The 57,671-nt window shown below is 71.9% G+C and carries 45 protein-coding genes (1 of these 45 cut by a window edge); 26 read left to right on the top strand and 19 right to left on the bottom strand.

The window, feature by feature from the left end; translation table 11 throughout:
• Positions 1 to 112 precede the first annotated feature (112 nt).
• Positions 113 to 1,255, top strand: coding sequence for an MFS transporter (locus ABZV77_RS21950; RefSeq protein ID WP_356260175.1), 1,143 nt, complete (start codon positions 113 to 115; stop codon positions 1,253 to 1,255).
• Positions 1,256 to 1,459: 204 nt separating this feature from the next.
• Positions 1,460 to 3,796 carry a collagenase gene (locus tag ABZV77_RS21955; RefSeq protein WP_356259295.1) on the top strand — a complete coding sequence of 779 codons (2,337 nt, stop codon included), beginning with the start codon at positions 1,460 to 1,462 and terminating at the stop codon, positions 3,794 to 3,796.
• Here the strand turns inward: ABZV77_RS21955 and ABZV77_RS21960 are convergent.
• Positions 3,768 to 5,312 carry a glycoside hydrolase family 3 N-terminal domain-containing protein gene (locus ABZV77_RS21960; RefSeq protein WP_356259298.1) on the bottom strand — a complete coding sequence of 515 codons (1,545 nt, stop codon included), beginning with the start codon at positions 5,310 to 5,312 and terminating at the stop codon, positions 3,768 to 3,770. The two genes, ABZV77_RS21955 and ABZV77_RS21960, sit on opposite strands and share 29 nt — an antisense overlap.
• A 228-nt stretch (positions 5,313 to 5,540) precedes the next feature.
• Between ABZV77_RS21960 and ABZV77_RS21965 the strand changes: the two genes are divergently transcribed.
• Complete coding sequence (locus ABZV77_RS21965) at positions 5,541 to 6,542, top strand: zinc-binding dehydrogenase (RefSeq protein ID WP_356259300.1); 1,002 nt, start codon at positions 5,541 to 5,543, stop codon at positions 6,540 to 6,542.
• A gap of 19 nt (positions 6,543 to 6,561) precedes the next feature.
• Positions 6,562 to 7,512 carry a Gfo/Idh/MocA family oxidoreductase gene (locus ABZV77_RS21970; protein WP_356259303.1) on the top strand — a complete coding sequence of 317 codons (951 nt, stop codon included), beginning with the start codon at positions 6,562 to 6,564 and terminating at the stop codon, positions 7,510 to 7,512.
• A 21-nt stretch (positions 7,513 to 7,533) separates the two neighbouring features.
• Here the strand turns inward: ABZV77_RS21970 and ABZV77_RS21975 are convergent, their stop codons facing one another.
• The 6 genes from ABZV77_RS21975 to ABZV77_RS22000 form a co-directional block, all read right to left on the bottom strand.
• Positions 7,534 to 8,394, bottom strand: a complete 861-nt coding sequence (locus ABZV77_RS21975) for a phytanoyl-CoA dioxygenase family protein (RefSeq protein ID WP_356259305.1) — start codon at positions 8,392 to 8,394, stop codon at positions 7,534 to 7,536.
• A gap of 50 nt (positions 8,395 to 8,444) precedes the next feature.
• Positions 8,445 to 9,578 (bottom strand): hypothetical protein, encoded by a 1,134-nt coding sequence (locus ABZV77_RS21980; RefSeq protein WP_356259308.1) that lies wholly within the window; start codon positions 9,576 to 9,578, stop codon positions 8,445 to 8,447.
• A gap of 7 nt (positions 9,579 to 9,585) precedes the next feature.
• The gene (locus tag ABZV77_RS21985; protein ID WP_356259310.1) at positions 9,586 to 10,770 is read right to left on the bottom strand and encodes a hypothetical protein; all 1,185 of its coding nucleotides are present in this window, start codon (positions 10,768 to 10,770) and stop codon (positions 9,586 to 9,588) included.
• Positions 10,767 to 12,893, bottom strand: a complete 2,127-nt coding sequence (locus ABZV77_RS21990) for a DegT/DnrJ/EryC1/StrS family aminotransferase (protein ID WP_356259313.1) — start codon at positions 12,891 to 12,893, stop codon at positions 10,767 to 10,769. Before ABZV77_RS21990 ends, ABZV77_RS21985 begins: the two co-directional genes overlap by 4 nt.
• A gap of 7 nt (positions 12,894 to 12,900) precedes the next feature.
• Positions 12,901 to 14,073 (bottom strand): radical SAM protein, encoded by a 1,173-nt coding sequence (locus ABZV77_RS21995; protein ID WP_356259315.1) that lies wholly within the window; start codon positions 14,071 to 14,073, stop codon positions 12,901 to 12,903.
• 350 nt (positions 14,074 to 14,423) lie between these two features.
• Positions 14,424 to 15,149, bottom strand: coding sequence for a Clp protease N-terminal domain-containing protein (locus tag ABZV77_RS22000; RefSeq protein ID WP_356259317.1), 726 nt, complete (start codon positions 15,147 to 15,149; stop codon positions 14,424 to 14,426).
• Between the two features lie 585 nt (positions 15,150 to 15,734).
• Between ABZV77_RS22000 and ABZV77_RS22005 the strand changes: the two genes are divergently transcribed.
• The 3 genes from ABZV77_RS22005 (at position 15,735) to ABZV77_RS22015 (ending at position 19,142) form a co-directional block, all read left to right on the top strand.
• The gene (locus tag ABZV77_RS22005) at positions 15,735 to 16,487 is read left to right on the top strand and encodes an SDR family oxidoreductase (protein WP_356259320.1); all 753 of its coding nucleotides are present in this window, start codon (positions 15,735 to 15,737) and stop codon (positions 16,485 to 16,487) included.
• A gap of 604 nt (positions 16,488 to 17,091) precedes the next feature.
• Positions 17,092 to 18,102 carry a diiron oxygenase gene (locus tag ABZV77_RS22010; protein ID WP_356259323.1) on the top strand — a complete coding sequence of 337 codons (1,011 nt, stop codon included), beginning with the start codon at positions 17,092 to 17,094 and terminating at the stop codon, positions 18,100 to 18,102.
• The gene (locus tag ABZV77_RS22015; RefSeq protein ID WP_356259326.1) at positions 18,099 to 19,142 is read left to right on the top strand and encodes an ornithine carbamoyltransferase; all 1,044 of its coding nucleotides are present in this window, start codon (positions 18,099 to 18,101) and stop codon (positions 19,140 to 19,142) included. The genes ABZV77_RS22010 and ABZV77_RS22015 overlap by 4 nt, the downstream gene beginning before the upstream one ends.
• Here the strand turns inward: ABZV77_RS22015 and ABZV77_RS22020 are convergent.
• Complete coding sequence (locus ABZV77_RS22020; protein ID WP_356259329.1) at positions 19,079 to 21,898, bottom strand: AAA family ATPase; 2,820 nt, start codon at positions 21,896 to 21,898, stop codon at positions 19,079 to 19,081. The two genes, ABZV77_RS22015 and ABZV77_RS22020, sit on opposite strands and share 64 nt — an antisense overlap.
• A 112-nt stretch (positions 21,899 to 22,010) precedes the next feature.
• On the opposite strand from ABZV77_RS22020, the gene ABZV77_RS22025 reads away from it, so the two are divergent.
• Together ABZV77_RS22025 and ABZV77_RS22030 are read left to right on the top strand one after the other, a co-directional pair.
• Positions 22,011 to 23,087 (top strand): dihydrodipicolinate reductase, encoded by a 1,077-nt coding sequence (locus ABZV77_RS22025; protein ID WP_356259331.1) that lies wholly within the window; start codon positions 22,011 to 22,013, stop codon positions 23,085 to 23,087.
• A 15-nt stretch (positions 23,088 to 23,102) separates the two neighbouring features.
• A complete protein-coding gene (locus ABZV77_RS22030) occupies positions 23,103 to 23,582 on the top strand; it encodes a carboxymuconolactone decarboxylase family protein (RefSeq protein ID WP_356260178.1) in 480 nt (159 codons plus the stop codon).
• A 1-nt stretch (position 23,583) separates the two neighbouring features.
• On the opposite strand, the gene ABZV77_RS22035 is transcribed toward ABZV77_RS22030, so the two are convergent.
• Positions 23,584 to 25,224 (bottom strand): GMC oxidoreductase, encoded by a 1,641-nt coding sequence (locus tag ABZV77_RS22035; RefSeq protein ID WP_356259333.1) that lies wholly within the window; start codon positions 25,222 to 25,224, stop codon positions 23,584 to 23,586.
• Positions 25,225 to 25,452: 228 nt separating this feature from the next.
• Here ABZV77_RS22035 and ABZV77_RS22040 point away from each other — a divergent pair, with 228 nt between their 5' ends.
• From ABZV77_RS22040 to ABZV77_RS22060, 5 genes are all read left to right on the top strand, one after another.
• The gene (locus ABZV77_RS22040) at positions 25,453 to 26,838 is read left to right on the top strand and encodes an MFS transporter (protein WP_356259336.1); all 1,386 of its coding nucleotides are present in this window, start codon (positions 25,453 to 25,455) and stop codon (positions 26,836 to 26,838) included.
• Between the two features lie 77 nt (positions 26,839 to 26,915).
• The gene (locus ABZV77_RS22045) at positions 26,916 to 28,820 is read left to right on the top strand and encodes a GAF domain-containing protein (RefSeq protein WP_356259337.1); all 1,905 of its coding nucleotides are present in this window, start codon (positions 26,916 to 26,918) and stop codon (positions 28,818 to 28,820) included.
• 71 nt (positions 28,821 to 28,891) lie between these two features.
• Positions 28,892 to 30,541: a cytochrome bc complex cytochrome b subunit gene (locus ABZV77_RS22050; RefSeq protein WP_356259340.1), complete on the top strand. Its 1,650-nt coding sequence runs from the start codon at positions 28,892 to 28,894 to the stop codon at positions 30,539 to 30,541.
• A gap of 7 nt (positions 30,542 to 30,548) precedes the next feature.
• Positions 30,549 to 31,118, top strand: a complete 570-nt coding sequence (locus tag ABZV77_RS22055; RefSeq protein WP_356259342.1) for an SRPBCC domain-containing protein — start codon at positions 30,549 to 30,551, stop codon at positions 31,116 to 31,118.
• A gap of 47 nt (positions 31,119 to 31,165) precedes the next feature.
• On the top strand, positions 31,166 to 32,020 hold the full coding sequence (locus ABZV77_RS22060) for a metallophosphoesterase (RefSeq protein ID WP_356260181.1): 855 nt from the start codon (positions 31,166 to 31,168) through the stop codon (positions 32,018 to 32,020).
• Positions 32,021 to 32,418: 398 nt separating this feature from the next.
• Here the strand turns inward: ABZV77_RS22060 and ABZV77_RS22065 are convergent, their stop codons facing one another.
• From ABZV77_RS22065 to ABZV77_RS22075, 3 genes are all read right to left on the bottom strand, one after another.
• A complete protein-coding gene (locus tag ABZV77_RS22065; protein ID WP_356259345.1) occupies positions 32,419 to 33,909 on the bottom strand; it encodes a helix-turn-helix domain-containing protein in 1,491 nt (496 codons plus the stop codon).
• Between the two features lie 75 nt (positions 33,910 to 33,984).
• Positions 33,985 to 35,889, bottom strand: a complete 1,905-nt coding sequence (locus tag ABZV77_RS22070; RefSeq protein ID WP_356260184.1) for an NAD-binding protein — start codon at positions 35,887 to 35,889, stop codon at positions 33,985 to 33,987.
• Between the two features lie 72 nt (positions 35,890 to 35,961).
• A complete protein-coding gene (locus ABZV77_RS22075; protein ID WP_356259348.1) occupies positions 35,962 to 36,921 on the bottom strand; it encodes an ADP-ribosylglycohydrolase family protein in 960 nt (319 codons plus the stop codon).
• Between the two features lie 187 nt (positions 36,922 to 37,108).
• Here ABZV77_RS22075 and ABZV77_RS22080 point away from each other — a divergent pair, with 187 nt between their 5' ends.
• The 6 genes from ABZV77_RS22080 to ABZV77_RS22105 all read left to right on the top strand — a co-directional run bounded on the left by ABZV77_RS22080 (position 37,109) and on the right by ABZV77_RS22105 (position 43,859).
• The gene (locus ABZV77_RS22080) at positions 37,109 to 38,368 is read left to right on the top strand and encodes an alpha-L-fucosidase (protein WP_356260187.1); all 1,260 of its coding nucleotides are present in this window, start codon (positions 37,109 to 37,111) and stop codon (positions 38,366 to 38,368) included.
• A gap of 91 nt (positions 38,369 to 38,459) precedes the next feature.
• Entirely contained in the window at positions 38,460 to 40,400 is a 1,941-nt protein-coding gene (locus ABZV77_RS22085; RefSeq protein WP_356259350.1) for a beta-N-acetylglucosaminidase domain-containing protein, read from the top strand.
• Positions 40,401 to 40,516: 116 nt separating this feature from the next.
• Positions 40,517 to 41,356 carry a TetR/AcrR family transcriptional regulator gene (locus tag ABZV77_RS22090; protein ID WP_356259352.1) on the top strand — a complete coding sequence of 280 codons (840 nt, stop codon included), beginning with the start codon at positions 40,517 to 40,519 and terminating at the stop codon, positions 41,354 to 41,356.
• Positions 41,357 to 41,407: 51 nt separating this feature from the next.
• Positions 41,408 to 42,304 carry a 3-keto-5-aminohexanoate cleavage protein gene (locus ABZV77_RS22095; protein ID WP_356259355.1) on the top strand — a complete coding sequence of 299 codons (897 nt, stop codon included), beginning with the start codon at positions 41,408 to 41,410 and terminating at the stop codon, positions 42,302 to 42,304.
• 56 nt (positions 42,305 to 42,360) lie between these two features.
• Positions 42,361 to 43,317 carry a 3-hydroxyacyl-CoA dehydrogenase NAD-binding domain-containing protein gene (locus tag ABZV77_RS22100; protein WP_356259357.1) on the top strand — a complete coding sequence of 319 codons (957 nt, stop codon included), beginning with the start codon at positions 42,361 to 42,363 and terminating at the stop codon, positions 43,315 to 43,317.
• A 50-nt stretch (positions 43,318 to 43,367) separates the two neighbouring features.
• The gene (locus ABZV77_RS22105) at positions 43,368 to 43,859 is read left to right on the top strand and encodes a thioesterase family protein (RefSeq protein WP_356260190.1); all 492 of its coding nucleotides are present in this window, start codon (positions 43,368 to 43,370) and stop codon (positions 43,857 to 43,859) included.
• Positions 43,860 to 43,863: 4 nt separating this feature from the next.
• Here the strand turns inward: ABZV77_RS22105 and ABZV77_RS22110 are convergent, their stop codons facing one another.
• Both ABZV77_RS22110 and ABZV77_RS22115 read right to left on the bottom strand, forming a co-directional pair.
• On the bottom strand, positions 43,864 to 45,156 hold the full coding sequence (locus tag ABZV77_RS22110) for an MFS transporter (RefSeq protein WP_356259360.1): 1,293 nt from the start codon (positions 45,154 to 45,156) through the stop codon (positions 43,864 to 43,866).
• A 245-nt stretch (positions 45,157 to 45,401) separates the two neighbouring features.
• Positions 45,402 to 46,208, bottom strand: coding sequence for a hypothetical protein (locus ABZV77_RS22115; protein ID WP_356260192.1), 807 nt, complete (start codon positions 46,206 to 46,208; stop codon positions 45,402 to 45,404).
• A gap of 147 nt (positions 46,209 to 46,355) precedes the next feature.
• On the opposite strand from ABZV77_RS22115, the gene ABZV77_RS22120 reads away from it, so the two are divergent.
• From ABZV77_RS22120 to ABZV77_RS22140, 5 genes are all read left to right on the top strand, one after another.
• Complete coding sequence (locus tag ABZV77_RS22120) at positions 46,356 to 47,696, top strand: 6-phospho-beta-glucosidase (protein ID WP_356259362.1); 1,341 nt, start codon at positions 46,356 to 46,358, stop codon at positions 47,694 to 47,696.
• Between the two features lie 7 nt (positions 47,697 to 47,703).
• Entirely contained in the window at positions 47,704 to 48,093 is a 390-nt protein-coding gene (locus tag ABZV77_RS22125; protein ID WP_356259365.1) for a (2Fe-2S) ferredoxin domain-containing protein, read from the top strand.
• Between the two features lie 141 nt (positions 48,094 to 48,234).
• Entirely contained in the window at positions 48,235 to 49,080 is an 846-nt protein-coding gene (locus ABZV77_RS22130) for a hypothetical protein (RefSeq protein WP_356259368.1), read from the top strand.
• 252 nt (positions 49,081 to 49,332) lie between these two features.
• Positions 49,333 to 50,109, top strand: coding sequence for a hypothetical protein (locus ABZV77_RS22135; RefSeq protein WP_356259370.1), 777 nt, complete (start codon positions 49,333 to 49,335; stop codon positions 50,107 to 50,109).
• Positions 50,106 to 51,173 (top strand): hypothetical protein, encoded by a 1,068-nt coding sequence (locus tag ABZV77_RS22140; protein WP_356259372.1) that lies wholly within the window; start codon positions 50,106 to 50,108, stop codon positions 51,171 to 51,173. The genes ABZV77_RS22135 and ABZV77_RS22140 overlap by 4 nt, the downstream gene beginning before the upstream one ends.
• Positions 51,174 to 51,203: 30 nt before the next feature.
• On the opposite strand, the gene ABZV77_RS22145 is transcribed toward ABZV77_RS22140, so the two are convergent.
• Both ABZV77_RS22145 and ABZV77_RS22150 read right to left on the bottom strand, forming a co-directional pair.
• Positions 51,204 to 51,950, bottom strand: a complete 747-nt coding sequence (locus ABZV77_RS22145) for a GNAT family N-acetyltransferase (protein WP_356259375.1) — start codon at positions 51,948 to 51,950, stop codon at positions 51,204 to 51,206.
• Positions 51,947 to 52,870, bottom strand: coding sequence for an NADP-dependent oxidoreductase (locus ABZV77_RS22150; protein WP_356259377.1), 924 nt, complete (start codon positions 52,868 to 52,870; stop codon positions 51,947 to 51,949). The genes ABZV77_RS22145 and ABZV77_RS22150 overlap by 4 nt, the downstream gene beginning before the upstream one ends.
• Positions 52,871 to 53,027: 157 nt before the next feature.
• Here ABZV77_RS22150 and ppk2 point away from each other — a divergent pair, with 157 nt between their 5' ends.
• Positions 53,028 to 53,987 (top strand): polyphosphate kinase 2, encoded by a 960-nt coding sequence (ppk2, locus tag ABZV77_RS22155; protein ID WP_356259379.1) that lies wholly within the window; start codon positions 53,028 to 53,030, stop codon positions 53,985 to 53,987.
• 10 nt (positions 53,988 to 53,997) lie between these two features.
• On the opposite strand, the gene ABZV77_RS22160 is transcribed toward ppk2, so the two are convergent.
• The 3 genes from ABZV77_RS22160 to mgtA all read right to left on the bottom strand — a co-directional run.
• Entirely contained in the window at positions 53,998 to 54,459 is a 462-nt protein-coding gene (locus ABZV77_RS22160) for a DinB family protein (RefSeq protein WP_356260195.1), read from the bottom strand.
• 83 nt (positions 54,460 to 54,542) lie between these two features.
• Positions 54,543 to 55,808 carry a serine hydrolase domain-containing protein gene (locus ABZV77_RS22165; RefSeq protein ID WP_356259380.1) on the bottom strand — a complete coding sequence of 422 codons (1,266 nt, stop codon included), beginning with the start codon at positions 55,806 to 55,808 and terminating at the stop codon, positions 54,543 to 54,545.
• A 44-nt stretch (positions 55,809 to 55,852) separates the two neighbouring features.
• Positions 55,853 to 57,671: the 3' portion of a magnesium-translocating P-type ATPase gene (mgtA, locus tag ABZV77_RS22170; protein WP_356259383.1), read on the bottom strand. It continues 911 nt past the right edge of the window; 1,819 of the gene's 2,730 nt are visible here — the last part of the coding sequence; the start codon falls outside the window, past its right edge; it ends in the stop codon at positions 55,853 to 55,855.

Consider the following 57,671-nt stretch of genomic DNA (forward strand, 5'->3'; position numbering starts at 1 on the left):
CGATGAGGCGGTGCCGACCCACAAGCCTCCAGTCACTCCACCCTCAGTCACCCCGCCTCCAGCCACTCCACCCGAAGCCGCCAGACCCACCGCAAAAGCCCCCCGCCGCCCCATCACCCTCCTCGCCCTCAGCCACGCCTGTGTGGACGTCTACCAGGGCGCCATCGCCGCCCTCGTCCCGTACTTCGTCTCCGAGCGCGCCTACACCTACGCCGCCGCGTCCGGCATCGTGCTCGCCGCCTCGTTGCTCTCCTCCGTCGTGCAGCCGCTGTTCGGTGCGCTCACCGACAAGTGGGCCATGCCGTGGCTGCTGCCGGTGAGCACCGTGGTGGGCGGGGCCGGAGTCGCGTTCGCGGGGGTCGGCGGGAACTATCTGGTGACGCTGGTGGTCGTCGCCGTGTCCGGCATCGGCGTCGCCGCGTACCATCCGGAGGCCGCGCGCGTGGCCCGGCAGGCGAGCCGGGGCAGCCACGCCGCCATGAGCTGGTTCTCGCTCGGCGGCAACGTCGGCTTCGCGACCGCGCCCCTGCTGGTCTCCGCCGTCGTCGCCACGGGCGGCCTGCGCGCCTCCCCGCTCCTGGTCGTACCCGCACTCGCGGGGGCGGTGCTGTGCGTGGCGGCGCTGCGGGGAGTCAGGGCCCGGGACGCGGCGGCATCGGAGGGGCAGGCTGCCGGTCCGGCTGCCGAGGACGACTGGCCGTCCTTCCTCAAGCTGTCCGGCGCCGTCGTCTGCCGCTCGATCGTCTTCACCGGGCTGAGCACGTTCATCGCGCTGTACGTGCGCGAGCGCACCGGAGGAGGTGAAGTCTCGGGCACCGTCGCCCTGTTCGTCCTCTACCTCGGCGGCGCGATCGGCACCGTCGCGGGCGGACGGCTCGCCTCCCGGTACGGCCGCCTCCCCGTCGTCCGGTGGTCGTACGCCCTGACGGTCCTCGCGGTGGCCGGAGTCGTCCTCGTGCCCGGGCCGCCGCTCTACGTCTTCGTCGTGCTGACCTCGGCCGGTCTGTACGTCCCGTTCTCCCTGCACATCACCCTCGGGCAGGACTACCTGCCGCGGCGCATGGGCACCGCGAGCGGCGTGACGCTGGGGCTGACCGTGAGCATCGGCGGCCTCGCGAGCCCGCTGATCGGGGCGGTCGCGGACGCCGCCTCCCTGCGGACGGCCCTCGCCCCGCTGATCGTGCTGCCCGCGCTCGGCTGGCTCCTCCTGCGCACCCTGCGCGAGCCGGGCGCGGGAGCCGCCGACGGCACCTGAGCCCGGGGGACGTTCCCGAATTCCGGTGCGGTTGATGTGTCCTGAGGGGTTGTCAGTGCAATATCACATTACTACGTTACGCATCACATGACGCGGCAGTGGCCATGAGGCAACCCCGCAACCACCGCCGCGTGACGGTCAGTTGACGCTGACCGCCCCACAGGGCAGCACCTCACGCCCCCACCTCCCACACAGGAGCAATCGGTGTCCCAGATACGTCTACGCACCCTGCAGAGATCCGTGCTCGCCGGCGCGATAGCGGCGACTCTCTGCGCCTCGGCCGTCCAGCTCGGACACGCGGCCGAGCCCTCCTCCGCGGCGGCAGCGAAGCCCCGCGCCGCCGCGCCGCCCGCCCCCGCCGCTCCGAACCCCCTGGACGTGGTCGACCGCAGGGCGAAGGCCCCGAAGCCGAACACCTACAAGGTCCCGGCGCCCGGTGGGCTCAAGGACGGCCGCATCCCGGGCGCCCGCACCCCGAAACCGAAGGCGGGGGCCGCGGCGCCGCGAGCCGGAGCCGTGCCCTGCACCCTCGACGGCGTCACCGGACTCTCGCCCGAGAAGTTCGCCGACTTCCTCGCCGACCCGGCCGTCACCGCCGACGGCTGTCTGCGCACCCTCATCTGGACCTGGGACGCGCGACTCGCCCCCGTCATGTCGGACGCGCACGTCCAGGCCGTCTCCGGCCGTATCTCCAGGCTGGCGGCCGCCCACGACGGCAAGAACGGCAGCAACCTCCTGGAGCTGCTCACGTATCTGCACGCCGTCGCCTACCAGGACTTCTCGCACGACGAGATCGACGTCACCGACGCGCCGACCGTGGACGCCATGCGGCGCGCCGTCGACGCCTTCGGCTCGGCGGGCCGCACCTTCGACGTGACCCGGAGCAACGCCGAGTCGCTGCGCGAGGCGCTCTACGCGGCGAGCGCGCCGGGCCTGCGTCAGCACCAACTCCCGCTGATCAAGCGGGTGCTGACCACCATGGACGCCAAGCACCCCGACACGGCGAAGGACGCCTCGTGGGCCGGGTCCACGCTCGCCGCGCTCTCCCTGAGCTACCTCGGCGTGTACCCCGGCAACAGGGACGCCGCCTTCCACGCCGCGGTCAAGGCCGACACCTCCTACCGCGCCGCCTTCAAGGCCTTCGGCGGATACACCCACCTCAAGGGCACCGCCAACGACTGGGTGGTGCGCGACGCGCTGAGCGAGTACGGCAGGTTCGGCCAGATCGACGGGCTCACCAGTGAGATCGTCTCCGGCCTCGGCGGGCTCGTGGACGTCGTCGTCCGCAACTTCGGTGAGGGCAGCGCCCCTTGGGCGAAGGTCGCCACCTGGCTGAACGAGTTCGACGCCTGCGCGCCCTACAAGGTGTGCAAGGCCGACATCGAGCGCCGCCTCTTCCCGCAGACCTACACGTACGACAAGGGCGGCATGAAGGTCCGCACGGCGCTGGAGCGGGGCACCGTCGACCAGCTCTACTACGCGAGCAAGCAGGTCAAGGCGCAGTTCCACCGGGTCGTCGGCACCGAGGAGCCGCTGGCGGGAGACCCCAACACCACGCTGACGACGGTCCTTTACGCCTCGCGCGCCGACTACGAGAACTATCACCCGCTGCTCACCGGGATGGACACCAACAACGGCGGCGTCTACATCGAGCGCGGCGCGACCTTCTACACCTACCAGCGGCGCGTCCCGCAGGACTCCACGCTGACACTGGAGGAGCTCTTCCGCCACGAGTACACGCACTACCTCAACGGCCGCTGGGCCGTGCCCGGGTTCTTCGGCGAAGGCCCGTGGTACCAGGGCGACCGGACCACCGCGATGGACGAGGGCACCGCCGAGTTCTTCGACGGCGCCACCCGTGACGACGGCATCAAGGTCCGCAAGTCACTGGTGAAGGGCATCATCGCCGACACGGCGAACGGTGGACCGCGGATGACCGTGGACCGGCTCCTGCACGCCACGTACGACGGCGACGGCTTCCGGTTCTACGACTACGCCGGTACGTTCTTCGAGTTCCTGTGGACCGAACGTCCGGGCCTGCTCAAGGAGATGTACGGCCATCTGCGGGCCGACAGTCCGGCGGGCTTCGACGCCTGGCGCGACCGGCTCGGCAAGGACGGCGGACTGCAGAGCCAGTACGACGCCTTCCTCGACAAGCAGATCGCGCACGTCGACGACCTCTTCGTGCCCGACACGAAGTACGTGCCGCTCGCCGAGCTCCGCGACACCACCGCCGACCAGGTCCGCGCCTCCGTCAAGGCGACGACGGGCATCACGCCCGACTGCCGCTCGAACGGCGCGCCGGAGCGTCCGCGGTACACCTGCACGGGCCGGATCACCGCGAACCTCAGCGCGTCCGGCGACACCGACGCCGTGTTCAAGGACATGTCGGAGACGGTCGACTACTTCCTCCTCGAACGGTCCTCGGCGGGTGACAACAACCTGGCCGACATGAACTGCTCGTTCGGCAAGGTCGACATCTGGTCCGACGGCCGCGCGGGCAGCGCCGACTTCAGCTGCGAGGGGCCGCTGAAGGGGTGAGTCCGCCCCCTGCGAGGAGTTCCGCCGCCGCGATGCCCGAGACACGGGTCGCACCATGGGTGATGAGGTGGGTGGCGCCGAGTGCGTCACCCGCCGGGACGCCCATCTCCACGACCAGGGCGTCGGGGCGGCACCGCAGGATGCGGTTGAGGGTGTCGGTCATCCAGCGGTGCCGGGCCGCGTCACGGACCACGACCACCAGGGCGCGGCCCGTCGCCGGGGTCAGGGCCTCCCGGTCGAGGAGGTCCCCGGCGTGGGCGAGCTCAGGCTCGGTCAGGCGGACGGACGTGGTGCCGGGACGCAGGTCGCGCAGCGGTACGGCGACGCCCCAGGGGGTGTGGCCGTCGACGGCCAGGTTCATCGTGGGGGACAGCTCCACGACGTGCGGCACTCCCGCGACGGGGAGTGCCGCGTTCGCCGTGCCGGAGCGGTGGTGGACCCGCACGGCCCGGCGGGCCGCGACCAGGCCGATGTCGGTGGGTCCCGCCGCGCGGGCGACGGCCCGGGACCGCTCGCCGGACCAGGCGGCGAACTCCCGTACGCGCCTGCTCGCCTCGGTGAGCCGGGCCTCGGGCAGCGTGCCGTCGATGACCGCCTTCACCAGCGCGGTGGAGAGCAGGTCGAACGTGGCCTCGTCGGCGCTCTCGCCGCCCACGCACACCGCGTCCACGCCACCGGCCACCGCCTTGACCGTCGCGCCGTCGATGCCGTAGCGGTCGGTGACCGCGCCCATCTCGATGCCGTCCGTGACAAGGAGCCCGTCGAAGTTCAGCTCGCCGCGCAGCAGTTCCACCAGGATGCGGTGGCTGAGGGTCGCGGGCAGGTCCGGGTCGTAGGCGGGGGCGAGCAGGTGCGCGGTCATCACGGCGCGTACCCCCGCCTCCATCGCCGCGATGAACGGCGGCAGGGCGGTGAGCGCGATCTCCTCGGCGGAGCCCTGCACCTGGGGCAGGCCGAAGTGCGAGTCGACGACCGTGTCGCCGTGGCCGGGGAAGTGCTTGGCGCAGGCGGCGACGCCGGCCTGCTGCAGACCGCGGATCCAGGCGGCCGTGTGGCGGGACACGACGTCGGTGCGGGAGCCGAAGGAGCGGACGCCGATCACCGGATTGAGCGGATTGGAGTTCACGTCGGCGCTGGGCGCGAAGTTGAGCGAGACGCCCGCGGCGTGCAGGTCGCGGCCGATGTCGTGGGCCACGCGCTCGGTCAGGTCGATGTCGTCGACGGCGCCGAGGGCGAGATTGCCGGGCCGGGACGAGCCGGTCCACGCCTCCAGGCGCGTCACGTCGCCCGCCTCCTCGTCGATGGCGACGATCAGGTCGGGGTTCTCCGCGCGCAGGTCCGAGGTGAGCCGGGAGACCTGCTCGGGCGTCTCGATGTTCCGCGCGAACAGTACGACGGAGCCCAGGCCCTCGGCGATCCTGCGGCGCAGCCAGGAGGGGGCCGTGGTGCCCTCGAATCCTGGCTGCAGCACGGAGTTGGCGAGGCGCTCCAGAGTCGGGTCATTGCTCGGTGCCATGGCGCGACCTCCGAAGTTGCGGGTACGTGGGACGTATGGTGCACGGAATGTGCGGCGGGGCTCCTGCCAATTGGTCCAGGCCAATCGGATAGTGGATATTGGCTCGTACCAAACCGGGCTGTCAAGGAGTCGGAACCGGTCGAGCCGGGCGAATCCACCATGATGGGGCGCGAGTTGGGGAATCCTTGGAACTTCCGCAGGTCGCATCCGCTGAAGGGAAGAGAGTCCATGCGCAGGTACGAACTCGTCGGCAGGCGCGACATCAGGCTGGTCACGGACGTGGCGGTGCCGGAGCCAGGTCCGTCGGAGGTCCTGGTCCGGGTGCGGGCCTGCACGGTCTGCAACCGCAGCGACCTCGCTTACTTCCACTACTACGGGCTGCGCGACCACTGCTCCCAGGGCTGTTTCGGCCATGAGATCTCCGGGGTCGTCGAGGCGACCGGGGCGGGCGTCCGGCGCGTGGTGCCCGGCCAGCGGGTCTTCGTGCGCACCCCGCTCACCACCGGGTACGCCGAGTTCGCGCTGGCCCGCGAGATATCCGTGGGCGCCCTGCCCGACGAGGTGCCCTTCGAGCAGGGCGCACTCCTGCAACTCCTGCCGCTGGCGGTGCACGCCACCCGCGGCATCCGGCTCGGCGACCGCGTCGTGATCGTCGGGCAGGGGCCCGTGGGGCAGATGGCGCTGCGGGTCGCGGTGGCGCGCGGCGCGGCCGAGGTCGTCGCCGTCGACCTCGACGACTGGCGGCTCGAACGGTCCTCCGCGGCGGGCGCCGACGCGATCCGGCGCGTGGACGGCGGCTCCGAGCAGCTGGCCGCCGTCGGTGCGGACTTCGACGTCGCCGTCGACGCGGTGGGCACCCCCACGACGCTCAACGCCTGCGTGGGACTCGTACGCCAGAACGGCCTCGTCGTCCTCCTCGGCACGCACCACGTCGACACGCACGTCACCGTCGACCTGGTCACCTGGGAGCGCAAGGGCCTGCGCGTGCACAGCTCCGCGGAACCCCTCGACACCGCGCGCGCCGAAGCCCTCGCCGTCGCCGAACGCCTCGCCCACCGCCGCACCGACGCCCTGCGCCTGCCCGACCTCCACACGCACACGTACCCGCTCGACGAACTGCCCAAGGCCATGGAGCAGCTCTCCGCGAGCCGCGCCCTCTACCCGGATGCCGAGCAGGCCCCCTACGACGGTCCGCCGCCCGAGACGCTGAAGGTGGCGATCGTCCCCTGAGCGGGCGGAGGAGAGCCGCGTGAGGTGGGGCATCGCCGGATACGGCGACATCGTGACGCGCCGCGTGCTGCCTGCCCTGCACGCGCTCGGCGAGGAGCCCGTGGCCCTCTGGGGCCGCGACCCGCGCCGCGCCGCGCGCACCGCCGAGCAGCATGGCGTAGCGGGCTCGGGCACCGACATCGACGTGCTGCTGTCCGGCGTCGACGCCGTGTACATCGCCACTCCCGTCGTCCATCATGTGCCGCTCGCCCGCGCCGTGCTCGGAGCGGGCCTGCCCGTCCTGATCGAGAAGCCGCTCGCCGGTGGCCTCGGCACGGGGGCCACGCTCGACACGGCGGGGCGGTGCGCGGGAGTCGCCTACTACCGCAGGCTCGCGCCCACCGTGCGACGGCTGCGCGAGGAGCTCGACGACTGGACGCCCGACCGGGTGGAGGTGCGCTTCCGGTGCGCCTTCGCGCCCGGGCCCGACGACCCGATGCGCTGGCGCACCGACCCCGCCCTGTCCGGCGGCGGGGTCCTCGCGGACGCGGGAAGCCACCGGATCGACCTGCTGCTCCACCTGTTCGGGCGGCCGCACGAGCTGACCGCCCGGCTCGGCGGACGCTTCCCGGACGGCGCGGAGCGGCGCGCCGAGCTCACCCTGGCCTGGCGCTCCGGTCTGCAGGCGCACTGTCTCGTGGAGTGGGGCGAGGGCTCGCCCGTGGACCTCGTCCGGCTGACCGGCGGCGGCCGCACGGTGACGCTCGCCCCACTGGACTCCGGCCGGATGCACGCACCCCCTGGGCCGCCGTCCCTGCTTCCTCCGGCGGCCAACCCCCACCAGCCCCTGCTGGCCGACTTCGCGCACGCCGTGGCGACGGGGGCGGACCCGGTGTGCCCGGTGGGGGAGGCCCGCCTGGTCGACGACGTGATCGTGGCGGCGGAGCGGTCGGACGCGGCGGGCGGACGGCCGGTGCGGCCGTGGGGATGAAGCGGTGCGGGGCGGGGCGGCTCACGCCCCGTCGTCCGCCGACCAAGGGCGGAGCCAGCGAGGGTCCGGGCTGTCGCCGGAGTGGATGAACCGCGTGTCCACGGAGAGGCGCATCGCGTCGGTCGTCGTGTCCAGGGACGCGTGGATGATGCGGGGCAGGTGCACCATCACATCGCCCGCCGCGAAGTCCGCGTACAGCCAGCGGCGGTCGAGCGTGCGGGCGGTCAGCTCCAGGTCGTGGCAGATCTGCCGCCGGTCGCCGGGGCGGTCGGTGATGTCGCGCAGCGGGGCGTACTCCTCGGGCGGCAGCCGGTGGGAGCCCTCCAGGTAGACCAGCGGGCCGGTGGGCGTCGGGCAGTCGCCGACCGGGATCCAGAAGGTGACGACGCGCGGCGAACCCTCGTCCATGTAGTCGAAGTCGACATGGGCCCGGGAGGCGCGCCGGGTGCCGCGGTGGAAGTGGCGCAGGATGCGGCGCGGCAGCATCTCGGCCTTCGCGTCGAGGAGTTGGGCGGCGAGCGTCGACAGGACGGGGTTGGCCACGAAGTCGTGGAACGGCGCCGAGCGCACGAACGCGTAGGCCGGGTGCCCCGCCACTCCGTAGTGCGGGACGCCCTCGGGCACGCGGCCGGAGAACACCCCGTCCTCGGGCCCGCTGCCCGGCGCGAGCAGTCCCGGTGGGAAGAGCGAGAAGTACCGGCCGCGCAGCCGCAGCACCTCCGCACGGTCGAGCAGGCCCGGCAGGTACAGATAGCCGTCCGCGTGCAGCCGCTTCCGCAGCGCGTCGGCGTCCCTGGGCTCCAGCAGGTCCGCGCTGGGGCGCAGGGGGCCGAAGAGTTCCGGCGTGAAGGGTATCGGTACGCCGTTCGACGACAGGTTCACGATGCGTGTCCCTCGATCCTTCGGGTCGGTGGACCGGCCGACGGGACCGGTCAGTAGACGCCTTCCACCGCCTCCTCGGCGGCCCCGGAGTCCAGGAAGGGCCGCACGGCGGCCACCCCGTCCCAGGGGAACCACGGGTGCGGGCCGGTCCTGACCGCGCTGTCCCGCTCCAGGAGGTTGGGCAGGAAGAGGTCCTCCAGGAGCGTCGTGGTGCGCACGCGGCCGCGCTGCCCGACCTCGACCTCGTGCCACGGGTCGGCGGGGTCGACGACCTTGAGCACCGCGAAGGGCGGCGGCAGATGGTAGGAGTGCCCGGTGCCGCCAGGTACGGCGGACGCTCCCGGCACGGCGGACGTACTCGGTACCGCGTCGGCCTGCAGGGCGTGGCCGACCAGCGTGTTGCCGTACGTGTCGATCCACTGCACGCCCGGCAGGTGCTCCTCGCGCAGGAACTCGGCCTCGGCGGCGGTGCACGAGGTGCCTCCGGTGCAGACCGCGCGGATGCCGTACGTGTGCAGGGGCCGGGGCAGCCGCATCGCGAGCTCCACGAGCAGCCGCGAGGTCGTGAAGAGCAGCGAGGGGTGCTCGGCGGCGAGCAGGGCGAGGGTCTGGTCGATCAGGTGGGCGGTGTAGGTGTCGGCCTCGCCGCCCGAGCGCAGCGCGGCCTTCACCCAGCGCGGATCGAAGTCGATGGCGTGCACTGCGCCGCGCCAGCTGTCCGCGAGGCCTTCCACGAAGTGCCCGTACGCGTGCGGCCCGCTCGGCGTCATCGCGAGCACGTCGCCGCCTGCCACTCCGCGCGCCTCCAGCACGGTGCGGTAGATCTCCACGTCGTACGCGAGGCGCGTGACGTTGATGATCCGGCAGGGCGCGCCCGTGCTGCCGCCGGTCTCGAAGACCCGGAAAGGCTGGTCGTGGTAGCCGCGGGGGCGCAGGTCGCGGGCGTTCGCGGCGCGCAGTTCGGCCTTGTCGAAGAGGCCGAAGCGGTCCAGGTCGGCGAAGCCGCCGATGTCCTCCACCGGGTCGAAGCCGAGCTTCTCGCGCCGCGCCACCCAGAAGGGGCTGCCGGTCTCCGGTTCGAAGTGCCACCGCATCATGCGGCGCGTCCAGGTGTCGAGATCGATGCCGAGCTCCGGGACGCGCTCGCGCAGCCTGTCGGGCAGGGTGCCGAAGGCGGTGGTCATGCGGGCCTCACTTCGCTGGGCGGTACACGAAAAGGGAGTCGGCGGCGATGGCCCGCGCGGCCTGCGGCGAGGCGCTCAGGACGGCGGCGAAGGGAAAGGGGACCTCATGGCCGATCAGTGGATGATGAGGGGGCTTGAACACCGTCAAGTGGCCGTCGAGCAGGGCGATGTGCGGCAGTGCGTGGACGTCGTTCGTCGCGCTGCGCAGGACGGGCGGCCGACGGGTCAGGATGCGGTCGCCGGGGTGGAGACGGTCGCGGATGCCACGCGTCGCGGCCTCTGCCGCGTCCGGCTCACGGAAGGCGGTCAGCGGCCACGCGCCGAACGGCGACAGCGCGTCGAGCGCGGCGGCGAGGCTCAGGGCCAGCGACTCGGCGGCGTCGGGCTCCTCGCAGACGACGGTCCGTACGTTGCTGCAGAAGCGCCCCGAATCGGCCGCGATCAACGGCAGCAGCCAGGCCAGGGCGTCGTCCGTCGGCATGCCCGCGGGCACCAGCGCGCAGCCACGGCCCGGGCCGTGCAGGGTGAGCGCGGGGGAGGAGCGGACGGCGGAGGCGAGACCGGCGCCGCCGTAGACGACGTGCCGGTCCGTGAGCCGCAACAGGCCCTGCAGGGCGCGCTGTTCGCCGGGGTAGAAGCCGAGGCGGGCCCGGGGCCAGCCCGCCGCGAGCAGGGCGGCGACGAGCCGGGCTGCGGAGAGCGGCTCACGTCGGCTCGGCCGCAGCCACACCCCGGCCGAACGCTCGGCCTGGTCGCAGACCGCGTCCAGGCAGGTGAAGGTGTTGCCCGGCAGCGCGACCAGGGCCAGTGCGCCGTCGGGCTCCGGGGCATCGTCCTTCTTCAGGACGCCGTCACGCAGCATCGCGCACCACCGGTCGACCAGCGGGCCCGGCAGCCCCGCGCTCTCCCACAGCGCCACCCGGAAGGCCTCGGCGCTCTGCTCGCCGATGCCACCGACGGTGAGGGTGCCGCTGTCGAACAACTCCAGTGCGGTGAGCAGGACTTCACGGCGTCCGGTGAGCAGCGGCAATCCGGGCAGGGCGGCGTCCCAGTGCCGCCGGTCCGCGTCGGCGACGATCTCCGGCACCATGGCGAGCTCCCTGCCCGCCGGTCCTGACAGCGGCACCCGGTCCAGCGATGTCCGCCACTCGCCCCTGCGGAAGGCGGAGACCACGGTGGTCGCGCCGGTCACGGCAGCTCGCTGCGGAGTGCGGCGACCACCCGGATCTGTTCCGTCTCCGTGAGGGACGGGTACAGCGGCAGCGCGACGTGGTGCCGCGCGAACCAGCGGGCCCGCTCGAACGGGCCGCCCGCTGCGTCCAGTCGGCGCTGGGCCGCGAACTGCGGGTGGTCGCACAGCAGATGGTCGTAGACCTCACCGGCCAGCGACACGCCGTGCCGCTCCCGCAGGAGCTTCTTCAGGAGCGGACGGTCCAGGGGCCCGTCAGGATCCAGGTAGGCGAGGTACTTGTAGTAGTTGCTGCCTGCCGCGGCGGGTACGGCGTGCGGGCGGATCCCGGGCACGTCGGCGAGCAGCGCGTCGTACCGGGCGGCGATCGACCGGCGGGCGGCCAGCGTGCCGGAGAAGCGTTCCAGGTCCACCGTGCCGACGGCGGCGTGCAGTTCGCTCAGCCGCCAGTTGCCGCCGGGCCGGTCGTGCAGCGTGGAGCCCTGGGCGCTCTTGCCGTGATCGCGCCAGCGCCGCACCTGTTCCAGGTCGTCGGCCGACGCGGAGGTCAGCAGACCGCCCTCGCCGCTCACCGCGACCTTCGTGGGGAAGAACGAGAAGGCGCCGAACCGGCCGAAGCTCCCTGCCGGGTGTCCGTCGAGGATGGCGCCGAAGGCGTGCGCCGCGTCCTCCACCACGGGGATGCCGCGCTCGTGGCAGTGGGCGAGCGCTGCTTCGAGGGAGGGCGAGACGATGCCGCCGATGTGGACGGGCAGGACGGCGGCGGTGTCGGGGTGTCGGTCGAGGGCGGCGCGCAGGGCGTCCGGGTCCATGCCGAGGCCGTCGAGCTCGATGTCGACGAAGTGCACGGCAGCCCCGGCCCGCACCGCCGCGGCCGCGGTGGCGAAGAACGTGTTGACCGGTACGAGCACCTTGCGGCCCGCCACGCCGATGATGCGCAGCGCGATCTCCAGGGCCGCCGATCCGGACGCGACCGCGGCGGTGTCGACGCCGGTCCAGGGACGGGCGAGCTCCTCGAAACGGGCCACCTGCGGGCCCTGCGTGAGGATGCCTGAGGCGAGGGCGGCATCGACGCGGTCGAGCACGGCGCGCCGCTCGGCGACCTCGAAGTGGATGCGCTGGGCGGGCACGCCGGTTTCGAGGGGCGGGCCCTCGGTGAGCGTGCGGGTGAAGAAGTCCGCCGCGTGGCCCACGTGGGTGCCGTGTCCCATGGCGAGCTCGTGGACCTCCGCATCGGCTCCCGCGGCCGCGTACGCCTCCTGCACCGCGTCGGCCGCCGTCCGGGCGTCGATGGGGTCCAGGTAACTGTCGGCCGTGCCGTACTGGAGCTGGAGCGGGGCCGGGGCGAGGGTGCTGTACAGGTCGGGCAGGTCGGCGTACTCCAGGATGCCGGGCAGCACCGCTCCCTCGTGGCCGGTCAACAGCCTCTCGAACAGGGCGGGGTAGCTGCCGAGGTGGCTGGCCGCGCAGAGCGGGATGCCGGGGCGCCCGGCGAGCAGCGCCGTGTGCAGGGCGACCGCAGCGCCGAGACTGTGGCCGAAGAGGCCGACGCGGCGCGGATCGACGAGCGGGTGCGCGGCGAGGACGTCCAGGGCGCCCAGGGCGTCGCCGGTGAGGGCGCCGAGGAGGGAGCGGCCGGTGAGCGCGAACGCGTGGGCCAGCAGCGTCCCTTCGTCCCTGCCCGCCCTGCGCCCGGCGTCCAGCGCGCCGCCGATGCCGTGGTCGAAGGAGAGCGTGACGAAGCCGGCCCGCGCCAGCTGCTCGGCGACGTTGCGGTCGGGGTGGTCCGGCGGCACGTCGCCGGTGAGCTGGTCGAGGCGCGCGTTCTTGCCGCCCAGCACGAGGACGGCGGGGCCGGCGGGGCCGGGCGCCGCGTCCGGCGGGGCGAGGAGGGTGCCGTGGAAGGAGCCACGTACGGGGGATTCCAGCAGGAGCCGCTCGCGGTGCAGGCCGTCGCGTACCGCCGGGGTGCTTCCGACGGTGACGAGCGGGGCCCGTTCGACACGGGCCAGCCGCTCGACGACGTCGCGCACCCTGCGGGCCCGCACGGCATGCTCCTCGGCGCTCTTGGCGTACCGCAGGGCCGGTTCGACGGCGAGGAGCCCGCGGAGGTGACGTAGTTGCATGCGCGGCTCAGACGAAGTCGCCGTGCAGGGTGCTCGGCACTTCCAGTGCGTAGGCGTCCAGGGCCTCGTCGAGTTTGATCTGACCGCGCTTGAGGAGTTCCAGGAGCTCGTTCTGCGGCCGGTAGAAACACGACTTGCAGAGGTCGGTCCTGCGCGGGTTGGACGCCTCCCATTCGGCGCGCGGGCCGCCGTCGAGGACGTCCCCATATCCCTGTTCGACGACGTTGCCGATGAGATAGCGGCTGTTGAGGTGCACCTGCGGGCACGGGTAGAGATTTCCGTCGGCTCCGACGGCGGTGACGAATCGGCTGTAGTGGCAGTGCTCGAAGTCGCCCTCGACCTCTTCCACCTGGTCCATCGGGCCGCGGTCCAGTTTGGGGACCGACACCTCGAAGGCCTCCGTGGAGAGCTCGGCGGCACGGGTGAGGGATTCGGAGATCTCCGACATCACGGATTCGATGGTTTCGTGGCCGAGTGCGCTGTAGAACTCGGGTTCGAAACGCACGTAATGCGCGCCGGACTCATGGGCGATGCGGGCCGCTTCCAGGATCTCCCGGTAGTTCTGCAGGGTGATCACGTAGTTGAAGCCGATGCGGAAGTCGGGGTCGACGGCGTTCTCCCGGAGCTTGCCGACCGAGCCGATGAACTTCGAGAACGTCTGCTCGCGGTCCCGCGTGATGTCGTCGAAGGTGGTCTCCGTGCCTGCGTTCAGCCCGATGCGGACCCAGGTGTGCGTCTCGGCGACGCAGTCGGCGACCTTCGGGCGGCCTAGGCGGGAGCCGTTGGTGATCAGCCCGATCCGCAGCCCTGCCGCGTGCCCGGCGCGGCAGATCTCCGCATAGCCGGGGTGGATCGTGCACTCGCCGCTGCCGCAGAACGTCACGGCCCGGCCGTCGTTCTCGGCGAACTCGCGGAGCAGCGTGACCGCCTTGTCGGTGGCGATCGAGTCCTTGAACGAGAACAGGTCGTAGAACTGCTCCTCGTTGGGCGAGTGGAAGTTGCAGAAATTGCACCGCATATTGCAGGCGCCCATGATGCCGATGCGCATGTGCACGGGCTTGATCTCCTGGCCCGCCACGAAACGTCGCAGCAATTCGCCGTGGGCCAGGACCTTCTGTGGTGAGTGGGCCTGATCGAGGCTGACGATGGGCAGGCCTTCACGATTGTGGGGAGCTGCCATTTGAATGTCGCCGGAACCGGGTGTGCTGTTCACGAACCCCCCACGCTTGATCGATGTGTGGTGTCGTTCTCCTAGCGGTGTTGGGGACATTAGGGAGCGCCACAAAGGCTGTCAATGGGTCTAGACAAGTGCAGAGTTTATGGCGGAATCAGGGATGCCGGTCTGTTCGAGGGGCGGTCCGGCGTGGTAGTCGAGGACTCCGAGTCCCTCGACGGGCGGCTCCTGGGGCGCCCGGCCTGGAGGGAGGCCCCGAGCCGGGGGCCGGTGAACCCGTGGGCGCAGTAGGCGGCGAACGTCCCTAGCGCAACAGCGTGTTAGGCGTCAAGAGGTAGAAATCCGTCGAGTACGGATCAGAGTGCCCGAAGAGTCTCGGTGATCCAGTCGGTCGCCGCGGCCTTGTCGATGCCGAGGCCCGTGAGCGGTCCCGCGCCGTCCTCGTGCTCCAGGAGGGCCAGCAACAGGTGCTCCGTGCCGATGTAGTTGTGCCCGAGGCGCAGGGCCTCGCGGAACGTCAGCTCGAGCACCTTGCGCGAGTCGGCGGAGTAGGGCACCAGCTCCGGCACCTCGGCGGCCGTCGCGGGCAGCACCTCGGCGGCCGCGTGGCGGACGTCGTCCAGGGAGACGCCCTGGGCGAGGATCGCCCGGGCGGCCAGTGCGTCGGGCTCGCTGAGCAGGCCGAGGACCAGGTGCGCGGTGTGCACCTCCGCGTGCTCGGCGGCCTTGGCCTCGTTGTGCGCGGCCATCAGGGTGTTCTTCGTCCGCTCGGTGAAGCGGCTGAAGCCCTGGCTCGGGTCGAGGTCCGGCTGCTCGCCCTGCTTCTTCGGGACGAACCGCTTCTGGGCGGCCTGGCGGGTCACGCCCATGCTCCGGCCGATGTCGGTCCAGGAGGCGCCGGAGCGGCGCGCCTGGTCCACGAAGTGGCCGATGAGGTGGTCGGCGACCTCCCCGAGGTGATCGGCGGCGATCACGGCGTCGGTGAGCTGGTCGAGGGTGTCCGTGTGGACCTTCTTGATGGCCTCGATGAGGTCGTCGAGACGGACAGGGGGAGGCGGCGTGGCGCCTGAGGAGTGCGTCATGTGACAACCGTAGGTTGACAGTTGAGAGGGTGTCAACCCGCGGTTGTCACCTGGCTGCGGTGCACTCCCGTGGGTCAGATGCTGTTGGCGAAACGCCGGAACGCGGCGGTGAATTCGGGGCCGACATGCCCGTCGAACGGGCCGGTCAGGCCCCAGTCGGTGTGCAGCATCCTGTGCAGCGACTTCAGCGTGGCGAAGCTGAGGTCCCCGTTGACGGGGCCGGTGTAGTTCCAGTGCGCCCGGAGGTACCGCTGGAATGCCGCCCAGCTGTTGAGGCCGAGGTTGTTCTGCGAGAGCGGGGCGACGGCCCCGGTGCTCGCCGCGAAGCCCGCGCCCGCCAGGGTCCCGGCGGTGAGCCCGGCGACGACGAGCCCGTCCTCGTCAACCCGTCAGTTGACTTCCCGGTCCACCGTCCGCGGTAGCCGCGGCGTACGGGCAAACCTCCGCGGTGCGCGGCCCCCTGGGGCGGCGCCCGCCCCGTGCAGCGCCCGCCCACACCCCGCTGCCCCGCACTGTGGTGCCCGCGACCATGGGAGGACCCGCCCCCGCTTCTTTAGCGTTCCGGGCATGACGAGCGTTCCGGGTATGACGAGCGAAGACTTCACCGGCCGGGCCGCCCTGGTGACCGGCGGCGGGAGCGGCATCGGGCGGGCCTGCGCCGAGGCGTTCGCCGCCGCCGGTGCCCTGGTCCACGTCGTCGACGTCGACGCGGATTCGGCCAAGGCGGTGGCCGACTCCGTCGGCGGTGTCCCGCACGCCGTGGACCTCACCGACGCGGGCGCGATCCCCGGCCTGCCCGCCGCCGTCGACATCCTGGTCAACAGCGCGGGCACCCAACACGTCGCCCCCATCGAGGAGTTCGACCCCCACCGCTTCGAGCAGCTCCAGCGCCTGATGGTCACGGCGCCCTTCCTTCTGCTCAAGCACTGCCTGCCGCACATGTACAGCCAGGGGTGGGGCCGGGCGGTGCACATCTCCAGCGTGCACGGGCTGCGGGCCAGCCCGTTCAAGTCCGCGTACGTCGCCGCCAAGCACGGCCTCGAGGGGCTCAGCAAGGTCGCCGCGCTGGAAGGCGCCGCGCACGGGGTGACCAGCAACTGCGTCAACCCCGGCTATGTCCGCACCCCGCTGGTCGAGGGCCAGATCGCCGACCAGGCGGCCGTGCACGGCATCGCGCCGCAGGACGTCGTCGCGGACGTCCTGCTCGACCGCTCCGCGATCAAACGGCTGATCGAACCGGCGGAGGTCGCCGCCGTCGCCCGCTGGCTCTGCGGCCCCCACACCGGCTACGTCACCGGCGCTTCGCTTCCCGTGGACGGCGGCTGGGGCGCGAGCTGAGCACCCCGGACGCCCCGAGGAAAACCCTGGGTTCACCCGACCGGCCAAGTGGTTGAACGAGGAAACCACCGGCTCACCGCTCCCGAGAAGCCCCCGGCCACGCGGCCGTACGTCCCACCCGCCCCGCCCGCCCCTCGGGCCCCGGCCGCCCACCCCGGCCCTCGGACCCGGACTCCAGGGTTTTCACGGTCGACCGCGCCCGCGCGAGGGGGCCAAGGTATACCCACGGTCGCGGAACCGCGGCGGACCTGAAAACACCGATGGGGGAAAAGAGATCCGGTGACCGGACGTACTACGGGGGTGTACGAACGGGTGGTCCGCTCAGGATCGGGGGAGCGACCGTCGCGAGGGCGGGGGACGGGGGTGCCCGACGGCACCCCCGCTCGGGTGCGGAACGTCTCCGTGCACGGGCACGCTCCGCTGCTGCCGTCGAGGCTGTGGGTCGCCGGGCGACGGCGTGCGGTGGGCCCGGAATCCGGGCGGTTCAACCCCGGCGGTCCGGTCGATGACCGGACCGCCTACGCCCTTGTCGTACGCGCTCGTCGCGAACCCGGCACGAGCCCCGCCGCTCCGCCCCCGCCGACCGCGCTGAACCCGAGGAGAGATGACGAACCCCGAACCCCCCGAACCCCCCGAACCCCTCGAGCGGCCCGAACCTCCTGAACGGCGGGACTGGTACGAGAGGTCGGGCGTGCGCAGCGGCCCGCACCGGACCGTGACAGGACCGCTGGATCCCGCGACCCGGTTCTTCCCGCCCCGCCTGGTGCCGTACTGGTCCCACCCTCTGGTCGCCGCACTGCCCGACCGGCGCCGCCACGAGCTCCTCGCCCGGCACCTGTACCAGTACCTGACGTTCACCGCCCACTTCGAGACCCGCGTGGTCAACCGGGCCACCGAGCGCATCGCGGACGGCCGGGCGGGCCTCGCGCTGCCCGCCGCGGTGCGCCTGGACGCCTGCCGCATCTACTGCGACGAGGGCTACCACGCACTCGCCGGCCTCGACGTCGTCGAGCAGGTCGCCGCGGCGACGGGCATCCCGCCGCTGCCCTACGCCTTCGACCCGTTCCTGCGCCAGCTCGACGGCATCGGCTCGGAACTCCTCGCGGGCGAACCGGTGCTGGCGCAGTTGCTGCAGGTCGTCGTCGCCGAGACGCTCGTCCCCGCGGCCCTGGAGGAGGTGCCCGGGGACCGCGCGGTGCTGCCCGTGGTGCGGGACGTCGTCCGCGACCACGCACGGGACGAGGGCCACCACCACGCGTACTTCTCGCGCTTCTTCGAGCAGTTGTGGAGCGACCTGCCGGCACCGCTCAAGGGGCGCGTGGCCCGCTGTCTGCCCGGGCTGATCGGCGCCGTCCTCGCGCCCGACCTGCGGCCGGTGGGCGCCGCCCTCACCGTGGCGGGCCTCGGGCCCGACTCCGTGCGGCAGGTCATCGCCGAGAGCTACCGCACCCGGCGGCGCGAGGGCGCGCTGCGGGCCACGGCGCGGCACACCGTACGGCTCTTCCGCAACACCGGAGTGCTCGAAGAGCCGTGCGCGGCAGCGGCGTTCGCCGCCGCGGAGCTGCTCACCGGGGGACCGGACCGCCCGCGACCGCCCGCCAGGGACGGCCGATGACGCGCCCAGCCCCGGCCCTCTCGCGCGGCGCCCCGCCCCAGGTCCCCGAGACCGGCCTGTTCTCCCTGGCCGACCTGCCCGTGGCGACCGTCACCCGACTCGCGGAGCGGACCGTGGCACTGCACCACGACGCCGCCGCTCACGCGCGCCCGCTGGCCGGAGCCGCGGTCGGCGTCCTCTTCGCCCGCCCGTCCACCCGCACCAGGACCGCCTTCACCGTCGCGGCCGTCCGCCTCGGCGCCAGCCCCGTCGCCTACGGACCGGGCGACCTCCAGCCGTCGACCGGCGAGTCCGTCGAGGACACCGGGCGGTCCCTCGGCAGCATGCTGGACGGCCTCGTCGCCCGCCCCGCGGGCCCCCTGGACGACCTGCGGCGACTCTCCCGCCACGGACACCTGCCCGTCGTCAACGCGATGACCCCGGAGGAACATCCCTCCCAAGGGCTCTGCGACCTCGCCACGTTGCGGCTGACCCTGGGGAACCTCGACGGGCTGCGGCTCCTCTACGTAGGGGAGGGCAACGCCACCGCGACAGCGCTCGCGCTCGCCCTGTCCGGCATCCCCGGCTGCGAGGCCACCTTCGCCTGCCCGCCCGGATACGGACTGCCCGACACCCTCCGGGCGACGGCAGGGAAGCGCGCCGCCCGGACCGGCGCCACCCTCACCCACCGCGACTCGGCCCGTTCCCTGCCGACCGGCGTCGACGTCGTCTACACGACCCGCTGGCAGACCACGGGCGGCAGCAGGCCCGACGCCGCATGGCGCGAACGCTTCCGGCCGTTCCACGTCGACGAGGAGTTCATGACGCGCCGCCCCGGCGCCCTGTTCCTGCACGACCTGCCCGCGCACCGTGGCGAAGAGGTCTCCGGCGCGGTCCTCGACGGCCCGCGGTCGGTGGCCTGGACGCAGTCGTCGATGAAGCTCAGCGGCGCCATGGCCGTCCTCGAATGGGCCCTGGGCGCGCGTGATCCGGACGGTCAGGCGTCGGGGGCGTCCGCGCCCCCGGACACCCCGGCCGTCTCGGAGGCCTCGGAGGCCTGAGCGAGCAGGCGGACCAGCTGCGCCCTGCGGTGCACCCCGTCGAGCTTGCGGTAGATGTTGCTCAGGTGGAACTCGACGGTCTTGACGCTCAAGAAGAGCCGCTCCGCCACCTCGTGGTTGGTGAGACCCCGGCCGACCACCAGCGCGACCTGCAGTTCCTGCGGGGTGAGCCGCTCCAGGGGCGCCCGCTCGGGCCGCACTTCGGTGCCGCCCGCGGCGTGCAGCTCGGCCGCCACCCGCGCCGCCCAGCCCGCCGCGCCGAGCCGCTCGAACGTGGCAAGTGCCCGCTCCAGGAGCCGCCGCGCCTCGCTCCGCCTGCCCTGCCTGCGCAGCTGCTCGCCCCACGCGAACTCGGTCCGCCCCCGCTCGAAGGGCACGGGGCGCTCGGACAGCAGTGCGAGGGAGCGCCGCATGTGCCGCGAAGCGGCCTCCGGATCCCCGGGCTCCAGCAGTCCGCGGCACCGGGCCGCCGCCCCCGCGGTGACCGGGCGGTGTCCGCGGCCCGCCTCGTACTCCAGGACGTCGAGGACCTCGCGCGCGTCGTCGGTCCTGCGCAGATGGACGTACGCGTCCGCGAGGTCCGCCGCCCACGTCAGATACAGGCCGTCGCCCCGCCCGTGCCGCTGCGAGAACGCCCGCACCTCCTCCAGGTGGTGCACCGCCTCCTCGAACCGGCCGAGCCCGAGCTCCAGGAGGCCGAGCCCGCCGAGCGCCCGCGCCGCGTCCATCGGCAGTTCGGCGGAGCCCGCCCACTCCATGGCCTTCGCGGCGTGCCGTCGGCAGTCCTCCTCGCGGTTCAGGACGGCCTCGGTCTTGACCAGGGCGGCCAGCCCGCGCGACACCTCGATCAGCTGTCCGCTGGCCTCTGCGAGCCGCACCGCCTCGTCGGCGTGGGCGAGCGACGGCGTCCAGCGGCCCCGCCAGAACTCCACGACGGACAGCGTGCACAGCAGGTGCGAGAGCAGCCCCACCGCGCTGGAACCGCGCGCCGTGTACGCGGCCCGGTCCAGCATGCTGTGCGCCTCGTCGAGCTCCTCGGCCGCGAGGTGGCACAGGCCGCCCACCCCGGCGAGCGGATAGGGGAAGGCGGGGTCGGGCGAGGCGAGGGGCTCGGCCAGCTCGCGCAGGAGGGCGCGGCCCGCCTCGGCGTCCCCGCCGAGCAGCAGCACCAGGGTGCGCAGGAGGCGCACGGGCAGCAGCGTCTCGTGCGCGGAGTCGGCGAGTTCCATCGCCGCGGCCGAGGTGCCGCGGGCCGCGGTGAGGTCGCCGACGGCCAGTTCGGTGAGCGCGATGCCGCCGAGCATGACCGCGGCGAGCGCCGGGTCGACCTTCTCCGCCTCGTCGACGGCCGACCTGAGCAGTTCGCGCGAGCGTGTCGGACGGCCGCGCTGCACGTCCAGGTAGCAGCGGAGCTGCCGGATGTCGAGCTGTGTGCCGAGCTGTTCGGCGTGCTCCAGGGCGCGGTCCAGGATGGCGGCCGCCTCGTTCAGCGAGCCCGCGGCCTGCGAGGCGCGGGCCGCGCACAGCAGTCGCTCCGCCTTGCGCTGCCCCTCCGGGGTGAAGCGCGCGGCCCGTTCGTACAGCCGGGAGGCCAGCGGGTAGGCCAGGGTCTCGGGGGCTCCGGACGCGGCGTTCTCCAGGAGGGACGCGACGTGTTCGTCCGGCTCGGCGCCGGAGGCGGCCAGATGCCAGGCGTACTGCTCCAGGGCGGGGGCGGTCGCTCCTTGCAGGGAGCGGGCGATGGCGTGGTGGGCGCGGCGCCTGCGCACGGGGGTGGCGCCGTGGTACACCGCCGAGCGCACCAGCGGGTGCCTGAAGGCGTACCCGTCCTGCTCCTCGACGACCAGGCCCGCGTCCTCCGCGGCCTCCAGCGACTCGTAACTGAGGCCGTGCGCCCGCAGCGCCGCCTCGGTGCCCGCAAGCGGACGCGTGCCGAGGACGGCGAGCAGCAGCATCGCATCCTGCGCCTCGGAGGGCAGCCGGGCCACGGCGCTGCCGAAGGTGTGGGCCAGCATCTCGCCGATGGGCAGGGGCGCTCCGGATCCTTCGCCGTCGTCGTCGGCGCCGCTGCCCGCGAGGAGGGCGGGGAGCTCGATCAGCGCCAGGGGGTTGCCGCGGGCCTCCGCGAGCAGCCGGGCCGCCTCCTGCGCGGTGAGCTGCGCGGTGCCCTCCTCGGCGATCAGCCGGTGCGCGGACTCGGGGTCGAGTCCGGTGAGGGTGAACGTCTCGACGGAGGCGAGCCGCGACGCGGCCTCCTCCAGCTCCTCGCGGGCGGTGAACAGGACGACGACGCCCTCGCGGCTCAGCCTGCGGGTGGCGAAGGCGAGCGCGTCCAGGGAGTACGGGTCGAGCCAGTGCGCGTCGTCGACGGTGACCAGGACCGGGCCCTCCTCGGCGAGCGCGCCGAGCAGGCTGAGCGTGCCCGCGGCGACCGCGAAGCGGTCCTGGGCGACGGCGGGCCCGAGCGCGAGCGCGCCGGTCAGCGCGGCGCCCTGCCGGTCGGGTATGCGGTCCAGGAAGTGCAGGACGGGGCGGAGCAGATCGGCGAGGCCCACATAGGGGAGGTCGGACTCGACCTCGACGCCGCGCGTGCCGAGCCGCATCAGGTCGTCGGCCTGCTCGGCGACGTAACTGACGAGGCTGGTCTTGCCGATGCCCGCTTCCCCGCGGATGAGCAGGGCGCCGCTCTCGCCCCCGCGAGCCTTGTCGATGAGAGCGAGAAGACGAGCGCATTCCGCGGAACGCCCGAGGAGCATGCGTAAAGCTTACCGGCGGTACGACACTTCGGAGAGGTGCGGAAGGGAACATATCTTTTCTTCTCGGGCCGCGCCTCTGTCAACCGTCGACGCCCCTCGCTACCCTCCGCGCATGATTCCCACGGTGGTCTGGGGCACCGGCAACGTAGGCCGTGCGGCCGTGCGTGCCGTCGAGGCCCATCCTGAGCTCTCCCTCGCGGCCGTGCTGGTGCACAGCCCGGCGAAGGTCGGCCGTGATGCCGGTGAACTGGCGGGGCTCGGACGGAAGTTGGGGGTGTCCGCGACCGATGACGTCGAGGCGGTCCTCGCCGCGGGGCCGCGGGCCGTGGTGTACGCGGCCTCCGGCGACCTGCGGCCCGACGAGGCGCTCGCCGACGTCGTCAGGGCGGTGCGGGCGGGCGCCGTGGTCGTCACGCCCGCGCTGTTCGCGCTCTACGACCAGCGCAGCGCGCCGCCGGAGTTCAGGGACCCGGTGCTCGCGGCCGTCGCGGACGGCGGCGGCTCGCTCTTCGTCTCCGGCGTGGACCCCGGCTGGGGCAACGACGTCCTGCCGCTGCTGATCAGCGGGCTCGGCTCCACCGTCGACGCGATCCGCTGCCAGGAGATCTTCGACTACTCGACGTACGACCAAGAAGACGCGGTCCGCGATCTGATCGGCATGGGGCACCCGATGGCGTACGAGCCGATGATGCTCGCGTCCTCCGTGCCGACCATGGTGTGGGGCGGGCAGATCAGGCTGATGGCCAGGGCGCTCGGCGTGGAACTCGACGACATACGCGAGACGTTGGACCGGCGGGCGCTCGACGCCACGGTGCGCACACGGACCATGGGGGAGTTCGCCGCGGGCACCCAGGGCGCGGTCCGTTTCGAGGTGCAGGGCATCGTCGGCGGCGAGCCCCGCATCGTCATCGAGCACGTCACCCGCATCCACCCGTCCTGCGCGCCGGACTGGCCGAGCCCGCCCGACGGCGGCGACGGCGCCCACCGCGTGATCGTCGAGGGCAGGCCGCGCATCGAGGTCACGGTGGAGGCCACCGACGAGGGCGAGAACCGCTCCGCGGGCGGCAACGCCACGGCGGTGGGCCGCCTGGTGAACGCCGTCGACTGGCTCGTGGACGCCGAGCCGGGCCTCTATGACGCGCTCGACGTCCCGCTGCGCCCGGCAGCGGGGCGACTGGGAAGGAAGTGACCCATGAGTGGTTCCCTGCGCATCGACATCCCCGAGGGACAGGAAGCGATCCCCTACGTGTGGGGCGACATGGTCCCCGGGATCGGCACGGCGGCATCCAACTTCTCGCTGGCGGTGTACGCCCACACGACCCTGGGCCTGCGCGAGTTCGAGGCCGCGCGGCTGCGCGTCGCCCAGATCAACGGCTGTGTCTTCTGCCTGGACTGGCGCACCGAGCGCGACGGCGAGAAGGTCGACGACGGGTTCGCGGACGCGGTGACCCAGTGGCGCACCACCGACTCCTTCGACGACCGCACGAGGCTGGCCGCGGAGTACGCCGAGCGGTACGCCCTGGACCATCACAACCTGGACGACGCGTTCTGGGCGCGGATGACCGCGCACTACAGCCAGGCCGAGATCGTCGAACTGAGCATGAGCATCGGGTCGTGGCTGGCCTTCGGCCGGCTGAATCACGTGCTCGGCCTCGACACGGTGTGCGTGCTGCCCAAACCCTGACTCACAGATCGGTCGCGATGACCTTCTCGATGTTCCGCTCGGCCAGCGCCGTGATGGTGACGAACGGGTTGACGCTGGTGTTGCCGGGGATCAGGGCGCCGTCGATGACGTAGAGCCCCGGATAGCCCGCCAGACGGCCGTAGTTGTCGGTGGCCTTGCCGAGCACCGCACCGCCCAGCGGGTGGTACGTGAGGTGGTCGCCCCAGATCTTGTACGTGCCGAAGAGGTCGGTCCGGTAGATCGTGCCCTCCTTCGCGTTGATCTTGTCGAAGATCGTCTTGGCGGCATCGATCGACGCCTGCTTCCAGGCGGTCTGCCAGTTCAGTTCCGCCCGGTTCGCCGCGGCGTTCCAGGTGAATTCGGCGCGGTGCGGGGTCTTGGTGATCGAGAGGTAGAACGAGGCGTACGTCTCGATCCCGGTGGGCAGCGGCGCGACCTCGGCGAAGGCGCCGCCCGCGGCCCAGTTGTCGATGCCCGCCGTGGGGATGGACGACTGGAGCTTGCCGGTCGCGTCCCACAGGTGGTTGGCGCGGCCGCACATGACGTTGCCGTTGTCGCCCCAGCCCTTGCCCACCTCGCCGTTGAGGCGGGGCAGTGCGCCGGTGGCCTTCAGTTTGACCAGGAGCTTGCTGGTGCCGACGCTGCCCGCGGCGAAGAAGACCTTGTCGGCCGTCACGGACTTGGTGGCGGTGGTGGTGCCCTCGGTGTCGATCTGGTCGATGGTGACCGTGTAGCCGCCACCGGCCGCCGGGGTGACCGAAGTGACCCTGTGCAGCGGCGAGATGGTGACGCGCCCGGTCGCCCTTGCGCGGGCGAGGTAGGTCTGCTGCAGGGACTTCTTGCCGTAGTTGTTGCCGTAGAGGATCTCGCCCGCGAGCGCCGACTTGGGGACGGTGCCCGCCTGCTCCTTCTCCATGTAGTCCCAGTCGTACACGTCGGGCACGAAGACGAACCCGAAGCCGGAGCGCTGTGCGTGCTTGCGGCCGACTCGCGCGTACTGGTAGCACTCGGCGGTCTCGAACCAGGCGGGGTCGATGGTGTTGACGCCCAGGCCCGCGTTGGCGCGCGGGTAGTAGGTGCCGTACATCTCGCCCGCGTCGACCGTGGGCAGCACGGCGCCGAAGTTCTCGCGCCGGGGCGTGACCGCCATGCCGCCGTTGACCAGTGAGCCGCCGCCGACGCCGCGGCCCTGGTAGACGATGATGCCGCCGAACTCCTCGGCGTCCAGGATCCCGGTGTGGCGCGGGACGTTCTTGTCGAGCGGGAACCCGAGGAAGTTGCTGATGGGCTGCTTGGTCTTGGTGCGGAGCCAGTAGGAACGGATGTCCGGGCTGGTGGTGTTGGCGAAGATCTTGCCGTCGGAGCCCGGGGTGTCCCAGGCCTCGCCCATCTCGATCATCTGGACGTCGACGCCCGCCTCGGCGAGCCGCAGGGCGGCGACGGAGCCGCCGTATCCGGAGCCGATCACCAGCGCGGGGACGGCGGCTCCGTCGACGATGGGGGCTGCCGCGGCCGTCCTGGCGTGGGCCTGGGTGGCGTGACCCGCGAGGGCGACGGCACCAAGAATAGAACTCGTTCCTGCGATAAATCTTCGACGTGACAGGCCGTCAGAAGCAGGGCTACGCTTGGGTGTAGTGCTCATGTGACCTTCCTCACTCTTGGCTGAATCGAAACGAGTTCTACTGCGCGCCGCGTGGGAAGTCACGCCATACCAAAAAGTAACTTCTGTCCGATCTTGCACCCCTCGTGGTGGCCGGTCACACCACCGGGAGCACAACCATGGTGCTCCGCCATATACGCCACTGATCTGCGGTTTCCTACCTTGTGCCGGTACGGAAGCGTCCCCGCAGAACTCCTGGAAGTGGTGCACATGGCCTCGCAAGGAACCGCTCCGCCCGCCCGCGCCGGCCTCGTCCGCATCGTGGCCGCGAGCCTCGTCGGCACCACCATCGAGTGGTACGACTTCTTCCTCTACGGCTCGGCCGCCGCGCTGGTCTTCAACAGCCTCTTCTTCCCGTCGAGCGACCCCCTGGTCGGCACGCTGCTCTCCTTCCTCACCTACGCGGTGGGCTTCGCGGCACGCCCCCTGGGCGGAGTCGTCTTCGGGCACTACGGCGACCGGATGGGCCGCAAGAAACTGCTCGTCATCAGCCTGCTGATGATGGGCGGCGCCACCTTCGCGATGGGCCTCCTCCCCACCCACGCGACCATCGGCGTCGGCGCGCCCGTCCTGCTCACCGTGTTGCGCCTCGTCCAGGGCTTCGCCCTCGGCGGCGAATGGGGCGGCGCCGTCCTGCTCGTCTCCGAGCACGGCGGCGACAAGAGCCGCGGCTTCTGGGCCTCCTGGCCCCAGGCGGGCGCACCCGGCGGCAACCTGCTGGCCACCGGCGTCCTCGCGCTCCTCGCCGCCGTCCAGTCCGAAGAGGCCTTCCTCGCCTGGGGCTGGCGCGTGCCGTTCCTGCTCTCCGGCGTGCTCGTGATGATCGGCCTGTGGATCCGCATCTCCGTCACCGAGTCACCCGTCTTCCTGGCGGCACAGCGCAAGGCCGAGGCGGCCGCGGCGGAGGGGGCGCATGAACAGCCGCCCGTCGTCGAGGTGTTCCGCAAGAGCTGGCGCGAAGTGCTCACCGCGATCGGCACCCGGTTCGGCGAGAACATCTCCTACTACATCCTCACGGCCTTCGTCCTCGTCTACGTCACCGTCCACCTCGACCTGCCCAGGAGCGACGCGCTCAACGCGGTGCTCATCGGGTCGGCGTTCCACTTCGTCACCATCCCGCTGTGGGGCGCGCTCTCCGACCGCATAGGCCGCCGCCCGGTCACCCTCATCGGCGCGCTCGGCATGGCGGGGTGGGCCTTCGCCTTCTTCGCCCTGGTCGACTCCCGCTCGTTCCCGGTCATCGCGCTCGCGGTCACCGTCGGGCTGCTCTTCCACGGCGCCATGTACGGACCGCAGGCCGCGTTCATCTCCGAGCTGTTCGACACCAAGGTCCGCTACTCGGGCGCCTCGATGGGCTCCCAGCTCGCGTCCATCATCGGCGGGGCGCTCGCCCCGATCATCGCCGTGGAACTGCTCAAGGACTACGAATCCGCGCTCCCCATCGCCCTCTACATGAGCGCGGCCGCAGTCGTCACCGCCGTCACCGTGCACTTCGCCAGGGAGACCAGGGGGCGCGACCTGGCGGCGGACGAGACCGCGGTGCCCGCGCCCCGCCCGGCACCGGAACGCGAAGGCTCCGTCCCCCTCGGCGGCTGACCCCGCCCCACGATGGTCCGTACCGGATCCGGAGCAGGCCATCGACCGCACCCACCCTGCCGGGAGACCATCGCCCCATGCTCCCCACCACCCAGGGCGCGGGCCACGCCGAACCCCAGGCGGGCCTGCGCACCCTGCTCGACCTGCTCGACCGGGGCGCGCCCGCCGAGGACTTCGCGCGCCCCGCGGCCCGCGCCCGCGAAGCCGGTGCCACCGCCGACGGCCTCACCGCCCTCGACGAAGCCACCGACGTCGCGCTGCGCATCCACCGCACCCTGGGCACGCACCGCCGCCGCGAGGCCGAACTCACCGCCCTGTTCGACACCGCGAGCGACCTGGCCGCCCTGCGCGACCCGGACGCCGTACTGCGCGCCATCGTGCGCCGCGCCAAACTGCTCCTCGGCACCGACGTCACGTACCTCTCGCTCAACGACGAGACCGCGGGCGACACCTACATGCGCGTGACGGACGGCAGCGTCGCGGCCGCCTTCCAGCAACTGCGGCTCGGCATGGGCGAAGGGCTCGGCGGCCTCGTCGCGCAGACCGCGCGCCCCTACGTCACCGGCGACTACCAGCAGGACCCCCGCTTCCACCACACCGACGCCATCGACAGCGCCGTCCGCCAAGAAGGGCTCCGGGCGATCCTCGGCGTGCCGCTGCGCCTCGGCTCGCGCGTCATCGGCGTGCTGTACGCCGCCGACCGCGCGGCCCGCGAGTTCGCGACGGAGGAGATCGTGCTGCTCTCCTCCCTCGCCGACCACGCCGCCATCGCCATCGACGGCGCCCGCCTCCTCGAAGAGACCCGGGCCGCGCTCGTCGACCTCAACGCCGCCACCGACACCATCCGCGCGCACAGCAGGGCCATGCGCCGCGCCGAGCAGGCCCACGACCAGCTCACCGATCTCGTGCTGCGCGGCGGCGGCGCCGACGAGGTCGCCGACGGCATCGCCGCCCTCCTCGACGGCGGCGCCCTCATCCACGACGCGGACGGCGTCGAGCTGGCCCGCACCGGCACCGGCCCCCTGCCGCCGCCCGCCACCGCCGTCGCCGCCTCGCGCACCAGCGGCCGCGCCGTGCCGCAGGACGGCACCTGGGTGTGCGCGGTCCTCGCAGGGCCCGAGCTCCTCGGCAGCATCGCCCTCACCGGACGCGCCGAACTCGACGACACCGACCGGCGGCTGTTCGAGCGGGCGGGCGTCGTCACCGCGCTGCTCCTGCTGCTGCGCCGGTCGGTCGCCGAGACCGAGGACCGGGTGCGCGGCGAACTCCTCGGCGACCTGCTCGCCACCTCCGGCGACCCCGTCGGCCTGACCGGGCGCGCCCGCCGCCTCGGCGTCCGGCTCGACCGCCCGCACGCGGTGTTCGTCGCCCACAGCGAGAGCGCGCCCCGGCCGCGGCTGCTCGCCGCCGCACACCGCACCGCCCGCACCCGCAGCGGTCTGGCCGGGCTGCACCACGACAACGTGGTCATCGTGGCCCCCGCCGTGACCCCGGGCGGCGACGCCACCGCGCTCGCCGCCGCACTGGGCCAGACCGTGAGCGCCCCGGTCACCGTGGGCGCCGCGGGCCCGGCCACCGGCCCCGCCGGGCTGCCCGCCGCGCACGCCGAGGCCCTGCGCTGCCTCTCCGCGCTGCGGGCCCTCGGCCACACCGGGCACGGCGCGGCCCTCGCCGACCTCGGCTTCGTCGGGCTGCTCATCGGCGAACAGGCCGACCTGGGCGGCTACGTCAGGGCGACGCTCGGCCCCCTCCTGGACTACGACGCCGAACGCGGCACGGACCTGGTGCGCACCCTGGAGGCGTACTTCGGCCAGGACCGCAGCCTCACCAAGGCCAAGACCGCCCTGCACGTCCACGTGAACACGGTGGTGCAGCGCCTGGAACGCGTGGCGAGGCTCCTCGGCGACGACTGGAACACGCCTGCCCGCACCCTGGAGATCCAACTCGCCCTGAGATTGCACCGGTTGACACCCGCGGGCTGATTTGTCACTTCCACGGCTGTTGGAACCGTCACCCGTGCGACCTACCCTGGAACCGCCTGAAAGGGAGTCGCATGAGCGGACGCATCGAGCCCACCGGGACGACGAGTGCACGACCTGTACGGCTCGGCAAAGGAGAGCGGGTCGCCGACTGGGCGGACGGCAGACTCGGCATCAACTCCCTGGCCAAGAGCCAGATGCGCAAGATCTTTCCCGACCACTGGTCGTTCATGTTCGGGGAGATCTGCCTCTACAGCTTCATCATCATCATCCTGACCGGCACCTATCTGACCCTCTTCTTCGATCCGAGCATGACCGAAGTGGCGTACGACGGGTCGTACGTGCCGCTCAAGGGCATCCTGATGACCCGGGCGTACGAATCCACGGTGGACATCAGCATGGAGGTGCGCGGCGGCCTCCTGATCCGGCAGATCCACCACTGGGCCGCGCTCGTCTTCGTCGCCGGGATGCTCGTGCACATGATGCGGGTGTTCTTCACCGGCGCGTTCCGCAAACCGCGCGAACTCAACTGGACGTTCGGCTGGACCCTGCTGTTCCTCGGCATCATCACCGGACTGACCGGCTACTCGCTCCCCGACGACATGCTCTCCGGCACCGGCATCCGCTTCGCGCAGGGCGCCATCCTCGCCACCCCCGTCATCGGGACGTACCTCTCCTTCTTCCTCTTCGGCGGAGAGTTCCCGGGGGACGACATCATCCCGCGGCTCTACCCGATCCACATCCTGCTGCTGCCGGGCATCATGCTGGGGCTCGTCGTCGTCCACCTGATCCTGGTCTTCTACCACAAGCACACCCAGTTCGCCGGTCCCGGCAAGACCGAGAAGAACGTGGTCGGGGCGCCGCTGCTGCCCGTCTACATCGCCAAGGCGGGCGGCTTCTTCTTCCTCGTCTTCGGCGTCCTCGCGATCATGGGCGGTCTCGCCACCATCAACCCGGTCTGGCTGATGGGCCCCTACCGTCCCGACCTGGTCTCCACCGGCGCCCAACCCGACTGGTACCTGGGGTTCTCCGAGGGGCTCATCAGGGTGATGCCGGGATGGGAGATCAACGCCTGGGGCCACACGCTCAACCTGGGCGTCTTCATCCCCTTCGCGCTCTTCCCGCTGATCCTCCTCGCCATCGGCGTCTATCCGTTCATCGAGTCCTGGGTCAAGGGCGACCGACGGGAGCACCACATCGCGGACCGGCCGCGCAACGCACCGGTGCGCACCGGCCTCGGTGTCGCCTGGCTCGCGCTGTTCGGCGTGCTGATGGTCGGCGGCGGCAACGACCTGTGGGTGACCCACTTCCACCTCTCCATCAACGCCGTCACGTGGTTCGTGCGCATCGGCGCCTTCGTCGTGCCCGTCCTCGCCTTCCTCGTCACGCACCGCATCTGCCTCGGACTGCAGAGCAGGGACCACGCGAAGGTGCTGCACGGCAGGGAGACCGGCACCATCAAACGCCTCCCGCACGGCGAGTACGTCGAGGTCCACGAACGGCTCCCGCAGTCCGAGCTGTACCGCCTGACCGCCCACGAACAGCCCCGGCCCTACGAGATCGGCCCCGTGGTCGACGCCAACGGCGTCGTCCGCAAGGTCCGCCCGGCCGAACGCATCCGTGCGCGGCTGGCCCGCGCCATGTACGGCCCCAAGGCGCAGGTGCCCAAGGCGACGCCGGAGGAGTACCTGGCTGTCCGGCGAGGTGAGGGCGATCACCACTGAGGGCCCGTTGTCTTCACTGGTTCCTCCGGCGAAGAAGCGGGTGTGGCCGCGCAGGCACCCCGTGGTCACCGGCCTGCTGACCCTGGTCGTGCTCCTCGCGGGCTACACGGTCTGGACGAACACCCGGCCCGTACGCCTGAGCGCGTCGACGGAGATACGGGCGACGCCCGCGGAGGTCTGGCGGGTGCTCACCGACTTCGAGAGCTACCCCGAGTGGAACCCGTTCATCACGCGGGCCGAGGTGACGTCCCACGACGGGCGCCTGGAAGAGGGCGCCACGATGCGCAACCGCATGCACGACGCGGGCGGCGACACCGAGTTCGAGCCCGAGATCAAGGAGGTCGAGCGGAACGCGGAGCTGCGCTGGCTCGGCAAGGTGCCGCCGGGCTGGATCGCCGACGGAGAACACCGCTTCCGCATCGAGCGCATCGGCGCGGACCGCGTCCGGTTCACCCAGAGCGAGCGCTTCACCGGTGTCGCCGTGCCCTTCGTCGAGGGGAAGCTCAACGACGACACGCTGCCGCAGTTCCACGCGATGAACAGGGCACTGGCGCGGCGCGTCGCCGAGCTGCGATGAGACTCGGCGGCCGCGCCGCGGTCCGGCTCGGTTAGCCTCGCAACGTGATGGCATCCGAGAAGACCCCGAAGCTGCTCGCGATCAGCGACCTGCACGTGGCGTACGCGGAGAACAGGAAGTACGTCGAGACCATCCGGCCGCAATCGGACGGGGACTGGCTGATAGTCGCCGGCGACGTCGCCGAGCGCATGGCCGACATCGAGTGGGCGCTGCGCACGCTCGCCGGACGTTTCGCCAAGGTGGTGTGGTCGCCGGGCAACCACGAACTGTGGACCCCCAAGGACGACCCGGTCCAGTTGCGCGGCGACGCGAGGTACCAGCACATCGTCGGGCTCTGCCGGGAGTTGGGGATCGCCACCCCCGAGGACCCCTACCCCGTGTGGCGCGGTCCCGGCGGCCCGGTCGTCGTCGCCCCGCTCTTCCTCCTCTACGACTACTCCTTCCGCCCCGAGGGCACGCACACGAAGGAGGAGGCGCTGGCGGTCGCCCACGAGTCGGGCGTCGTCTGCACCGACGAGTACTTCCTGCACCCCGACCCGTACGCGACGCGCGACGACTGGTCCCGCGCCCGGGTCAAGCAGACCGAGGAGCGGCTCGCCGAGCGCCCGGAGGGCCTGCCCACCGTCCTGATCAACCACTGGCCGCTGCTGCGCGAACCCACCCGCATCCTGCGCTACCCCGAGTTCGCCCTGTGGTGCGGTACCGAGCGCTCCGCCGACTGGCACGTCAAGTACGAGGCGGCCGCCGTCGTCTACGGCCACCTGCACATCCCGCGCACCACCGTGCACGACGGTGTCCCGCACATCGAGGCGTCCGTCGGCTACCCGCGCGAGTGGCGCAGGGACTTCCACCCGGACCCCCACCTGCGACAGGTCCTGCCGGTGCCGCCCGTCGAGGGGTGACGGGCGGGCCCGCCACCCCTCGACGCCGACCGCACAACGACCCGTCCCCCGCACGGGTCGTTGCCCGGCGCGTGCCCGGGCCGATGCGCCCAGGTACGCAGGATCACTCCCAGTACGCGGTGAGCGAGGAGTAGCAGAGGGCGCCGCCACCCCCGGTGTTCACGGACCACGAGGAGCTGTCGGTGTCCGCGTCGAGGCTGCCGAATTCGGCAGGTCCGAACGCGGGCTTGTACCAGTTCTTCCACTCCCACGTGCCGTCCGAGTTCCCCCACAGCTGTGCTTCCCCCCTAGCTCGCCGTTCGCCGCAATGAATTGCTGCACTGCAGACGCTAGGGGGGCGGGCACCCCGCGGCCATGGTGCACGGTGCGCAACGGTGGGGCCCAGTTGTGCACGGTGCTCAGTGCAGCCGGAGCTCGAGGATGTGCAGGGCGTGGACGAGGTCGGGGATGCCGGTGCCGTGGGTCAGGAGGTCGACGCCCAGGGTTGCCTCTGCGGCGCGGAGGTGGGCCCGGACGGTGTTGCGGCTGATGCCCAGGCGGAGGGCGGCCTGCTGGGCGTCGGTGTCGGTGTCGAGCCAGGCCTGGAGCGTGCGGCGGTGGCGGGCGTGCAGGGGGCGGAGCAGCGCCTGGGCCCAGGCGGCCGCGGCTTCGACGGCCAGCAGGTCGTCAAGGCCGGGCGGCGGTTGACGGTCGTCGTCCGCCGGGCCGGGGCCGGGGGCGGAGCCGCTGAGGGCGAGGGCCAGGTGGACGGCGGCATGGCACCGGACGTCCGTGAGGTCCTGGCCCAGGGCCTGTTCCACCTGTCTGATGTGCGCGGTGACGGTGTTGCGGCTGAGGCCCAGCAGACGCGCCACACCGGACCGGGGTGCGGTCATGGCCAGGCGGGTGATGTCGGCGCTGGTCCTGGGGACCGAGTCCAGCGGCTGCAGGAGCGTGCGGGCCCAGTGGGCCGCGGGCTGCCGGGGCAGGAGGCTCTGCAGCGAGGTCTGGCCGTGGTAGAAGGCCACGCGGCCGGGGGCGGTGCGGGCGGCGGCCAGGGCGTGGGCGGACTGGCTGTAGGCCTCGGCCGTCGCCCCGAGGGGGTGTGCGCCGCTGATGCCCAGCGCATAGCGCGGGTTGTCCCTGACCAGACGGATCAGGGTCTCGCCCAGTCCGGGCTGCCGGGCCCGGCCGCCCGGGGTGCCTTCCTCCTCGTCGTCCGCGACCAGGCAGATCAGATGCTCATTGAAGGCCGGGCAGTGCACGACCATGTCCCGGCCGTGGTAGCCGGAAGGGTCCTGGTGGAGCTGCGCGATGCGGTCGCGGTCGGCCGACGGGCAGCGCAGCAGATGGATGCGCAGCCGTCGGGCCTCCAGCAGTGGCGGCACGTCACCACCGGTCATCCGACGGGCCAGCACCGGCCCTCCGGCCATCAGCGCGTGCAGCACGGCGAGCCGCAACTGACGTGCCTTGCGCTGGTAGTCGCGCATGCTCCGATCGCTCTCCCCGGCCTGGCGCAGCATGGCGAGGACACTGCTGGTGTGGGGGACGAGGGCGGCCGTCTCCGGGGCGGGCTCCACGGCACCGGCCACCACGAGCACCGGGCGCGGCCCGTGGGGCCCGATGCCCTCACAGCGCACGTGCAGCCCCTCGGCCTGGGTCACGGCCGAGGCCAGCTGCCCGGCGCACAAGCGCGCGAGCAGCGGCGCGATCGGGCGCAACACCCCTGAGGGGAAGTCCGCGGTGGCCGACTCCACCGTGCGCGTGTCGTGGGCGACCAGCGCGACGTGGGCGCCGGTCTGCCGGTGCAGCCAGTCGAGCACCCTGCGTATGTCCGGCTCGGCTTCGCCCCCGGCTTGACGGCGCACCTCCCGCAGCAGCCCGTCGAGCCCTTCGGGCTGCCCCTGCACTCCCGTGGCAACGATCGCTCCGTCCCCTTTCGCGCCTGCCCCGGGGCGCCCTGCCACCCCGGTGGGAACAGCTTCTCAGGGCTGGGCGGGAAGCGGTCTGCGCGCGAGGAGTTCGGCGAGTCCCTGACGGGTGGCCGCCAGGACGACACGGTCCTCGGGGCGCAGTTGGTAGTCCGGGTCGAGCTCCCACTCCAGGCCGGAGGAGAGGCCTGGTTCCTGGTCCGACGAGCGCTCCAGTGCGACGACGCGCCACGCCCCGGGACGGAACACCTCGGCGATCTTGCGGCCCGTGAGCTGCGGCTGGAGCGAGACGTCGAGCGCCGCGAAGAGCAGCACCGAGCGCTCGACGGGCAGGGCGCCCAGGATCTGGCGGCCCATCATCGCCCCGGCGAAGGCGGGCGCGGCCAGCGCGGACACACTGCGGCTGCGGGTCAGCGCGCCGGGGTGCGCGGCGCGCAGGGTGCGGTAGACGGCGGTCGCGAACTCGTCGTCGTACAGCCGCAGCGCCACCCGCAGATCGGGCTTCACCGACCGTGCGTACAGCGCCGCTTCGAGGTTGATGGTGTCCGCGCTGGTCAGCGCGAGCAGTGCGTGGGCGCGGTGCACCTTGGCCGCCTCCAGGACACCCTCCTCCGTCACGTCGCCGATCACGGTGGGCACGCGCAGGCGCCGGGCCAGGGAGATGCCGCGGGCCTCGGGGTCGGCCTCCACGCACACCACCGGGATGTCCAGCTCACGCAGCCGGGCGAGCACCCGGGTGCCGATCTTGCCGAGGCCGAGCAGGACGACGTGGCCCGAGAGGCCGCGCGGCGGGCGGCGCAGCGAGGACGCGGTGCGGAAGGTGCCGAGGGCCTCCAGGACGGCGGCGAACAGGATCGGCAGGAGCAGCAGCCCGACCAGTCCCGCGAGGAGTTGGAGGACCTGGCGGCTCATCGGCCCTTCGGTCGCCGGGTCGTTGATCGAGAAGAGGTCGAGGAGCGTCAGATACGTCGCGTGCAGCGGGGTGGTGTCCTTGGTGGTGACGATCGACGCGATGGCCATGCCGAGGACGGCCGCCGCGAACCCGGCCACCGACCAGCGCAGCCGCCGCGAGAACAGCTCCCGCAGCGGCACCCCGCGCCCCGCGAGGAACCCGGGCGGCAGCGGGGCGGACCCCGAGTACGAGACGGCCTCCAGGACCAGTGCGCCCCGCCCGGGAGAGGCCGTGACGGCGTCGTCGTCGGGCAGCAGCCGGGGCCCCGCGCCGACGCCCGCGTCGTCGGAACCCTCCGATCCCGCCGGGTCGTTGGCGGTGGACGAGAGCAGCGCGAGCGTGGCGAGGCCGCGCGGCGCCACCTCGCCCGGCGCGGGCGGGGTGCGCTCCACGGCGCGCAGCAGCAGCCCGTCGGCGTGCACGACCTTGCTGGTCCCCGCGACCGCGGTGGCCGCGAGGGCGGGCGCCGCGGTGTCGGCGTCGGAAAGGACGGTGACGCTGGCGTCGGTGGTGGCCAGGCCCGCCACGGCGGCGGCCTGGTCGAGCAGCTCCTCCACGTGCTGGCCGAGCTTGCGGTTGTACAGCCGGATCACCAGGCGCAGCCGGGGGTTGAGCCGTCGCGCCGCCAGCGCCGTGCGGATGTTGGTCTCGTCGTCGTCATGCATCAGCGCGAGCGCGGCGGCCTGCGGGACACCCGCGTCGACGAGGACGTCGTCGGTGAGCTCGGCGGCTTCGAGGGTCCGCGGCAGATCCGCCGCGCCGCCATCACCATTGCCCTGCCCGTTTCCGCTCCCGCTCCCGTTCGCGGACCCGTTCCCAGTGCCGGTGGTGCGTGACACCGCGGCAGTGATACGTCCGATCAGTGCGGTCGTCCGGGCCCGCCCCGTCAGCCGACTCGGCTCGCCGCCTCCGGGCGGCAGGACGAGGACGACCTGTTCGCCGTAGACGCCGCGGAGTTCGGCGGCGAGGCGGTGGGCCAGGACGTTGTCACCGCCGCACACGACCATGTGGCCGGGTGCGGGCAGCGGTGGGCGCGGTGGGGGAAGCGAAGATGCGTGCGACACACAAGGAAGAGTGCCTCATGTGGCCGTGTGGTTCCCGGAGTCGAGCCGCTCGGCGAGTTCCACCAGGTCTGCGAGGCGCAGCACCCGGCCGGGCGCGGCCGCCCCCGGCAGCGGCACATGGAGGGGTTCGGTCCAACGGCCGGGGATCGTACCGATCCCGTACCGGGCTCCCGCCAGAGCCCCGGTGACCGCGGCGACGGTGTCCGTGTCGCCGCCCAGGTCGACGGCGGCACGCAGGGCGTCCTCGTACGACCCGGTCGTACGCAGCGCCCACACGGCGGAACCGAGGCACGGCCAGACCGCGCCGTTGAACTCGGTGGCGTCGTCGGGGTGCCAGGCGGGGGAGAGGACCACGGCGTAGCGGTCGCGGTGGTCCGGGTGGACGAGGGGGAGGGCGTCCGGGAGCGCGGCGAGCGGGTCGTCCCCGGTCAGGGCCACGCGCAGCAGCTCGTGGAAGAGGGCGGTGCCTTCCCAGGCGGCCCGGTCGCCGTGGGTGAGGGCGGCGATGCGGCGGGCCGCGTCCAGGGTGGCGGACTGCCCCGCCGGGGCGAAGTACACGGCGGACGTGGTGGCCCGCATCAGCGAACCGTTGCCCGCCGCGCGGAGGTTGACCTCGAAGTGGGCCTGCGCGGCACGGTTCCACGGGCTGCCGTTGGTGAGGACGTCCTCGGTCTGCAGCCCGATGTCCTTGGGCGCGTCGGCGGCCCACCGCTGGAAGCGGGCGAAGATGTCCGGCAGGTCGAGGCCGTCGCGCTCCAGCAGCGAGTCGGCGACGTGCACGGCCAGCTGGGTGTCGTCCGTGGCCTCCCCGGGGTCCCAGCCGCCGCCCCCGCACATCTCGCCGCCGCGCCCGCCGTCCCCGGCCGGGAAGCGCGCGGAGAAGGCGTGCGCGTCCCCGAACTCGAAGGGAGCGCCCAACGCGTCCCCCACGGCGGACCCGACGACGGCCCCTGCGACGCGTTCATGACGTTCCATCCGACGAGCCTACTGAGCGGTGTTCCGAGGCGGGTCATGAGGAGACCACGAGGAGCGGTGGAGGCAACTCGTGGAGAAGAAGACGAGAAGACCTCCGACCTCTTGTCCCCGGAACCTTGAGCGACTTAGCCTGCTCGCGCTCCTGACCGGCGACCGGGAACCACCCACCGAGGGAGAACCACCCGTGATCCAGCCCTGGTTCGGCGACGCCAAGCTCGGCATCTTCCTGCACTGGGGGATCTACAGCGTGGACGGAGTGGCCGAGTCCTGGTCGTTCTTCGACGGGCGGGTGCCCTACGACCGCTACATGGCCCAGCTCGACGGATTCACCGCGGCACGGTACGACCCCGTGGGGTGGGCGGACCTGTTCGTCCGCGCGGGCGCCCGCTATGCCGTCCTGACCGCCAAGCACCACGACGGCGTCGCCCTCTGGGACACCGCAGCGAACGACCTGTCGGTCGTCAAGCGCACCCCTGCGGGCCGTGACCTCATCGCTCCCTACGTCGCCGCCCTGCGTACCCGCGGCATCAAAGTGGGCCTGTACTACTCGCACTTGGACTGGTCCCACCCGGACTACGCCACCGTGCGCCCCGAGGGGCAGGACCCGGCCGAGCGCGGCAACCCCTACTCCATGCCGGTCGCGGGCGACGAATCGCCGGAGCGCTGGGCGGAGTTCCTCGCCTTCCACCGCGTCCAGGTGAGGGAGCTGCTCGAACGGTTCCGGCCCGACCTGCTGTGGTTCGACGGCGAGTGGGAGCGCAGCCCCGAGCAGTGGCGGATGGCTGAGCTCGCCGAGGAGATCGCCGCGCTCAGCCCGCACACCGTGGTCAACGGCCGCCTCGCCGGACACGGCGACTACGCCACGCCGGAACAGGGCGTGCCGATCGAACCGCCCGCCCAGCCCTGGGAGTTGTGCCTCACCGTCAACGACTCCTGGGGCCACCAGCCGCAGGACACCCGCCACAAGTCCCCGCGTCAGTTGATCCGCATCTTCGTCGAGACCATCGGGGGCGGCGGCAACCTGCTGCTCGACATCGGCCCGAAGGGCGACGGCACGCTGCTGCCCGAGCAGACGGCACGGCTCGAAGCGCTGGGGGAGTGGACGGGGCGGCACGCCGATGCCGTGTACGGGACGGTGCGGGGCCTGCCGCACGGCCACTTCTACGGGCCGTCCACGCTCTCCGCCGACCGCCGCACCCTCTACCTCTTCCTCTTCGACCGGCCCAACGAGTACGTCGTCCTGCGCGGCGTCCGCAACGCGGTGCGCTCGGCACGCGTGCTCGGCAGGGACACCGAGGTGCGCCACGAACGGGTCGGCGGCCTCGGCGACGTACCCGGCTGGGAGTACGTGCACCTCACCGACGACCACCTCGACCCGCTCTGCACCGTGCTCGCCCTGGAACTCGACGGCGCACTCGACCTGTACCGCGAACACACCCGCGACTGACCCCCGCCGACTCCCACGGCCTCCGACCGACCTCGACCGCCCCCGACCGAAAGGCACCACCAACGCACGTACGACGCCACCTGGAGGTTGCATGCCGCACGTCACCAGAACCAGCGTCCGAACCTGTGTCGCGTTCCTCTCGCTCACCGCCCTCGCGGCGCCCCTCGCCCCCGCCGCCACCGCGAGCCCCGACCGCGGAGAACAGCGTCCCCTCCCCGTCGTCTCCCCGGCCCCGCAGCACATGTCCCGCGCGGGCGCCGACGTCCCCCTCGCCCGCCGCGCCGAACTCGTCGTCGGCGAGGGCACGGACGAGGCGGCCAGGGACCGGCTCACCCGGATACTGCGCGCCCATGGGGTGCGCGACATCGACGTACGCGGGAAGGCGTCGGGGCGCGCCCCGCTCACCGTCCTGCTCGGCCCGGCGACCCGCCCCGACATCGCGGAGGCGCTCGGCGGCACCGACGTACCGGAGCAGCCCGAGGGGTACGCGCTGCGCGTCGCGCACCGCACCGTCGCGCTCGGCGGCGCGGACGCGGCCGGGCAGTTCTACGCCGTGCAGAGCCTGCGTCAGCTCAGCACGCGCACGTCGGTCGCCGGTGCCGAGATCTCCGACCACCCCTCGATGCCCCTGCGCGGCAGCATCGAGGGCTTCTACGGCCCGCCCTGGACGGAGACCGAACGCCTCGACCAGCTCGACTTCCTCGGCGACACCAAGGCCAACACGTACGTGTACGCGCCGAAGGACGACCCCTACCACCGCGAGAAGTGGCGCGACCCCTACCCGGCGGACACGCTCGACGGGCTGCGGAAGCTCGTGGACCGGGCGGGCGCCAACCACGTCCGCTTCACGTTCGCCGTGTCGCCGGGCGCCTCCATCTGCTACTCCGACCCGGCCGACGTCGCGGCGCTCACGGGCAAGCTGCAGTCGATGTACGACCTCGGCGTACGGTCCTTCTCCATTCCGCTCGACGACATCAGCTATACCAAGTGGAACTGCGCGGCCGACGAGGCGAAGTTCGGCGCGCCGGGGCGCGGGCCCGCGGCCGCGGCGCAGGTGGGCCTCCTCAACACCGTCCAGCGGGAGTTCATCGGGCGGAAGGAGGGCACGAACCCGCTGCAGACCGTGCCCACCGAGTACGCCGACCTCACCGACACCGCGTACAAGCAGAAGCTCCGCGCCGACCTCGACCCGGCCGTCGAGGTGATGTGGACCGGCACGGACACCGTGCCGCCCGAGATCACCAACTCCCAGGCCCAACAGGCCTCGGCGCTCTTCGGGCGCAAGGTCTTCGTCTGGGACAACTACCCGGTCAACGACTTCGCCCGCACCGCGGGACGGCTGCTCCTCGCGCCCTACGACAAGCGGGAGAAGGGCCTCTCCGGGCATCTCAGCGGCATCGTGTCGAACCCGATGAACCAGGAGGCGGCCAGCAAGCTCGCCGTCTTCACCATGAACGACTTCTCCTGGAACGACCAGGGGTACGACCGCACCCGCTCGGGACGGCAGGCGGCGCTGTACCTCGCGGGCGGCGACGCGCGCACGGCCGACGCCGTGCAGGTCTTCGTCGACCTCAACCACCTGGCGCCGACCTTCGGGGCCAAGAACTGGCAGCCCCAGTCGCCGGTCCTCGGCCCGAAGCTGGCCGCCTTCTGGGAGACGTACGCAACCGATCCGCGGGCCGCGATCCGTGCGCTGGCCCCTGTCGCGAAGGAGATCGGCGGCACGCCCGCCGCCCTGCGCTCCGGCGTTCCCGACCGGCAGTTCCTGCACGATGCCGACCGCTGGCTGGACGCCACCGAGCTGTGGGGCGAGGCGCTGCGGCACGGGCTCGCCGCGCTCACCGCGATCGAGGACGGCGACGGGCAGGGGGCGCGGCGGGAGCGCGAGGCGATGGACGACGTCGCCGCGCGGATCGCGAAGATCACCGTCGACCCCGCCGAGCACCACCAGCGGGGGCCCGTGAAGATCGCCGACCCGTTCCTCGACGACTTCGTCAGCGGGGTGCGGGAGCGGCATGACGCATCCGACTGATTCGTCAGTCAGAATCGCAATTCCCACCCGGTATCGCAGTAGAACCTGGTGAATCTCGGAGAGGAACGCCGCCCGCGCGTTGCGTTCGCCGCAACGCGCGGGTAGGGTCGCCGACCATGCAGTACGACCCCGAGGTGGCCGACCGCGTCCGCAAGGTGATCGCCGACGCCGGTGTCACCCAGCGCGAATTCGCCCGCCGCATCGTCATGGATCCCTCCAAGCTCTCCCGGTCGCTCGGCGGCACCCGGCGCTTCACGGCCGCGGAGCTCGCCCGCATCGCGGACACGGGCGGGGTCGACGCGGGCTGGCTGCTCGGCGCCGTCCGGCCCCCGGAGCCCGCCGTGCGGCGCGAGCGTGCCGTGGCACCCGAGGGCGGCCGCCCCCTGCAGATCGTCCGCGAGACCGTCCGGCTCATCGCGGAGCGCGGCTTCCACGCCGTCCGCGTCCAGGACATCGCCGCGGCCTGCGACACCAGCACCGCCGCCATCCACTACCACTTCCCGGGCCGCGACGACCTGCTCGAAGCCGCGGTGCGCTGGTGCATGGACGAGGACACCGCGCGCCGCGCGGCCCGGATCGCGGACGCCGCCGACACCGCGGACGAGCTGCGCCAGCTCATCGAGCTGCAGATCCCCCGCACCCCGCAGCAGCGCTGGCAGTGGAGCGTCTGGCTCGACCTGTGGGCGGAGGCCGCCCGCTCCACCGCCATGGGGCGGCTGCACGCCGACTACTACCGGCAGTGGCGCACCACCGTCGCCGACGTCATCCGCCGCGGCATCGCCGAAGGCGTCTTCCGGCTCGCCGACCCCGAGGCCGCCGCGCTGCGCCTGACCGCGCTGATCGACGGCCTCGCCACCCAGGTCCTGGCCTCGGCGCCGGACAGCCCCGGCACGAGCCCGGACGACATGCACGAGTCCCTCGTCGCCTACGTGGACGCCACGCTGACCGCGCACTGACCGCTCGCCGAAGACTTCACACAACACCCCACCCCCGAGGGAGAGTTCAGCATGCCCGTGAACGACAACGTGATCATCACCGCCGCCCTGACCGGCGCCGGTGACACCGTCCGCAAGAGCCCGCACGTGCCCGTCACGCCCGAGCAGATAGCCGCCTCGGCGGTCGAGGCCGCCGAGGCGGGCGCCGCCGTCGTGCACATCCACGTCCGCAACCCCGAGACCGGCGATCCCTCCCGCGACCCGCGCCTGTACCGCGAGGTCGTCGAGCGCATCAAGGAGACCGGCACCGACGTCGTCATCAACCTGACGGCGGGCATGGGCGGCGACCTCGTCATCGACCCCATCGTGCCGCTGCAGGACCTCGGCGAGCTGCCCGGCACTGACCTCGTCGGCGGCCTCGACCGCCTCCCGCACGTCGAGGAGCTCCTCCCCGACATCTGCACCCTCGACTGCGGCTCCCTCAACTTCGGGGACAACCTCTACATCTCCACGCCCGACATGCTCCGCCAGGGCGCCAAGCGCATCCAGGAGCTCGGCGTCCGCCCCGAGCTGGAGATCTTCGACACCGGCCAGCTGTGGTTCGCCAAGCAGCTCCTCGCCGAGGGACTCCTCGACAACCCCACCGTCTTCCAGCTCTGCATGGGCATCCCGTGGGGCGCCCCCGCCGACCCGGGCGTCCTGCAGTCCATGGTCAACATGCTTCCCGAAGGCGCCCAGTGGGCCAGCTTCGCGCTCGGCCGCATGCAGATGCCGTGGGTCGCCCAGTCCATCCTGCTCGGCGGCCAGGTCCGCGTCGGCCTGGAGGACAACCTCTACCTCGGCAAGGGCAACAAGGTGACGAACGCCCAGCTCGTCGAGCGCGCCGTCCAGATCACCGAGAACCTCGGCTCGCGCGTCGCCACCCCGGACGAGGCCCGCCAGAAGCTCGGCCTGAAGCCCCGCTCCTGACACCGCCGCGCTGCCCCCCCTCACGCCTTCACCCCACCCCCACAGAGGACCTCACCATGAGCAACACCGCCCCTGAAGACGTACGCCGCGTCGCCTGCGTCGGCGCCGGTGTCATCGGCGGCGGCTGGGTCGCCCACTTCCTGGCCCGTGGCTACGACGTCACCGCCTGGGACCCCGCCCCCGACGCCGGACAGAAGCTGCGCCGTCTCGTCGAGGCCGCCTGGCCCGCGCTCACCCAGCTCGGACTCGCCGAGGGCGCCTCGCAGGACCGCCTCACCGTGACCGCGACCCTCGAAGAGGCCGTCGCCGACGCCCAGTTCGTGCAGGAGAGCGCCCCCGAGAAGCTGGAGCTCAAGCGCGACCTGCTCGCGCGCCTCGACGCCGCCGCCCCGGCCGGTGTCGTCATCGCCTCCTCCACCTCCGGCTATCCGATGACCGACATGCAGACCGAGGCCGCGACCCCGGGCCGCCTCGTCGTCGGACACCCCTTCAACCCGCCGTACCTGATACCCCTCGTCGAGGTCGTCGGCGGCGAGCGGACCGACGCCGACGCCGTGGCGTGGGCGTCCCGCTTCTACGAGGTCGCGGGCAAGTCCGTGATCACCATGAAGAGCGAAGTCCCCGGCTTCATCGCCAACCGCCTCCAGGAAGCCCTGTGGCGCGAAGCCCTGCACATGGTCGCCAACGGCGAGGCCACCGTGCGGGAGATCGACGACTCCATCACCGAGGGCCCCGGCCTGCGCTGGGCGTTCATGGGCCCGATGCTCACCTTCGCGCTCGCGGGCGGCGAGGGCGGCATGGCCCACATGCTCGACCACTTCGGCCCGTCCCTGAAGTCCCCCTGGACGCGGCTCGAAGCCCCTGAGCTCGACAAGAAGCTGTACGACGCCGTCGTCGCGGGCTGCGACGACGCGGCGGACGGCCGCACCATCGCGGACCTCGTCGCCGAGCGCGACCAGGGCGTCATCGACGTCCTGCGCGCCACGGGCCGACTGAACGGAGGCGACAAGTGAGCGAGTCCCAGACCCGGCCCGAGGCCCAGCCCCAGCCCCAGGTCCAGCCCCTGCCCCTGGCCCGCCACCGCGTCCGCCCCGAGTGGATCGACTACAACGGCCACATGAGCGAGGCCTTCTACGTCCTCGTCTTCGGCTACGCCACGGACGCCATGATGATCGAGACGGGCCTGCACGCCGGCTACCGCGAGTCCACCGGCTGCTCCCTCTACACGGTCGAGGCGCACGTGCGGTACCTGAACGACGTCTCCGAAGGAGCCCACCTCGCGGTCCGCACCCGGCTGCTGGGCGCGGACGCCAAGAAGGCACGCTTCACGCACGAGATGTACGCGGTGGAGGACGAGGGCGACGAACCGGCTCCGGACGCCGCCCCCGTGGCCACCACCGAACTGCTCGCGCTCCACGTCGACCAGAACGCGGGCCGCGCGGTGCCCTTCCCTGCGGAGATCTGCGAGCGCCTGACGGGTCTCGCGGAAGAGGCCCCGGAGTGGGCGGGCCGCTCCATCGCCGTGGTGGGCGACCAGGCGGCCGGGCAGCGTTGAGGCGCTAGTCGAGAGCCTTGTGCGCGGTCTCCGGCAACCGCAGGTAGACCGCCGAGGACACGACACAGAGCACGGCCACGTACACGGGGAAGAGCCCGGGAGACCCGATCTCCTTGAAGAGGGTGCCCATGTACGGGGCCGTGCCGCCGAACAGGGCCACGGTGAGCGAGTACGGGAAACCGATCCCCGCGGCCCGCACCCGCGCCGGGAACACCTCCGCGTTCACCGCCGCCGAGATCGACGTGAAGCCGGTGAGCAGCACCATGCCCGCGCACTGCACGAGCAGCAGCGAAGTGAACGACCCGGTGAGCGACTTGAGCAGTGGCACGCTCAGGACGGCGAAGCCGATGCCGAAGAAGAGCAGCAGCGGCCTGCGCCCGACCCGGTCGGAGAGCAGCCCACCGACCGGCTGGAGCACCGCGAAGAACGCGAGAGAGACCGTGCCCGCGAGGAGCGCCTGGCTCTTGCTGATGTCCGTGTTCAGTTCGGCATACGTCGGCAGGTACGACGTCCACGTGTAGTAGGCGATGGTGCCGCCCGCGGTGATGCCGCAGATCAGCAGGGACTGGCGCGGATGGTGCCGCAGCGCGTCGAAGAGGCCGGGCCGGTCGTCCGGTTCCGCGGGCGCCCGGTGGGTCTCGTGCGCCCCCTGCCTGATCCAGAAGCCGACCAGGCTGAGCGCCGCCCCCACGAGGAAGGGCAGCCGCCAGCCCCAGCCGTCCATCTGCCCGTCGGAGAGCGTGGCGACGAGGAGCGCCGCGACGCCGGACGCGGCGAGCTGGCCCGCGCTCGTGGAGACGTACTGGAAACTGGAGAAGAGGCCGCGCCGCCCGGGGCCCGCCGACTCGACGAGGAAGGTCGTCGACGCGGCGAACTCACCGCCCACGGAGAGCCCCTGGAGCAGCCGGGCGAGTACGAGGACGACCGGGGCGAGCACGCCGACGGCCGCGTACGTCGGGGTCAGGCCGACCAGCAGGCTGCTGCCGCCCATGAGCAGGATCGTGACGGTCAGCGCGGCCCGGCGGCCGCGCCGGTCGGCGACCGCGCCCATGAGCAGGCCGCCGACGGGTCGCATGAAGAAGCCCACCGCGAAGACGGCGAAGGTGGAGAGCAGCGGGACGAGCGAATTGCCGGAGCTCTTGGGGAAGACCTGGTCGGCGATGTACGTGGCGAGGAAGGTGTACGCGTACCAGTCGTACCACTCGACGGCGTTGCCGACCGACGCCGCGAGCAACTGTCGTATCGGGCGCCGCTCATGGCCGGGGACGGCGGCGGTCACCTGGTCGTGCTGTGTCATGATCACGACCTTCCCCTGCCTCGCGGCGCCCCACACGTGCTGTCCGTCAGGCGGACGGGGCGTGCGCCGAGAGCCTGTCTTTGAACCCCCGCCTGCGCCCCGACGCCCGGCACGCGTGCTCGGCGCACGGAGTCCCCGGACAGGTGGCTCCGCCACATGACCGGGGACTCCGCACACCGATCACACGCACCGACCGCCGCTGCGCCCGCGCTCCGCGCGGACGACGGGGGTTCAAAGACGGGCTCTCAGCCGGTCGTGGGCTTGTACGCGTACACCGCCGTCGTCACCAGGCACGGCGCGGGCGGCACCACCTCGACGCGCAGGGTGCGGCGCGCGGAGTCGTAGTCGATGCCCTCGGTCTCGAACGATCCCGAGCAGATGCTGCGCTGCGGCGCGGCGAAGAGGCTCGCGACGCGGCCGGTCACCGGCTTCCCGTCGAGCGGCCGCTCCAGGTCGACCTGGAGGACCGGGCGGTCCTCGGGGAACAGTTCCTTGGACGCGTCGTTCGAGGCGCACACCAGACGGGTGTCGGAGACGAAGTCGCAGCCCTGGATGTCGCGCACCGGCTTGTCGAGCGTGATCTGCCCGGCCTGGGGGAGCGCGCCGCCGGTGGGCGGGGTCGAGGAATTGAGGAGCGGCGCGGGGAAGACCTGGAGGCGGTTCTGGTCGCCCCACTCGCCGGACACCAGCCACTGGTCGTCCGGGGAGACGGCCGCGAAGGAGTTGTTGAGCTTCTCGCCCGCGTCGAGCTTGTGCTCGTAGAGGTGGCGCTTCCCGTCCGGGGTGGTGACGGCGAACATCTTCGACTTTGCGTCGTCGCCGCCCTGGTAGGCGTCGAAGGTGTGGCCCTTCGCGATGTCGGGGTCGCCTATGTGGCCCCAGCCCTTCATGCGCAGGTCCAGGGGTATCGAGGCGAGCCCCCGGTAGAGGAGGCTGCCGTCGGCCTGGCTCGCGAGACCCTGACTGCCCGTGAGGGAGTTGACGTGCGAGGTGCCGGACTCCTGCCAGCCACCGGGCGCCGCGGGCGCGGCAGCCGCGCTGCCGCCCGTCATCACCGCCAGAGTGACGGCGCCGAACAGGGCGGTTGATGCCTTCCAGACGGTCATCGGGCGCTACCTCCGTGGGGGTCGGGTTGCTGCGGCGTCATCGTACGTAACGTGAGCCCCGGTGATAACGGTCCAACGGAAGGCGGTTCAGAGATGCAGCTGACAATTCTGGGGGGAGGCGGATTCCGCGTGCCGCTCGTGTACGGGGCCCTCCTCGGCGACCGCGCCGAGGGCCGTGTCACCGAGGTCGTCCTGCACGACCTCGACGCGGCACGGCTCGGCGCCGTCACCCGCGTCCTCGCCGAACAGGCCGCCGGAATCCCGGACGCGCCCGCCGTCACCGCCACCACCGACCTCGACGAGGCGCTGCGCGGCGCCGACTTCGTCTTCTCCGCCATCCGGGTCGGCGGCCTGGAGGGACGCGCCGCCGACGAGCGCGTCGCCCTCGACGAGGGCGTCCTCGGACAGGAGACGGTCGGCGCGGGCGGCATCGCCTACGGTCTGCGCACGGTGCCCGTCGCCGTCGACATCGCCCGCCGCGTCGCCCGGCTCGCCCCCGACGCCTGGGTCATCAACTTCACCAACCCCGCGGGCCTGGTCACCGAGGCCATGTCCCGCCACCTCGGGAACCGCGTCATCGGCATCTGCGACTCGCCCGTCGGACTCGGCCGCCGGGTGGCGCGCGTGCTCGGCGGCAACCCGGACGAGGCGTTCATCGACTACGTCGGCCTCAACCACCTCGGCTGGCTGCGCGGTCTGCGCATCGGCGGCCGCGACGAGCTGCCCCGCCTCCTCGCCGACCCGGCGCTCCTCGGCTCCTTCGAGGAGGGCAGGCTGTTCGGCACGGAGTGGCTCCAGTCGCTCGGCTCGATCCCCAACGAATACCTGCACTACTACTACTTCAACCGCGAGGCCGTCCGCGCCTACCAGGAGGCCGAGCAGACCCGCGGCGCCTTCCTCCGCGACCAACAGGCCAGGTTCTACGCGGAGATGCGGCGCACGGACGCCCCCGCGCTCAAGACCTGGGACGCCACCCGCGCCGAGCGCGAGGCGACGTACATGGCGGAGAACAGGGAAGCGGCGGGCGCGGGGGAGCGGGCCGAACAGGACCTGGAGTCCGGCGGCTACGAACAGGTCGCCCTCGCCCTGATGCGGGCCGTCGCGCGGGACGAGCGGGCGACGCTGATCCTCAACGTCCGCAACGGCACGACCCTCTCCGCGCTGGACGCGGACGCCGTCATCGAGGTGCCGTGCTCCGTCGACGCCAACGGCGCCCACCCCATGGCGGTGTCCCCGCTGCCGGGCCACGCCACCGGCCTGGTGTGCGCGGTCAAGGCGGTCGAGCGCGAGGTGCTCGCGGCGGCGGACAGCGGCTCGTCGGCCACCGCCGCCAAGGCGTTCGCCCTGCATCCACTGGTCGACTCGGTGGCCGTGGCGCGGCGCCTCGTGGACGGCTACCGGGGGGTGCATCCCGGTCTCGCGTACCTGAGATGATCACCGTATGAGTCCCGTCGTCTCCATCGGTGCCGCCGCCCGCCGCCCCTGCACGCTCGTCGTGTGCCGGGGCTGCTGCTGCGGCGACGCGCGCAAGAACCCCGGCATCGACCACGAGTGGCAGCTGGAGCGGCTGCGTTCCGCGGCGGCGGCCTCGCGCGGGCGGTTCACGGTGCGCACGAGCGACTGCCTCGGGCCGTGCGGCCAGGCCAATCTGGTCGTGGTCCAGCCTTCGCACGAGGGGCGCAGGCGGGGCGGCCGGGCGGCCTGGGTCGGCTTCGTCACGGACGACGAGTCGCTCGACGGGATAGTGGCCTGGGCGGAGGCGGGCGGCCCGGGCCTGGCAGAGCCGTCGGCGACGCTCTCGCTCCAGCTGGTGGATCCCCGCGCGGTCTAGGACGCCCGGGCAACCATCCCGGATCCACCACCGGGTCAAGTCTCCCCAGTTGCGGCTCAATTCGGACACGGATTAACCTGATGAAGAACCGTGTCCTTCTCTCTCATCCGCACCTCCGCACTGATGACAGAGGTGATCCGTATGCAGATGAACAGCACCTATCAACAGGCGCTGGACGGCACGCTGGTTTCCGAGGACGGACCCACAGGGAATCCGGCGACCTTCACCAACCAGACCTGTGTCCCGCTGTATCTCTATCTGCTGAGCACCGATGGGCAGCATTTCAGTGCGTTGGGGTCGCCGGACCAGTACATGCCGGAAGGTTCGATCGGTCTTTCTGCCAACGGGGGGAGCTATACGCGACAGGACCCGGGCGTGAACTGGTACTGGGTGTTCATGAACGGGTATTCGGGGGCGTTCGCCGCCGCATGCCAAACCCCTTCGGACGGCAGTGTGACCATCACGAGTTTCGATCTGCTCGACCCGAACGACATCGGCCTTCCGCCGCAGCCCGGCGACTACGTACTCATCCCGCCCGACTCCGTGCCCGCCATGGTCGGCTGTGGAATCCTGCCGAACAAGAACGCCGTGGTCCGGCAGCAGTTCTGGCAGCGCCTCCCCGACTCCTACAGCATCGGCCCGGGCGAAACGAAGACGGTCGAGAACACGCTGACGTCCGGCATGGAGCAGACCACGTCGAACCTGACCACCGTCGAGGGATCGGTCATGGGAAGCGCGTCGGCCGGTTGGGGCCCGGTCTCCGCATCCATCTCGGCCTCCCTGAGTGCCTCGGCCACGTCATTCCAGCAATTCACCACCACCACACAGACCACGTCCTACGTTTCGGACTTCTACCAGAACACCTCGGAGACCGATTCCGAAATGCACCTGTACTGGCAGCTGACGGATTCGATCACTGTCTACGATGCGAATGGCGTGGTGCTGAGCTCCATCATCACAGGCACGCAACCTGTGATCATAGGGTGATCTCCGAGCGAGCCTGAGCGGGGTGCGACCGTGAAAATGAATTCGGTGTACCAGGATGCCATCAACGAAACCCTTCAGTCGGCGACAACGGGTAAGAGTCTGACCGGGCTTACACTGTCCAACCAGCTCATTTTTCCCGTGACGGCCTATCTGATATCGGATTCCGGGTGGTGGGTCGGGGCGCTGGACCAGACCTTCTCGGAACCGCCCGGATACCCGGGTCTTCTGATACCCGCAGGAACCAGTGTGGACGTGGGCCCCGCCGAATTCGACCTGGGCTGGTACGTGCTGTTCCTGAACGCCTATTCCGGGGCGTTCGTGACGGTGCAGCAGGTCCAGTCCGCGGTCCTCGGCCCGGGCAACGGGCGCTACTGGCTCATAGCGAACCCGTCGTACGTGGTGGATCCCAATGACATCGGACCGGTCCCGGAACCCAACGCGTCCGTCGTCATTCCGCCGGACTCACCGCGGGTCGTCGTCGGCTTCGGCGGGCTCACGGCGACGAACAGCACAGTGGTGCGGGAGCAGTACTGGCAGCGCCTCCCCGACTCCTACAGCATTGCCGCCGGTGCGCTGCGGACCATCAACTACACCACCACATCCGGGATGGAGAGCACCACCTCCGACCAGACCACGCTGGCGTCCTCGGTCACGGGGAGCGGCACGGCCGGGTGGGGCCCCGTTTCCGCCACCCTCACGGCCAGCCTGAGCGCCAACTCGACCTCCTTCCAGCAGACCAGCACGACGGTCGAGAGAACGGCCTTCGTGTCCCAGACGTACGACAACACGGCGGCGGACGCGAAGTCGAGAGTCGTCTTCTACTGGCAGCTCACGAACGTGCTCACGGTGTTCGACAAGGACGGCAACGCTTCCGCGTCGCTCGTCTACGGGACGGAGAATCCCGCGGTCATCGACGCGCACACGGTCGGCGACCTTCCTCCCCGCCCCTTGGAGAAGAAGCTCCCGATGTCCGCGGAGATGCGGGCACGACTGCCCGCCGCCGTCACCCACGAGGGAGAAGTGCGGTGAATCACGCGCCCGTGCAGCCGGACGAGGCGCATGCCGCCGTCGAGGACTGGCTGTCCTGCCCCGGCATCGTCATGCTCGACACCGGCGCGAAGGTCCGGGGCGGCCGCGCGCTCCCGCAGCAGGCGATCATCGTCGGCGTGGTGCAGAAGAAGCCCAGAGCCGCCCTCACGCCTCTGGACTTCCCGGTCCCGCCTTCCGTGGAGGTCGAGATCCTCCGGCCGGACGGCACGATCGTCACCACGACCGTGCCCACGGACGTGGTGGAGACCGGTGAGATCCACCCGATGTCGCTGTCCTCGCGGGAGCGCCCGTGTCCCGGCGGGTTCCGCATCCAACCGCAGGCACGGGAGCGGTGGCATGGCCTGGTGTACCTGCTGTCGTTGGGGACGCTGGGCGTCACCACCACCTTCCGCAACCAGCGGTGCCTGCTGACGAACTGTCATGTGGTCGGTGACCTGGCCATGGCACCTGGATACGCCGTCTACCAGCCGTCCTGGTCCAGACGGAGGCCACAGAGGGAAGGGAACGCCATCGGCGTCTGCGACGGTACGGTCCGCATCCTGACCTACGGGTCGCCGACCGTGGAGAAGCCCATACGCAACCAGTACGACTTCGCCTGGGCCGTGGTGGACGACGTGAACCTGACGTCACATCGGGTACAGGGCATTTACAACGAGCAGGGAGCGCTCCCCATCGAGCGGGATCCCCTGCGGGGGAACGCGGTGACGTGGATCGGCGCCACCACCGGTCTGAGACAGCAGACGGTCATCGCGTCGGTGAAGACCATGGCCAAGTGGCCTCGGGCCGGTGGGTGGGCGTACTGGGAGAAGCTCATCTGCATCAACGGCGACCCCCTCGCCCCCGCCGTCATGCAACACGGCGACTCCGGTGCGGCCCTGCTCCGTCGGCGCGTGGACGCCCAGGGTGTCGAACGCTTCGCCGTCGTGGGGCTTTGCTCCGCGTCCTCGGCCAACGGCGCGTACATCTACGCGACGCGGATACCGGACGAGAACCTCGCGGACGGCCCGCAGAAGATGCGCTTCCTGCCGCCCGACCCACCATGATGCGGAACCCGTGAGGCCCCCGCGGTCCTTTCATTTTTCCCCGGCCGTCGGCTGCCCCGGCACGCGCGCCCCGCGGAACGCGGTCGTCCGCCGCAGCCGGAACCCGAGCGATTCGTAGAGGCGAATGGCGGGGTTCTCCGCCGACGTGTGCAGGAACGGCGTCTCGCCGCGGGCCCTGATGCCGTGCGCGACGGCGAGGACGAGGCGGGCCCCCAGGCCCTGGCCGCGGTGGGCCGGGTCGGTGCAGACCGCGCTGATCTCCGTCCAGCCCGGCGGGTGCAGCCGCTCCCCGGCCATCGCGACGAGGGCGCCCCCGCGACGGATGCCCAGATAGGTGCCGAGCTCGACGGTGCGGGGCAGGAACGGGCCCGGCTCCGTGCGCGCGACCAGGTCGAGCATCTCGGGCACGTCGGCGGGGCCGAGCGGCACCGCCTCGGGGTCCGGCGCGGCGGCGACCCCGTCGTCCACGAGCTGCACGCCGGGCACGTCGAAGGTCGGCGCCCACCCGTCGGGCGGGCGCACCGTCGTCCCGAGCAGCGGCACCTCGGCCCCGGCCCCGGCGAACGCGGCCAGATCCGCCCAGTCCGCGGCCGTCACCCCGTCGGGCAGCGCGAGCCACGGCGACACGTCGAGCGGATACCGCACCACGCGGCCGTGCCACTCGGCGAAGTGCGCGTGGGGGCCGGTGAGGGAGGCGTAGGCGGGATTGTCGAGGGGGTGCGGGACCCGCGCCGCCCCGGCGGTGCCGGTGCCTTCCGCCTCCGTCAGCGCCGTCATGCCGTGACCTCGATCACGACCTTGCCGCGCGCATGGCGGCCCTCCACCGCGCGCAGCGCCTCGCCCGCGCGGTCCAGGGGGTACGTCGCCGTCACGTGCGGACGCAGTACGCCCGCGACGGCGAGCAGTGCGACCTCGTCCAGGACCGCCGACGTACGGGCCCGCACCACCGGTGCGCCACCCAGTTCGGCCACGGTCTCCTTGGCCGCCGCCGTGATCAGCTTCCCGCGGTCGGTCAGCAGCTCCGCGACCTCGGCCAGGTCCGTGCCGCCCACGAGGTCGAAGACGGCGTCGACGCGACCGCCAGGCACCGCCTCGCGTATGCGCTCGGTGAGCCGGGGTCCTGACGGCACGTGGACGGCGCCGAGGGACTCGACGAACTCCTTCTTGCCCGCGCTCGCCGTGCCCACCACCCGCAGCCCGAAGTGCCGGGCGATCTGGACCGCGGCCACCCCGACACCGCCCCCGGCGCCCGTGATCAGCAGCGTCGCACCGGTGGGCAGGTCCAGCTGCCGCAGCCCGTCGTACGCGGTCGCCGCCGCGACCGGCAGCGCGGCCGCGTCCGTGAAGGAGAGCGTGTCCGGCTTGTGGGCGGCGATGTAGGCGGGGACCAGCGTGAACTCCGCGTATCCGCCGGTGACCGGATTGCCGAAGACCGGGTCGCCGACCGCGAACCCCTCGACGCCGGGCCCCACGCCCCGCACGACCCCGGCGACCTCGCTGCCGAGCACCTCGTGACCGGCCAGCGGCGCCTGCCCGGGGCGCCGCTTGCCCGCCCGCAGCTTCCAGTCGACCGGGTTGACACCGGCCGCGCGCACCGCGACGAGCAGCTGCCCGGGACCCGGCTCCGGTATCCCGAGGTCGAGGAAGGCCTCCACCTCGGGACCCCCGTGTCGGGTGAATGCGTACGCCTTGGGCATCTGGACCCCTCACATCCCGCTCATCGATGTTCCACCAGGGATGACCATCAAGATCCCGCGGCTATTCCCGACGGAGGTTCCCGGCGCGACAGCGGGTGCTGATCCGTGGTCGCGCGGGCAAGCTGTCGGGTGAGGCGTCGAGGGAGAGGGCAGTGCGGTGGTGCCGACCGGTGGGAACGACGACGATCTGCTCCAGGGGCTTTCGGTGGACGAGGCGCGCCCGGAGCGCCCGGTGCTCCTCGACCGGCGGGGGCGGCCCCTGCGGACGTGGCGGGAGAACTACCCGTACGCGAAGAAGCTGGACCGCAAGGCGTACGAGCGGCGCAAGCGGATCCTGCAGATCGAACTGCTCAAGCTGCAGAAGACGGTGCGTGACCAGGGGCTGCGCATCGCGGTGCTGTGCGAGGGGCGTGACGCGGCGGGGAAGGGCGGCACGATCAAACGGTTCACCGAGCGCCTGAACCCGCGCGGTGCCCGGACGGTGGCGCTGGACAAGCCGACCGAGCACGAGGCGGGACAGTGGTACTTCCAGCGGTACGCCGCCCAGCTGCCGTCGGCGGGCGAGATCGTCTTCTTCGACCGGTCCTGGTACAACCGCGCGGGCGTCGAGCCGGTGATGGGGTTCTGCACCCCCGACGAGCACCAGCATTTCCTGCGACAGGCTCCGCTCTTCGAGAGGATGATCACCGACGACGGCATCGTCCTCATCAAGTTCTGGTTCTCCGTCTCCCGGGCCGAACAGCGGACGCGGTTCGCGATCCGGCAGGTCGACCCGGTGCGCCAGTGGAAACTGTCCTCCACCGACGTCGCCTCGCTGGACCTGTGGGACGCCTACACGTACGCGAAGGTCGAGATGTTCCGGGTCACGGACGCGCCGCACGCCCCGTGGACCGTCGTGAAGACCAACGACAAGCGGCGCGGCCGCCTCGAAGCCATGCGGCACCTCCTGCTGCAGCTCGACTACGAGGCGAAGGACACGGAGGCCGTCGGCAAGGCCGACCCCCTGATCATCGGCCCCGCCAACACACTCCTTGAACCCGGGGAGGATCCCACGGACCTGTCACCCAGCAAGCTCGCGGACAAGGGCCGGGGGCCCGGCGACCACCCTGGGGCGTGACATCACCCGGTCAGAGACCGACCGCCCCGTCGATCCGCTCCCGGAGCAGGTCGGCGTGGCCGTTGTGCCGCGCGTACTCCTCGATCATGTGCAGGAGCACCCAGCGCAGCGACACCGTGCCGAGCCAGGAGTTCTGCCCCTCGACGTCGAGATCGGCGGCCTCGTCGACGAACTTCTCGGCGAACGCCACCTCAGCGTGCCACGCCTCCCAGGCCGCGGCGACCGCGCCGGGATCCGCCACCGCTCCGTCGAAGTCCTCGTCGGCGTTGTCGGCCGTGGCATAGAGGAGTGGCACGTCCTGACCGGCGAGGTCCCGCCGGAACCAGCGGCGCTCGACATCCGTGAGATGCCGGACCAGACCGAGCAGCGACAGCGCGGAAGGCTCGACGGACCGTCGGTCCAACTCCGCCTCAAGACCACGGCACTTGATCTCCAGCGTCTCGCGGTGGGCCCGCAGGAAGCTGACGAGCATGGTCCGTTCGTCGCCGGTGGTGACCGCGCCGTACCGGGGGTCTTCCGATTCGCCCGTGAAGAAGGTGGCTCTCCTGCGTGAAGTCATGCGCCCATCATCGGGCCCTGGACCGGGCCCCGTTCACGCAGCCCCTCGTACAGCGCCCCGACCAGATGGATGCTGCGCAGGTCCTCGCCCGAGGTACCGGCCCCCATGCGGTTCATCGTGTACGCGTACGAGACGCCGTTCTCCGGGTCGGCGAAGGCGTACGACCCGCCCGCGCCGCCGTGCCCGAACGCACGGGGGTTGGGGCCCGCCTGCCCGTACTGGTTGAGCATGTAGCCGAGGCCCCACGGCCAGGTCTCGGCGAGCGGCGTGCCCGCCCGCAGGACGAGGTCCGGCTCGTCGTCCTCGCTCTGCCGGGTGCGCAGCCGCTCCACGGCGCCGGACGAGAGGAGCCGCCCGCACGCCAACTCCGCGTACACGGCGGCGATTCCGCGGGCGGTGGCGTGGCCGTTGGCCGCGGGTATCTCCGCGCGGCGGTAGGCCGCGGCGTTCACGTCGCCGAGCGGCAGGTACTGGAGCGCCAGGGTGACCGGCGCCATCGGATGGTCCGTCAGACCGCCGACGGGAGGCTTCGGCGCCTCGCCGAACACGGTGCGCGACGACGACGAGGGAGCGGAAGAGGGAGAGGAAGCAGGCGGGGGCGCGGGTGCCTCCGTCGTGCGGACCGGCGGTGCCATGTCCGCGCACCGCCCGTGCTCGCTCTCCGGCGTGCCGACGTGCACGTCGGCGTCCAGTGGCCCGGTCACCTCGGCGCGCAGGAACGTCCCGAGCGAGACGCCCGTGATGCGCCGCACGACCTCGCCGACCAGGAAGCCGAAGGTCACCGCGTGGTAGCCCTGGGCGGTGCCTGGCCGCCACCACGGCCGGGTCGCCGCCAGCGCCTCGGTCACCTTCTCCCAGTCGTACACCGCGCCCGGCGCCAGGGGCTCGCCCGGCGCGATCAGCCCGGCGCGGTGACTGAGCAGCCAGCGCACCGGGATGTCGGCCTTGCCCTCCTTGGCGAACTCGGGCCAGTACCGCGCCACCGGCGCGTCCAGGTCCAACTCGCCCCGGTCGACCAGGATATGGGCGCAGAGAGCCGTCATCCCCTTGGTCGTGGAGTAGACGTTGACCAGGGTGTCCCGCTCCCAGGGGCGGGTGCCGGTCCGGTCCGCGTCGCCGCCCCACAGGTCGACGACGAGTTCGCCGCCGACCGTGGCCGCGACGGCGGCCCCGAGCTCGTCGCGCTCGGTGAAGCTCCGCTCGAACTCCGCTCGCACACCCTCGAATCCGGGGGCGCAGGTGCCGTGGACGCGCACAGTCATGCCGTGCATGGTTGCCCACGGCACCTAGCTTTGCAAGGTGCCCGCTACAGCCAGCTGCCGTAGCGCCGGATGTACCAGCCCTTCACCGTCTGGGTGAGCGCGCAGTACGCGAGCAGCGTCCCGAACAGCCACGGGAAGTAGCTCATCGGCAGCGGCTCCATCGACAGCGCCGTGGCCAGCGGGGAGAACGGCAGCCAGAGGCCGAGGACCATCACCGCGCCCGTCATCACCAGCACCGGCAGCGAGGCGCGGGACTGGACGAACGGGATCTTCCGCGTGCGGATCATGTGCACGATGAGGGTCTGGGACAGCAGCCCCTCCACGAACCAGCCCGTCTGGAACAGGCTCTGCTCACCGGGGGAGTTGGCCTGGAAGACGTACCACATCACCAGGAACGTCGTGATGTCGAAGACCGAGCTGATCGGGCCGATCCGGATCATGAACCGGCCGATGCCCTTCGCGTCCCAGGTCTGCGGCTTCTTCAGGTACTCCTTGTCCATGCGGTCCCACGGGATCGCGAGCTGGCTGAAGTCGTAGCAGAGGTTCTGCACCAGGAGGTGGATGGCGAGCATCGGCTGGAAGGGGATGAAGGCCGATGCGACCAGGACCGAGAAGACGTTCCCGAAGTTGGACGACGCCGTCATCTTGATGTACTTGATGGTGTTGCCGAACGTCTGACGTCCCATCAACACGCCCTGCTCCAGGACCATCAGGTCCTTCTTCAGCAGGATGATGTCCGCGGACTCCTTGGCGATGTCCACGGCCGTGTCGACGGAGACGCCCACATCGGCCTCGCGCAGCGCCGCCGCGTCGTTGATGCCGTCCCCGAGGAAGCCGACCGTGTGCCCGTCGGACTTCAGGGCGCGCACGATCCGTGCCTTCTGGACCGGGTTGACCTTCGCGAACACCGTGGTCGTACGGGCCAGTTCGATCAGCTCGACGTCGTCGACCAGGTCGATCGTGGCGCCGGTGATCAGCTCTCCGGTGTCCAGGCCGACGTCGGCGCAGACGCGCGCGGCGACCAGTTCGTTGTCGCCGGTGACGACCTTGACCGCGACGCCGTTCTCGGCGAGTGCGCGCAGCGCGTCCGCCGAGTCCTTCTTCGGCGGGTCGAGGAAGGCGAGGAACCCGACGAGCGTCAGCTCCGTCTCGTCGGCCACCGAGTAGGTCTCGCGCTCGGCGGTGTCGGGGTCTACGGGGAACGTGCGGGTGGCGACCGCGAGGACCCGCAGGCCCTCCCGGTTGTGCCGCTCGGTGAGGTGCGTGACCTGGGCGCGCAGCTGCCGGGTGAGCGCCACGCGCTCGCCGCGGTCCATCAGGTGGCCGCACCGGTCCAGGACCTCCTCGACCGCGCCCTTGGTGATGAGGGTGTGCTCGAAGACGGGCCCGGACAGTTCGTTGCGGCGCAGGACCACGGACATCCGGCGGCGGGCGAAGTCGAAGGGGATCTCGTCGATCATCGTGAAGAGATGGTCGACGACAACCTCCTCGGCCTCGTCCACCCGGTCGATGACCGCCTGGTCCATGAGGTTACGGAGCCCCGTCTGGAAGTGGGAGTTCAGATACGCGTACTCGAGCACCTCGCGGTCCTCCTCGCCGCGCGTGCCGAGGTAGCGGTCCAGGACGATGCGGTCCTCGGTGAGCGTGCCGGTCTTGTCGGTGCACAGGACGTCCATCGCGCCGAGGTTCTGGATCGCGTTGAGCTGCTTGACGACGACCTGGTGCTTCGACATGGCGACGGCGCCGCGCGCCAGGTTCGCCGAGACGACCATCGGCAGCATCTCGGGGGTGAGCCCGACCGCCACGGAGATCGAGAACAGCAGGGCCTGGTCCCAGTCGCCCTTGGTGAAGCCGTTGATCGCG

Origin of the sequence: Streptomyces sp. NPDC004732, from assembly GCF_040609235.1 — a bacterium.
Classification (GTDB): domain Bacteria; phylum Actinomycetota; class Actinomycetes; order Streptomycetales; family Streptomycetaceae; genus Streptomyces.

Coding starts and splice junctions, on each gene's coding strand:
- ABZV77_RS21960 (WP_356259298.1), bottom strand. CDS start 5,312: ATGGCACCGAGCAATGACCCGACTCTGGAGCGCCTCGCCAACTCCGTG.
- ABZV77_RS21965 (WP_356259300.1), top strand. CDS start 5,541: ATGCGCAGGTACGAACTCGTCGGCAGGCGCGACATCAGGCTGGTCACG.
- ABZV77_RS21980 (WP_356259308.1), bottom strand. CDS start 9,578: ATGACCACCGCCTTCGGCACCCTGCCCGACAGGCTGCGCGAGCGCGTC.
- ABZV77_RS21990 (WP_356259313.1), bottom strand. CDS start 12,893: ATGCAACTACGTCACCTCCGCGGGCTCCTCGCCGTCGAACCGGCCCTG.
- ABZV77_RS21995 (WP_356259315.1), bottom strand. CDS start 14,073: ATGGCAGCTCCCCACAATCGTGAAGGCCTGCCCATCGTCAGCCTCGAT.
- ABZV77_RS22000 (WP_356259317.1), bottom strand. CDS start 15,149: ATGACGCACTCCTCAGGCGCCACGCCGCCTCCCCCTGTCCGTCTCGAC.
- ABZV77_RS22005 (WP_356259320.1), top strand. CDS start 15,735: ATGACGAGCGAAGACTTCACCGGCCGGGCCGCCCTGGTGACCGGCGGC.
- ABZV77_RS22010 (WP_356259323.1), top strand. CDS start 17,092: ATGACGAACCCCGAACCCCCCGAACCCCCCGAACCCCTCGAGCGGCCC.
- ABZV77_RS22015 (WP_356259326.1), top strand. CDS start 18,099: ATGACGCGCCCAGCCCCGGCCCTCTCGCGCGGCGCCCCGCCCCAGGTC.
- ABZV77_RS22020 (WP_356259329.1), bottom strand. CDS start 21,898: ATGCTCCTCGGGCGTTCCGCGGAATGCGCTCGTCTTCTCGCTCTCATC.
- ABZV77_RS22025 (WP_356259331.1), top strand. CDS start 22,011: ATGATTCCCACGGTGGTCTGGGGCACCGGCAACGTAGGCCGTGCGGCC.
- ABZV77_RS22035 (WP_356259333.1), bottom strand. CDS start 25,224: ATGAGCACTACACCCAAGCGTAGCCCTGCTTCTGACGGCCTGTCACGT.
- ABZV77_RS22040 (WP_356259336.1), top strand. CDS start 25,453: ATGGCCTCGCAAGGAACCGCTCCGCCCGCCCGCGCCGGCCTCGTCCGC.
- ABZV77_RS22045 (WP_356259337.1), top strand. CDS start 26,916: ATGCTCCCCACCACCCAGGGCGCGGGCCACGCCGAACCCCAGGCGGGC.
- ABZV77_RS22050 (WP_356259340.1), top strand. CDS start 28,892: ATGAGCGGACGCATCGAGCCCACCGGGACGACGAGTGCACGACCTGTA.
- ABZV77_RS22060 (WP_356260181.1), top strand. CDS start 31,166: ATGGCATCCGAGAAGACCCCGAAGCTGCTCGCGATCAGCGACCTGCAC.
- ABZV77_RS22070 (WP_356260184.1), bottom strand. CDS start 35,889: ATGGTCGTGTGCGGCGGTGACAACGTCCTGGCCCACCGCCTCGCCGCC.
- ABZV77_RS22075 (WP_356259348.1), bottom strand. CDS start 36,921: ATGGAACGTCATGAACGCGTCGCAGGGGCCGTCGTCGGGTCCGCCGTG.
- ABZV77_RS22085 (WP_356259350.1), top strand. CDS start 38,460: ATGCCGCACGTCACCAGAACCAGCGTCCGAACCTGTGTCGCGTTCCTC.
- ABZV77_RS22090 (WP_356259352.1), top strand. CDS start 40,517: ATGCAGTACGACCCCGAGGTGGCCGACCGCGTCCGCAAGGTGATCGCC.
- ABZV77_RS22095 (WP_356259355.1), top strand. CDS start 41,408: ATGCCCGTGAACGACAACGTGATCATCACCGCCGCCCTGACCGGCGCC.
- ABZV77_RS22100 (WP_356259357.1), top strand. CDS start 42,361: ATGAGCAACACCGCCCCTGAAGACGTACGCCGCGTCGCCTGCGTCGGC.
- ABZV77_RS22110 (WP_356259360.1), bottom strand. CDS start 45,156: ATGACACAGCACGACCAGGTGACCGCCGCCGTCCCCGGCCATGAGCGG.
- ABZV77_RS22115 (WP_356260192.1), bottom strand. CDS start 46,208: ATGACGGGCGGCAGCGCGGCTGCCGCGCCCGCGGCGCCCGGTGGCTGG.
- ABZV77_RS22120 (WP_356259362.1), top strand. CDS start 46,356: ATGCAGCTGACAATTCTGGGGGGAGGCGGATTCCGCGTGCCGCTCGTG.
- ABZV77_RS22125 (WP_356259365.1), top strand. CDS start 47,704: ATGAGTCCCGTCGTCTCCATCGGTGCCGCCGCCCGCCGCCCCTGCACG.
- ABZV77_RS22130 (WP_356259368.1), top strand. CDS start 48,235: ATGCAGATGAACAGCACCTATCAACAGGCGCTGGACGGCACGCTGGTT.
- ABZV77_RS22145 (WP_356259375.1), bottom strand. CDS start 51,950: ATGACGGCGCTGACGGAGGCGGAAGGCACCGGCACCGCCGGGGCGGCG.
- ABZV77_RS22150 (WP_356259377.1), bottom strand. CDS start 52,870: ATGCCCAAGGCGTACGCATTCACCCGACACGGGGGTCCCGAGGTGGAG.
- ABZV77_RS22160 (WP_356260195.1), bottom strand. CDS start 54,459: ATGCTCGTCAGCTTCCTGCGGGCCCACCGCGAGACGCTGGAGATCAAG.
- ABZV77_RS22165 (WP_356259380.1), bottom strand. CDS start 55,808: ATGACTGTGCGCGTCCACGGCACCTGCGCCCCCGGATTCGAGGGTGTG.